A 52,580-nucleotide genomic window follows, 5' to 3' on the forward strand; every position below is an offset into this window, starting at 1 on the left:
GCCGGCTGCGGACCTGGGCCAGGGCGCGCTGTTCGCGAGACACCCAGTTGCGCAGGGCCTGCGCGCTTCGCCGGCGCAGGTCGTCGATCAGGCGCTGCTCGGCGGCGGTGTCGGGCACCACCTTCTTCGCCGCGTCGGTGGGGGTGGCGGCGCGCACATCGGCCACCAGGTCACACAGCGGGTTGTCGGGTTCGTGACCGACCGCGCTGATCACCGGGGTGCGGCAGGCGGCGATGGCGCGGCACAGCGTCTCGTCGGAGAACGGCAGCAGGTCCTCGACGCTGCCGCCGCCCCGGGCCACCACGATGACGTCGACCTCGACGTGGCGGTCGAGTTCGTAGAGCGCCTCGACGATCTGCGCCACCGCGTTGGGGCCCTGGACCGCGGTGTTACGCACGGCGAAGCGCACCCCGGGCCAGCGTCCGGTTGCCACGGTCGTCACATCGCGTTCGGCGGCGCTGGCCCGCCCGGTGATCAGCCCGATCATGTTGGGCAGGAAGGGGATTGGCCGCTTGAGCCGGGGGTCGAAGAGCCCTTCGGCGTCCAGCAGCCGGCGCAGCCGATCGATGCGGGCCAGCAGCTCGCCCACGCCGACGGCACGAATCTCGGACAGCCGCAACGAGAAGGTGCCCCGGCCGGTGTAGAACGACGGCTTGCCGCAGACCACCACCTGCGTGCCCTCGGTCAGCTTCACCGGCGCGTTGGCCACCAGGTCGCGCGAACAGGTCACGCTCAGCGACATGTCGGCGGCCGGGTCACGCAACACCATGAACACCGTCTTGGAATCGGGCCGCGCGCTGATCTGGGCCAGCTGCCCCTCGACCCACACGGTGCCGAGCTTGTCGATCCAGCCGGCGACGCGAATGGCCACCGCGCGCACCGGAAACGGGTTCTCGGCGGAGTTGGGTTCGGAATGTGCGGCCGGGGTCACTTCGCGTTCGCGCGGGTGATCCTGTTGGCCAGCAGGGTCTGGAACGGAGCGCGGGCCTTGGTGGCCTGCTCGTAGGCCAGCAGGGCTTCGAGTTCGTCGACGCTCAGCGACTGCAGGCGCGCCCGCAGCTGCGCCAGCGTCAGCGTCGCGTAATCCAGCTCGGTCACCACCGACGGTTGCGGAGCCGCCGGCGTGTCCTCGGATTTCCTGCCCTGCTTCAACGGGGCCGCATCGGACGCGGCGTCGGCGAGCGAGTACAACGCGAACCGGCCCTCGGTTCGGCGATCGCCTTCGCCGGCACCGGGCTCGGTGCCGGGCGCTTCTACCGCATCGGGCAGGTCCTCGTCGAAGGTCGCCCATTCCGGCTGCTCGTCCTTCGGCGGGAAGATGCTCTCCAGGGTGCTGTCGCCCTTGATCACCAGCTCGGCCAGGTTCTGCTGAAAAACCATCACCAGGTGCGCCGCCTGACTGGCCAACGTCATCGGGTACATGAGGATGGTCTTCGGCAGCTTCAGCGTCTCCTCGACGGCGACTGTCGCCGCGCCGACCAGCAGCCGAACTCCATACGGTGCGTGAGCCATGGGACCAAGACTGCCTCAAGCGGCGGCTAACTCCAAGCGCGCCGGCGCGAGCTGGCGACCCCGTGTCCGCGGAACGTACCCTGGGTGTCATGCCGCCGACTGTCGACATGGGAATTCCCGGTGCGTCCAGCTCGGTAGCCACCGATCCAGCCCGCAAGCGAGTGCTTCTGGCCGAGCCGCGTGGCTATTGCGCGGGGGTGGACAGGGCCGTCGAGACGGTCGAACGCGCGCTGGAGAAGCACGGCGCACCGGTGTATGTGCGCCACGAGATCGTGCACAACCGGCACGTGGTGAGCACGCTGGAAAAGGCCGGCGCCGTGTTCGTCGAGGAGACCGACGAGGTGCCCGAGGGGTCCATCGTGGTGTTCTCCGCGCACGGGGTCGCGCCGACGGTGTACGCCGCGGCCGCCGCACGCAACCTGAAGACCATCGACGCCACCTGCCCGCTGGTGACCAAGGTGCACAACGAGGCGCGCCGGTTCGCCCGCAACGACTACGACATCCTGCTGATCGGGCACGAGGGCCACGAAGAGGTCATCGGGACCTCCGGGGAAGCGCCCGACCACGTGCAGCTGGTGGACGGGGTCGCCGCGGTCGACAACGTGACGGTCCGGGACGAGAACAAGGTGGTCTGGCTGTCGCAGACCACGCTGTCGGTCGACGAGACCATGGAGATCGTCGACCGGCTGCGGCAACGGTTCCCGAAGTTGCAGGACCCGCCCAGCGACGACATTTGCTATGCCACCCAGAACCGGCAGGTCGCCGTCAAGGCGATGGCCCCGGAGTGCCAGCTGGTGATCGTCGTCGGCTCGCAGAATTCGTCGAACTCCGTGCGGCTGGTCGAGGTGGCCCTGGGCGGCGGGGCAGGGGCCGCCCACCTGGTGGACTGGGCCGACGACATCGACCCCGCCTGGTTGGACGGGGTGACCACCGTGGGCGTGACCTCCGGCGCCTCCGTCCCCGAGGTCTTGGTGCGTGGTGTCCTCGAGCGGCTCGCCGACTACGGCTTCGACGTGGTGCAGCCGGTCACCACGGCCCAGGAAACCCTGGTGTTCGCGCTGCCGCGCGAGATCCGGTCACTGCTGTAGCCGCGCTGGGCGCTCAGGCGTCGTATTCCCAGGATTCCGTCGGGGGCCGCTGCGGCCGCCCATACGTCCGTGAGCGGTTGCGGCGCTCCGGGCGTCGATCGGCCGCCGGCTCGTCCGCCGCGCCGGCCCCCCGGTAGCGGACCTGCGAGATGGGGTGATGCGTCCCGTTGTTGCCGTTCGCGGCGGGGCGGCGCCGCCTCGGCTCATACGTCGGTTCATAGCGGTCGTAGCTGTCATACCGACCGAAGTGCTCCGAGGCCCCGGGCGGGTCGTACGGCTCATAGCCGTCGAATCGGCTGCTCCGCGGCGCGGGCCGCTCGTAGGGGCTGCGGCGGGTGCGCGGTTCCCGTCGGCCTTCCCGGGGCGATTGGCCGCGCGGATCCGAATCCGCGTCCGGCCTGGGGCGGCGCCGCGCGCGCCGGGGCGGTTCCGCGGCGTCGTAGTCCCGGGCGGTCGCCGAGCTTCTCCGGCTCGAGCGCCGTTCGCCGGGTTCGGCCCCGTCGTCCAGCGGTTCCCGGGAATGCCGGGAACGGGCTCGGGCGGAACGCGCGGCGGACCGGTCGCTGCGCGCCGTGCGGCGGGCGCGGGACGAGCTGCCGGCCCCGCGGTCGCGCCGCGCCCGGGCGGGGGCCGCGTCGTCGGCGTCCTCGGCGTCGGACTCCGGATGCCACATGTCGCGCAGTTTGGCGATGATCCCGCTGACCACGGACTTCACGTCGGCGGACTCGGCGTCGTCGGAGGTCTTCGGGTCGGCGGTCGTCCGCTGCGACATCCCGAAATACCACCTGACCAGCCCGATCAGCAGCACGACGCCGGCGGTTCCCAGCATCAGTGGGAAGCGTTCGATGAGCGGATAGCCGCAGTTGATCAGCAGGTCCTTGAGATGGCCGACTTTGGCGTCGTGGAACAACCAGTAGGCGCCGGGCACCGCGCAGAAAAGTATCAGCGGGGGCTGGATGATCGCGGTGAACAGCCCGTCCTGGCGCACCGCCAGCACCGCGGCCACGCAGCCGGCTATATAGAAGCCGGCGAAGACATGGGTCAGCTCCTTGTGGCCGGCGTCGATTCCGTAACCGATCGCGGTGGCGGTGACGGCGAGGAGCAGGGCGGCATACCACGGGATACCTGGGATATTCGGGTGGATCGAACGGTGGGATGGCTCCACCGCCGACTTCGGCCGCTGTCCTGACACATGTAGACCGTACCGGCAATGGGCCGAAAGCCCCGTAAATACCTCGTAGCGATCCCGGGCGTGCCATGGCCCTACTCGTGAGCGGCCCGCGAAAGGTCCATGGCGGCCCGCGCCGCCGCCGACCCCTAGACTTGGGTCCCTGTGAGCCTGAGCCTGGGAATCGTGGGTCTGCCCAACGTCGGTAAGTCGACTCTGTTCAACGCGCTGACCCACAACGACGTGGTGGCGGCCAACTATCCGTTCGCGACGATCGAACCGAACGAGGGCGTCGTTCCGCTGCCCGATCCGCGCCTGGACAAGCTGGCCGAGCTGTTCGGCTCCGAGCGCACCGTCCCGGCGCCGGTGACGTTCGTCGACATCGCCGGCCTGGTCAAGGGCGCGTCCGAGGGCGCGGGCCTGGGCAACAAGTTCCTGGCCCACATCCGCGAATGCGACGCCATCTGTCAGGTGGTCAGGGTGTTCTCCGACGACGACGTGACCCACGTGGCCGGTGAGGTGGATCCGAGGTCGGATATCGAGGTCGTCGAGACCGAGCTCATCCTGGCCGACCTGCAGACGCTCGAGCGTGCCCTGCCGCGGCTGGAAAAAGAGGCTCGCACCAATAAGGAACGCCGGCCGGTGTACGACGCGGCCGTCGCAGCCCAGGAGACCTTGAACGGCGGCAAGACGCTGTTCGGTGCCGGGGTGGACGCGTCGCTGCTGCGGGAGCTGAACCTATTGACCACCAAACCGTTTCTGTACGTCTTCAACGCCGACGAGGCGGTGCTGACCGACGCGGCGCGGGTCGCCGAGCTGCGGCAGCTGGTGGCGCCGGCCGACGCGGTGTTCTTGGACGCGGCCATCGAAGCCGAGCTGAACGAGCTCGACGACGAGTCGGCGGCCGAACTGCTGGAATCGATCGGGCAGAGCGAACGCGGTCTCGACGCGCTGGCCCGCGCCGGCTTTCACACCCTCAAGCTGCAGACGTACCTGACCGCGGGCCCAAAAGAGGCGCGGGCGTGGGTGATTCACCAGGGCGACACCGCGCCGAAGGCGGCCGGGGTGATCCACACCGATTTCGAAAAGGGCTTCATCAAGGCCGAGATCGTGTCCTTTGACGACCTGGTCGCCGCCGGTTCCATGGCGGCGGCCAAGGCGGCCGGCAAGGTCCGGATGGAGGGCAAGGACTACGTCATGGCCGACGGCGACGTGGTGGAGTTCCGGTTCAACGTCTAAGGCTCGATGAGTTCTGTCGATCGCGGAGGTCCTTAATACCGTGGGAACCCTCTGTTACACCGCGACGGTCTCTCTCGACGGCTACGTTGCCGACGGCAGCGGCGACTTCCAGTGGTCGGCACCGAGCGATCCGGTGTTCGCCGCGCATGTCGACCGCATGGCTGAGGTGTCGACCGAAGTGTTAGGGCGGAAGACTTACGCGCTGATGCAGTACTGGGAGACCGATCCAGCGGACGAAGAGTGGGCCGCGGCGGAACGGGAGTTCGCCCAGCGCTGGCGAGGCATCCACAAAGTGGTGGTTTCGTCGACGCTGACGCACGAGGGGATCGAGTCGGACCGTGTCCGCCTGGTACCCGATCTGCGCTTGGCCGAATTGAAGCGGATCGTCGCGCAGGCCGAGGGCGTAGTCGAGATCTTCGGGCCCACCACCGCGGCCGCTGCGATCCGGGCTGGCCTGATCGACGAGTTCCAGTTCTTCGTGGTGCCGAAGATGGTGGGCGGAGGCCTACGTGCTCTACCTGACGGTGTGCGCCAGGATCTGATTCTCGCCGGGCATAGCCTTTTCGACGACGGCACCGTTCACCTGCGCTACCTGTCTCGCCGAGACGTTGCTCGGTGACTTAATGCGGTGGAGTTCAGGTTCAACGTATGACCTAAATCGCTAATTACCGACGCGAGAGGTCGTCCACTGGCCGGAAGTGATCCGGAAGGTCTACCAAGAAATAGCGCCGGACGAGGTCGAAGAGCATGGGCGTCGGCGGCACGACCTGTCCCGTGACATAAATAGTGTCGGCATCGATTTCTCGTAGGTTTTCCAGCCGAATAGGTAGTGCCTCGTCTGACATGAGCTCACTTACGTCCGTCGAAGGTAACCGCCCGTGAAACTCGGGCAGCCAGTTGCGGTCTTCGAAATCGAACGAGGCGAAATAGGGATTCTCGCCAGCGCCGTCGCTGTGTCCGCCAGCCAGACCGAAGCTGGTGATGACGCGAGAGGCGAAGAGGTCGGTTGAGCGCAAGAAATACCACACGATGTCGACAAAATTGAGGCACGCGTCGTGGGCTGGCGCTCCGCGGTCAGCGTGCTCTACCGAGTTTCGAATTGCTTGCAGCTGTTGGAGTGCAAGTGGTCGTACGAGTCCAAGGCGCGCAAGAATTTCGAGAAGATTTGGTTTGTCCGACTCCCATCCGAGAGTCCGGGCAAGTTGTCGGAGTTGATACAGCTCATGCAGTAGGCGCACTCTCGAATCGACTGCATTCCAGAGCTTTTGCACAATCGTGCCTCGGACTATGTCGTTTGGGGCGACTGTTTGTGATAGTTCCTCGGCTAAGTGCCAGTGCTGATATGCGCGGCGTGACGACGCAGGGTCGACGCTCCTGGCGGAGTGTCCGTCTTCCAAGAACTCATCCCAGTAGGGCCTTATCCAAACGTTCGGCGCTCTGCCTGCCACGCCGATGATTGAAGCACCGAATCAGTGAATGCACTCGAGGTCGAAGTCGTCTGGATCCACAGAACCCTCGCGACGGCTATTCGGGCGTAACGCATCACGCTAGAATTCTGTACATGACGACGCTGCCGCTCGCCGAGGTCCGCGCAAACCTCTCCAAACTCGTCGATGAGGCGGTGCGCACGCACCAACGCATCGAAGTGACTCGACAGGGGCGCCGTGCTGCGGTGATCCTGAGTGCCGAAGACTATGACTCGATCATGGAAACGCTGGCCATCCTCAGCGACTCGGATTTGATGCGCGAGGTTCGAGCGGCTGAGCAGGATGACGAGATCTTCACGCTGGACGAAGTGACCGAGGAGATGCGCGCCACCGGCCGGCTCCCACGTTGAGCTACCGAATTGAACTGACCGCAGCTGCGAAACGGGCGCTCACCGAATCGCTCCCCGAATCCGTCGCCGTCGCGTGTTGGGAATTCATCCGAGGACCGCTAGCCGAAAATCCCTACCGCGTTGGTAAGCCACTTCGTGGTCAGCTTGAGGGTCGGTATTCGGCTCGGCGCGGCGAGTTCCGAGTCATATATCGGGTTTTCGAGGACCACGTGGTCGTCAGAATCATCCACATCGCACACCGGCGTGACGTTTATCGCTGACGCGATCTGGTGGAGTTCCGGTTCACCGTCTAGAGCGAAGCCGCAGCTCGTTAGGCGGTTGAGGAACTGTCCGCGGTGAAGACGTCGATCGGCCGTCCGAGCGTCAACATCACCAGCGGGATTTGGCGGCTGGTCGACTGCTGATACGTGATGTACGGCGGGTACAGGTGCGCCATGTATGCCCAGACTTGATGGCGCTCTTCGCCTTCGGGTTCCCGCCACGTCGCCTCGAATGCTTGGGTTGCGATCTGCACGCCGATCGTGTCGCTCTCCAGGAGATTCAGATACCACCCGGGATGCGCATCGGCGCCCCCTTTGACGCGACGATCACGACCTCGCCACCGAAATTGCCGTAGATCAATGGCCTGACATATACCTTCCCCGACTTCCGGCCCACGCACCTGATCAGGCAATGCGTCGTCATCTCGCGGCCACCGACCGCACTCACATCCATGATGTGGCCCCGTGCGCCACCGGAGGCCAAGTAGGTGTCGAGGTGCTCGCTGATCCAGTTGCCTCGCGTCGCTCGGATCGCTGCGGCATCGGCATCGGCCATGATTTCTCCTGAACTTCGACAGGCGAAGGTGACTGGACTGAACCTGCGTCGCCGACTTTGGGGGTCAGGCGGCCAGGCTGATACATGTAACCACGCACCCACCCAGTTGGTTGGGGCGGCCGCCGACGGGATCCGGCGGAGTTCCGGTTCGACAGGGTGTCGGGCGGCCGTTCTGCATCTGCGACGATGAAGTTGACGAATGGGTGGCCGATCCCGAGGGCGTCGGAGGCAAATCATGGATGATTACACCGAGCCGCATTGGGGCGCAGCGGCGCTCGTGGTGATTGACCTCCAACGGGATTTCCTCGATGAGGGTGCCTCTCCCGTGCCCGGCACGTCATCCGTCGTTCCGAATGTCATAGAGCTGGCCCGAGCTTTTCGGTCGGCGGGGCGGCCCATCGTTCACGTTGTCCGTCTCTATGAGCCGGGCGGATCGGACGTGGACCTTCCTCGACGTCGAGCCGTGGAGGAAGGTGCCCGGCTCGTCGTGCCGGGTTCGAGCGGCGCTGAGCCGGCCGATGGGGTCCTGCCACCTGCGGTTTCTCTCGATTCGGCGCTTCTTGCTGAGGGACGCCTACAGCACGTCGGGAGCAGAGAGGTGATCCTGTTCAAGCCTCGCTGGAGCGCATTTCATCGCACTCAGCTCGAGGAGTGGCTGCACGGGGAGGGCTGCGACACGGTGCTCGTCGCCGGGTGCAACCTACCGAACTGCCCGCGCGCGACATTGTTCGATGCCAGCGAGCGCGACTTTCGAACAGCACTTGCCACCGATGCGGTGTCGCAGACCAGCGATGAGAGGCTTGCCGATCTCGCCCGTATCGGGGTGCGGCTCTACAGTACGGCGCGCGTAGTCGCCGCACTCTCGGCTGTGAACAGATGATGAGACCTCATGGGCGCGGATGGTTCCGTTCGCCGGTGAAGTTCAGCTTCAACGTGGCTGGTCGGCAGATACGGGAGAAAGCCTGATGCGGTGGCGGGGTGTGTGTCACGTCGAGTTCGCCGTGCTCGACTACGACGACTCGATCGCGTTCTACGACGCGTTGTTCGGCTGGCTCGGGTACAGCAGCTTTTCGTCGCTCAACATGGAATACGAGTCGACGTATTACATGACGCGGCATGTGAACCCGCACAGCTACATCGGTATCCAGCCCGCCCGCACCGGGGCGAAGCTTTCCCACCACGACCAAGCGGTCGGCATCAACCACATCGCGCTGTGGGCGCGGAGCCGGGGAGAGGTCGACCGCTTCCATCGCGGGTTTCTGCTGGACCGGGGTGTTCCCGTTACCGATGAGCCGAAAGAGTATCCGCAGTACTGGCCCGGCTACTACGCAGTGTTCTTCGACGACCCGATCAACGGCATTCACTGGGAGCTGGCGTGGATACCGAAAATCCCTACCCCGCGGCAACTTTGGTCGTTCTATCGCGCGATTCGCGCCCTCACCAAGAGCCGGCCGGACCTGGCCAACACGGTCCCGGGCGTCGCCTGGCAGGCAAGGCGGACCCTGCCCGCCCGATATGATCGGATGCCATGAACTGGTCCCCCCGGTCTACGAAGATCATTGTGGGTTGCGCGTTGGCGTTGTCCGCCTTCGGGTTGACGGGGGGAATCGGCCACGCGGCGCCGGCCTCTCATTGGTGCCCGGGCAATCCCTGGGACCCGAGCTGGGGCAACGTCTACAACTGGGACTGGAACCAGTGCCACGACTGGCAAGGTCACGCGGGGCAGAGCTTCCCGGCGGGCGCCGGGCCGTGGGGCCCCCCGCCGGCATGGGCGCCGCCGCCACCACCCCCGCCGACGTGGGCGCCCGGGGCTCAGCTGATGTGGAACCCGACCGGCGCCGGCAACTGGGGCTTCTGGAACCACGGCATCTGGACCCCGGTCTAAGGCCAGCACGAAAGGGCCACCTCCTTGTCGGAGGTGCTCCGTAGCATGCCCTCGTCGCACAAGCGTGCACGCCACGCAGTCAGGAGGGCGCCATGAACTTCGTTTCCACCCGCATCATCACCGCCGACGTCAGCCGGCTCGTCGATTTCTATGAGACGGTCACCGAGGTTCCCGCGGTATGGGCCAACGAGCTTTTCGCCGAGATTCCGACGTCGGCGGGCACGCTGGCCATCGGCAGCGACAAGACCGTGCCGCTGTTCGCGGCCGGATCCGCCGAACCCGCGGCCAACCGCAGCGTGATCGTCGAGTTCATGGTGGACGACGTCGACGCGGAATACGACCGGCTGCACCGGCGCGTCCCGGAGGTCGTCACGGCGCCGACCACCATGCCGTGGGGCAACCGGGCAGTGCTGCTACGCGATCCGGATGGAAACCTCGTCAACCTGTTCACTCCCGTCACGGCCGAGGCGCGTGCGAAGTTCGGAGTATGACTGCGGTACAAGGGGTTTCGACCCCGGTAAACGGCACTCGGTCAGGTGACGTGGCCCGGGCGGTAAACGGCGAGTAGTCACCGGTGCGCGGTGGCCCGCCCGGTGTTAAGGTTGTCTGTGGTCACCGACGACTGCCCGGACACGCCGGAAGAACTCGAACGCCGGGCCGCCGCGCTCGATGAGCGCGAGGAGGGGCTCGAAGACCGCGAGGCCGAGGTCAGAAGGCGCGAGTGGCTGGCGGGAAGACGAGATCGGGTCGCCGACCAGCGCGACCGAATCGCGGACGACCGCGAGCGGGCGGCGGATGAGCGCGAGCGGGTGGCGGATGAGCGCGAGGGCACGGCCGCAGAGCGCGAGCGTGAGCGATTGGGCCGCGAATCCGACCGAGTGACCCGCGGGGAAGCCCGTGTCAAGCGAGACCAGGCCAGCATCGACCGGGAGACGTCCGAAACCGAGCGCGGGCTCGACTACAAGTGAGTGCAATAGTTTGCTGGTAGCGGGCCCAAGGCGCCGCGCCGCATTTGCTGAAGTGCGGCGAAGGCCATTATCCTGTTTGCGAATGAGCTGCGCCACAATTTTTGGTGAACAATAACTGTCATTGCTAGCGTCGCCGGCCATGGTAGTTCTTGCAACATTGATGTCATTGATCAATCAGGTCTCCGGGACGCCCTATATTCCGGGTGGAGATTCTCCCGCCGGGACGGATTGCTCGGGCCTCGTTTCGTGGGTTGCCAACGCGGCGTCCGACAGGCCGGTCTTCGGAAACCGGTTCAACACCGGGAATGAAGAGGCGGCCTTGTTGGCGCGCGGGTTTCAATACGGAACCGCCCCCAATGCCCTCGTGATCGGGTGGAACGGCGGCCACACGGCCGCGACGCTGCCCGACGGGACGCCGGTGTCCAGTGGTGAGCGCGGTGGCGTGCACGTCGGGGGCGCGGGCGCCTACCAGGCCGGCTTCACCCACCACATGTTCCTGCCGATGCCACCGGATGGCGAGGGTGCTCTGCCCCCGCCTCCGGACGCGCCGCCCCCGCCCCCGGACGCGCCGCCGCCACCGCCGGAGGCGCCGTCCGTCCTGGTCGATGCCACGGCTCCCGCGCCGCCCGCACCACCGGCCCCCCCGGCGCCCGAATTGCCGCCGCCCGGCGATCCCGGAATTGCGAATTCCTAACGAATTCGATTCGTAAAGGTCTCTGCCTATTGTCGCGTTATTTGACGTGTATAAGACACGTGGATAGTGCGGAACCGGTAGCCGAGTGAAATGGATCGGTTCGTGCAAGGTTTGTGAGATGGACCACGCCGCGCGTCGGATCGGTCGCGAACGATTTGCACGGAATCAATGCGAAAGTGTGCCCCGGGTGTCGAATAAGATGCCCGGGGCACACTTTGCTGACGGCGAGGCCGCAGCCGGCGTCGACGGTCGGCGGATATGCTGGCCCTGCTCGCCGGGATCGAGCGGGCCCAACCTTGAGGACGAACCTAGGCGGGAATCGGCAATGATCTTCATCGTCGTCAAGTTCGAGACCAAGCCCGAGTGGACGGACCGCTGGCCAGAGCTCGTCACCTCGTTCACAGCCGCCACCCGCGCCGAGGAAGGTAACCTCTGGTTCGAGTGGTCGCGCAGCCTCGACAATCCGGCCGAGTACGTGTTGGTGGAGGCCTTCCGTGACGCTGAGGCGGGCGGCGTCCACGTCAACAGCGATCACTTCCAGCGGGCGATGCGGGAGCTACCGCAGGCCCTGAAGTCGACCCCGAAGATCATCAACCAGACGATCGACGCGTCGGGCTGGTCGGAGATGGGGGAGATGTCGGTCGACTAGCCGACTTCGCTTACGGTGACCGTGATTTCGTCGCCCAGCCGATAGCCGGGAGCCAGCGGAAGCGTGTCGCCGCTCCAGAACTTGCCCGGATCGAACCAATTCGTGTTCTTGTCCGTGTCGAGCAATCCCATTTCCTCATAAGTGATGGCCACCGTCTCCGCGCAATAGGCCGTCGAAAGGCTCATCTTGCGTTCTTCGCGCCGGCGTCGGGTTTGCTCTCGAACCTTGTTGTCCACCAACGGGATTCCGCGCACCCAGTCGTTGATGGTCGGGAGCCGGCCGCGGAACCAGCGGCCCGTCAGCCGAGCGGTGGTGGGAAACGCGGTGCCGTCCATCCGTGCGATCACCCGCAGCAGCTTGTTCTCCTGTTCGCGGGTCGGGTTGGGCGTCAGCTGGCGCAGCCAGCACCGTTGGTCGTAGCGCTGCGTCCACTGCAGGACGGCCTGGTGCAGATCGTTGAGTTGCACACCGCGGTGGTTGGTTCCGGTCCACATGTCGACCAGCTTGTCGCCCAGCTCGGCGTGCCAGATCAGCGGCGGCAGGTCGTCGATGGCCACCGTCATACCCACGTGATTCACCGGCGCGTTCGTCAACGTCTGAATCGCGCGGTCGGGCCGCGAGCGGCCGCGAAACAGCCAGAGATCGCCGGTGCGCGTCTCATTCAGCGCCTGATGCAGGGCCAGCATCATGAGTCGGCGAGGGCTTCCCGGGCGGCTCTCTGCGCCGCATTGGCGGCGGGATAGCCGGCGTAGCCCGCCATGTGGTAGACCACCTCTTCGATCTCGGTGATGCTCAGCCCGTTGCGCAACCCGATCTTGAAATGAGATTTCAATTCGTCGGTGGCCCGCAGGGCGATGAGCGCGCCGAGCGTCACCAGGCTGCGGGAGCGTCGATCCAGCCCGGGCCGGGCCCACAGCGCGCCGAAGACGTGGTCGACGCCCAACTCGAGGAGTTCGTCGGCGATGCCGCCGTCGCGCAGCGTGGTGGCGTCGTCCGGGATCAGGCCGGGCACCATGTCCCTGAACACGCTCAGGCCTTCGGCGCGGGGGTCAGCCATTGGGTCCGCCTTTCGATCGGGTGTCCGGGAGATCCGGTACCCCCGGTGATGACGGCGACTTCGTCGCGAAGGGTTTCGATGCGGCAGTTCCTGCTTGAGCCCGTTCGGCGTTGCAAGAGCACACAAGTTAATCACAGCGCGAATACTCTGGGGTCATGCGCAGTGTGTGGAAGTGGCTCGGGCTGGCCGGCGTCGCCGGCGTCGTCGCCGGAGGCGCGCTGGTGGTTCGCGACGAACGGAAACGGCGCGCCTACACCGCGGACGAGGTCCGGTCCCGCCTGCATCAGCGGCTGGCCGAGTACGACGCCGAGGGCTTTCAGTCCCGATCCGGATCGGCCGGGGCCTCGACGGCGAACAACCGGTAATCACCCGAAAAACCCTTGAGTACGACGTCGCGCCCGTCGTCGAAGTGGATGTCGTCGCAGTCGGACAGGGCGTCTCGCACCGGTTGACTCACCAGGATCTCGCCACCGGTTGCCTGTGCCGCCACCCGCGCCGCCATCGCGACGTTGCGGCCGAACAGATCGTCGCCGCGGCGCACCGAGCGACCCATGTGGATGCCGATCCGCACCCGAATCTCCTCGTGCCTCTTGCGTTTTGCGTCCTTGCGTAGCGCGCGCTGCAAGTCGATGCCGCACCGCACCGCCTGGTCGGCGCGGGCGAAGGCGATCATGAAGCCGTCGCCCTGGCTCTTCACCACATGCCCGGAGCGCCGCTGTACGAGGTCCGACACGAGCTTGTCATGCGCCGCAATGAGCTTGACCCAGGCGCGGTCGCCGATGCGTTCGTTGAGGGCGGTGGATTCCTCGATGTCGGAGAACAGGATCACCACCCGGCCGTCGGGCGTGACCCGCGCCAGGTCCGGACGCTCCACTTCCGCCCAGTCGGCGAGCTCTTCGATCGAACTGCGCACGACGGCGCCGAAGCCTTCTTTGCGCAGCAGGTTTGCGGTGTTCCACACCCTTTTGACGGCCTCGCGCCCACCCGACAGCAGCTGATTGCGGGTGTCGGTCTGGTGCCGCAACTCCTCGATCTCCTGGCGGCTGCGCACCAGCAGCCGCGCCAGCACGGCGAGTGCGACGGCTTCGACCGCGGCGACGCCGGCCAGCACGTAGGCCGTGACATGCAGCGCATCACCCACGCAAGCATCCTGCCAAGGCCGCATTAACTTCAGGTTGTCGGGCCCAAATGCAATGTCTAGGGTTGAGCTCGGGCCGCCGCGGGTAGCGAATCTCAAGGGAGGTGCGCGTCTTGGCCGACGGTGATAGTTCTTCGAATCTGCTGGTGATCTTCGGTATTACCGGCGATCTGGCCCGCAAGATGACCTACCGCGCCCTGTACCGCCTCGAGGCGCGCAAGCTGCTCGACGTCCCGATCATCGGCGTGGCCAGTGACGACATCCCCCTCGAGAAGCTGGTCGACCGGGCCCGCGAGGCCGTCAAGGCCTCGGGCGAGGAGTTCGACGATGCCGTGTTCGACCGGCTCGCCGACCGGCTGTCGTATCTGCACGGCGACGTCACCGACGAAGAGCTCTACGGGCGGCTCGCCAAGGAGATCGGCAAGGACTCCCGGCCGCTGTACTACCTGGAGATGCCGCCGTCGTTGTTCGCGCCGATCGTGGAAAACCTCGCCAAGGCCGACCTGTTGGAGTGCGCGCGCGTCGCCGTGGAGAAGCCCTTCGGCCACGACCTGGCCTCGGCGCGCGACCTCAACACCCGGCTGCGCGCGGTACTCGACGAGAACCAGATCCTGCGGGTCGACCATTTCCTGGGCAAGCAACCCGTCGAAGAACTGCAGTACCTGCGGTTCGCCAACAACGGCCTGGCCAAGCTGTGGGACCGCGACAGCGTTTCCGAAATCCACATCACCATGGCCGAGGACTTCGGCATCGAGGACCGCGGCAAGTTCTACGACGCGGTCGGCGCGCTGCGTGACGTCGTGCAGAACCATCTGCTGCAGGTGCTCGCGCTGGTCGCGATGGAGCCCCCCGTCGGGCCCAGCGCGGATGACCTGAACGACAAGAAGGCCGAGGTGTTCCGGGCGATGCCTGCGCTGGATCCCGAGCGCTGCGTGCGAGGTCAGTACCGCGGCTACACCGACGTCGACGGGGTGGCCAAGGATTCCCAGACCGAGACCTACATCGCGCTGCGGACCGAGATCGACAACTGGCGCTGGGCCGGCGTGCCGATCTTCCTGCGCGCCGGCAAGGCACTGCCGGAGAAGGTCACCGAGGTCCGGATGTTCCTCCACCACGTTCCCGGGTTTTCGTTCCTGCCCAACCGCCGGCCGCCCGAACCCAATCAGATCGTGCTCCGCATCGACCCCGATCCCGGGATGCGGCTGCAGCTGTCCGCCCAAGTCGGCGACGCGTGGCACGACGTCCACCTGGACTCCTCGTTCGCCGAGGATCTCGGCGAGGCCGTGCGGCCCTACGAGCGGCTGCTGTACGCCGCGCTCACCGGGGACCGCCAGCTGTTCGCCCGGGAAGACGCCATCGAAGAGACGTGGCGGATCGTGCAGCCCGTGCTGGACAAGCCGGGCCGGATCCATCACTACGATCCGGGCTCCTGGGGACCCGACGCCGCGCAGTCGCTGCTGCACGGTCACCGCAGCTGGCAGGAGCCGTGGCTGCCCAAGCAGACGTCGTCACAGTAAGGAGAACAGGAAGAGATGCAGCTCGGGATGATCGGCCTTGGCCGGATGGGTGCCAACATCGTCCGCCGCGTCGCCAAGGACGGACACGAATGCGTGGTCTACGACCACAACCCCGACGCGGTCAAGGCGATGGCGGGGGAGGAGCGGACCACCGGCGTGTCGTCGGTGAAAGAGCTCGCCGAAAAGCTGACCGCTCCCCGGGTCGTCTGGGTGATGGTGCCGGCCGGGACCATCACGACCGGGGTCATCGAGGAGCTGGCCAACACGCTGGAGTCCGGCGACATCGTCATCGATGGCGGCAACTCGTACTACCGCGACGACATCCGCCACGCAAAAACCCTGTCCGACAAGGGCATTCACCTACTCGACTGTGGCACCAGCGGCGGCGTGTGGGGCCGGGAACGCGGCTACTGCCTGATGATCGGCGGTGACGACGAGGCCTTCCTGCACGCGGAGCCGATCTTCGCCACCGTCGCACCGGGCGTGGACGCCGCGCCCCGCACACCGGGGCGCGACGGCGAGGTCGCCCGGTCGGAGCAGGGCTATCTGCACTGCGGTCCGTCCGGCGCCGGGCACTTCGTCAAGATGGTGCACAACGGCATCGAGTACGGCATGATGGCCTCGCTCGCCGAGGGGCTCAACATCCTGCGCAACGCCGACATCGGCAAGCACGTGCAGCAGGGTGACGCCGAAACGGCGCCGCTTTCGAATCCGGAGTTCTACCAATACGACTTCGACATCCCCGAGGTCGCCGAGGTGTGGCGGCGCGGCAGCGTCATCGGTTCCTGGCTGCTCGACCTGACCGCGATCGCGCTGCACGACTCGCCCGACCTCAAGGAGTTCTCCGGACGGGTGTCGGACTCGGGGGAGGGTCGCTGGACCGCCATCGCGGCGATCGACGAGGGCGTCCCGTCGCCGGTGCTGACGACCGCGCTGCAGTCCCGTTTCGCGTCGCGTTCACTCGACGACTTCGCCAACAAGGCGCTGTCGGCGATGCGCAAGCAGTTCGGCGGGCACGCCGAGAAGCCGGCGAACTAGACCGGTACCGCCACTGACTGTGGCGGCTGATTCAGTGGCGTTTGACGAACTTGACCACGGCGTCGCTGAACGCGTCGTTGTCGTCGCCGGCCGCGGTGTGCCCGGCTTTGGGCAGCTCCACGAACTCCGCGCGCGGAACGCTGGCCAGGAAGTGCCGAACTCCTTCGGGGCTGACGACGTCGGAGAGCTTTCCGCGGATCAACAGCACGGGAATCGACAGGTTCTTGGCGGCCTGTTCGAACTTCTCCGTGCGCAGTTCGGGATCGTCCCCGGGCTTGGTCATGAACGCCGGGTCCCAGTGCCAGTACCAGCGGCCGTCGCGCAGGCGCAGGTTCTTCTTCAGCCCCTCGGGGCTGCGCGGCTTGTCCCGGTACGGGAGATAAGCGGCCACCGCGTCGGCGGCCTCCTCCAGCGAGTCGAACCCGTCGAGGCCGCTGATCATGAAATCGCGGATGCGGGCGCTGCCGCCCTTCTCGAATCGGGGCACCACGTCGACGAGGACCAGTCGGGTCACCACCGCCGGCCCCGCCCGGTGGGCGGCGAGGATGCCGGTCAGTCCGCCCATGCTCGCGCCGATGATCATCACCGGCCGCCCGATCGCCTCGATCACCCGCAGGACGTCGGCCGTGAGGGTCTCGACGTCGTAGTCGGCGTTGGGCGCGCGGTCGCTGTCGCCGTGCCCGCGGCTGTCGAGCGCCACGACGTGCAGGCCCTCGTCGGCGAGGGTTTGGCCGGTGTTCTTCCAGGAATGGCGGTTCTGCCCGCCGCCGTGCAGCATCAGGACGCTGGGCCGGCCCGCGCCGTCGGTCCCGCGATTCCATTCGTCGGCGACCAGGGTGATCCCGCCTGCGCCGGAAAACTCGACCGTCTCGGGGCTGCTGGTGACGGTGCTCATGCGACCTGACGTTACATAGCGCGTATATGCACCTTTCGCCGGGTCGACGGCGCGGTGAGTTTCCGGCTCCGCCGGGGTCTATCCGGTGACAACACCACGAGTGAAACAAGGAGGCCGCGGCCAATGCCATCGATCACCCCGTCGTTGTGGTTCGACCACGACTTGGAGGAGGCGGCGAGGTTCTACACCTCGATCTTCCCCAACTCGCACATAGAGGGCTTCAACCTGACCACGGAGGCCGGTCCCGGCGAACCGGGCACCGTCCTGTCCGGCAGTTTCGTTCTCGACGGCACCCGCTTCATCGGCATCAACGGCGGCCCGCACTTCCGGTTCGACGAGGCGGTGTCCTTCACCATCCACTGCAAGGATCAGGACGAGGTCGACTACTACTGGGACCGGTTGACCGATGGCGGCGAGGAGTCGCAGTGCGGCTGGTGCAAAGACCGCTTCGGCCTGAGCTGGCAGATCATCCCGGACCGGCTCTACGAGTTGATCGGAGATCCCGATCGGGCCCGCGCCGCGGCGGCCACTCAGGCGATGTATGGCATGCGAAAGATCGTCATCGACGACCTGGACCGAGCCGCCGCCCAGGTATAGCGAAACCCCTTGCCGCATTGGCAATTTGACCGCTTGTGGCATGTGGTCGGTGCGTATTCGACCCGCACGCGTTAGGTTGGTCCCTGCGGACGCGCCGAGCAGGGAGTCAATATGGGTGAACCAGGCTGGATCGACGTGCCCAGCCCGGCTGGGAACCTGAAGGCACTCACCTGGGGGCCACGCGATGCCCCCATCGCCTTGTGCCTGCACGGCTTCCCGGACACCCCCTACGGATTTCGCAGGATCGCCCCGCCGCTCGTCGGGGCGGGCTGGCGGGTGGTGGCGCCCTTCATGCGCGGGTACGCGCCGTCGTCCATTCCCTCCGACGGCAGCTACCACGTCGGCGCGATGATGGACGACGCACTGCGGGCGCGCTCGGCGGCGGGCGGCACCGACCGTGACGTGGTGATCGGCCACGACTGGGGGGCGATCGCCACCACCGGTCTGGCCGCCATGCCCGACAGCCCGTTCACCAAGGCGGTGATCATGTCGGTGCCGCCCTCGGCGTCCTTCCGTCGCAAGGCCGGCGCCGCCGAGCGGGGTCGACTGGCCGCGCACCTGGCGCGTCAACTGCTGCGCAGCTGGTACATCATGTACTTCCAATTGCCCTGGCTGCCAGAGCATTCCGCGTCCTGGGTGCTGCCGCTGCTGTGGCGGCGGTGGTCGCCGGGGTACCGCGCCGACGAGGACCTGCGCCACGTCGACGCCGCGATCGGGACGCCGGAGAGCTGGCGGGCGGCGCTGGGCCCCTACCGCGCCACGATCCGCAACACCCGGCCGCCCGCGCAGTATACCGAGCTGAACGAGCTGTGGACCCAAGAGCCCGTGTGGCCGTGCCTGTACCTGCATGGCCGCGATGACGGCTGCATGACACCGGCTTTCGCCCGCTGGGCGGAGAAGGTGTTGCCGCCGGGCAGCGAGGTGGCCATCGTCGAACACGCGGGACACTTCCTGCAGCTCGAACAGCCCGACAAGGTCGCCGACCTGGTGCTCGGGTTCATCGGCTCGCCCGGCTGAATGCCCGCGCAGCGGATGGCCGCCGTCGATGCGCAGTTCTATTGGATGTCGGCCAAGATCCCCAGCGACGAGTTCTTGCTGTACGCCTTCGACGGCGAACCCGCGGACTACCTTGCCGCCGTCGAGCACCTCTGCGGCCGGGCGCGCGCCTGCCCGGCGCTGACGACGCGGGTGCGCGACGGAAACCCGCTGACCTACCCGAAGTGGGTGCCGGCGACCGTTACACCGGAGCGGGTGGTCCGCCACGACCTCGACGACCAGACCTGGGCCGGCTGCCTGGCGGCGGTCGTCGCGCTCGCCGACGACCAGCTCAACGTGCACCGCACACCCTGGCGGGTGCACGTCTTCACCCCGGTGCTGGGCATCCCCGGCGTGACCGGCCCGGGCAGCGTGACGGTCATGCAGGTCGCGCACGCGCTGGCCGACGGGGCGCGGGCGTCGGCGATGGCGGCCTGGCTGTTCGGTCGGCCCGCTCCCGTGCCCGCGGTCCGACGGCTGCGGAGCGGATTCTTGCCGTGGCGAGCGGCCCAGGCGGCCCGAGCCCACCGCGAGCTCCAGCGCGACACCCGTGCCGGGCTCCTGGCCCCCGGGCCCGGTCCTCGACCCCTGCTGCCGACGAACACGCGTCCCGGGGCGGCCCGCTCGGTGCGCACGCTGGTGCGACGTCGCGATCAGCTGCGCGGCCCCACGGTCACCGTGGGCGTGCTGAGCGCGGTGTCCACCGCGCTGTCCAGCCTGCTGGGCGATGTCGCCGATACGCTGGGCGCCGAGGTCCCCATGGCCAAACCCGGTGTACCGCATGCACACAACCACTTCGGCAACGTCGTCGTCGGGCTGTACCCGAAGCTGGGATCGGATGCCCGCGCCGAGCGGATCGCCGCGGAGCTGGCCAATGGCCGGCGTCGCTTCGCTCATCCGGCGACGCGTTACGCCGACCGGGCTTTCGCGGCCGTGCCCGCACCACTATTGCGTTGGGGCATAGCACAGTTCGACGCCGACGTCCGTCCGTCGCAGGTGTCCGGCAACACGGTGGTGTCCAGCGTTCACCGCGGAACGGCCGACCTGGCCTTCGGGGGCGCCCGGGTGGTCCTGACGGCCGGCTACCCGGCGCTGTCGCCGGTAATGGGGCTGACGCACGGCGTGCACGGCATCGGCGACACCATCGCGATCAGCGTGCATGCGGCGGAGTCGGCCGTTACCGACGTCGACGCCTACCTGCGGCTCCTGGACGCGGCGCTGTAGCTATTGCGCGTCGCCGGATCTGGCCGCTTCCTCCCGCGTCAGGCCCACGGCGGAGATCAGCTCCTCGTGCAGTTCGAACCACACCGTGTGGTAGGAGTCGATGAGCGGCCGGGTCAGCCAGGCCGTCTCGCCGGCGTGCGCTTTCCCCAGCGCCACAGCCAGTTTCGCCGAGTAGGCGGCCAGCCGCGGCAGCTGGGCTGCGGCCGCATCGATGATCGGCAGCACCCGCGCGTGCACATCGTCGAGCCGGGCCAGCACTGCCGCGTCGTATTCCGCGTCGTCGTGCGCGTTGGGGCTGCCACCCGGGCCGCCCTTGAGCTGCCAATCCGTGACCACCGCCTTGAAATCGGCGTTGACCGGGCGAAAGTCGGCGTAGGCGGCTGCGAGCGCGGAGTGGTCCGCGTGCCGGCGTTCCTCGTCGAGGAGCGATGCGAGCCTGTCCCGCCCGCTGGGGGTGATCCGCACCGTCGCGCCGTTGGCGAGCAGGCCCGCCGCGGTGAGCCGTTCGACGACCGCCGTCACTTGGGCGAGCTCGGCGTCCAATGTCGTGGCCAGGTCGGCGGGGCGCACCCGGCCCTTCAGCCGAACCGCCTGCAGCACGCCCAATTCGGTCATGAGGTGGTCCCGCTCGCCAGGCGCAGCGCGGTCAGCATGACGATCAGCGGGGTGGCGGAGACGACGTCGGTGTGCCCGTCGTTCATGGCCATCGCGACGGCGGCCGGCGTGGTGTCGCCCAGCCGCGGGTGGTCACCGGAGGTGTGGGCGCGCAGCGGGCTGAGTCGCCGCGCGATGTCGGCCAGCTCCCGCAGTTCGGGTGTGTCGCTTTCCGACCATGCGGACAGGCTCAGAATGCCCTCGCGCACTTCGCCTTCGGCGCCGTCGACGGTGATCAGCCTGCCGGCCAGCGACGCGGCGACACCCTGGCCGCAACCCACCACGGCCACCCGTCCGAGTTCGCGACTGACCACCGCGGCGTGGCTGGCGGCGCCGCCGACCTCGGTGACGATCCCCTGCGCTGCCAGCATCCCCGACACGTCCTCCGGCCTGGTGTGGTCGCGGACCAGGATCACCGGCTCGCCGCGTTCCGTGGCATCGAGTGCCTCGTCGACGTCGGTGTATGCCTTGCCCGACGCGACCCCCGGGCAGGCGGGTAACCCCTTGGCCAAGAGCCGTGCGGCGAAACGTATTTCGGGCTGCAGGGCGGGCTGCAGCAGCGTCCGCACGTGGGCGGGGGTCACCCGGCGCAGCGTCTCGGCGTCGTCGATGAGTCCCTCGTGGCGTAGCTGCAGCGCCAGTCGGACCGCGGCCTGCGCCGAGCGCTCCGCGTCCCGTGTCTGCAGCAGCCACAGCTTGCCCTGCTCGACGGTGAACTCGATCTCTTGGACGTCGGAGCCGAGTCGCTCCAACCTGCGCGCGGCGTCCATCAATTCGTCGTACACGGCCGGCTGCTCGTCGCGCAGGGCGGTGATCGGCTCGACGTCCACCGAACCCGAGACCACGTCATCGCCCTGCCCACCGGGCAGCCATTCGCCGAAGGGCGCGTTGTCACCGGTGATGGGGCTGCGCGAAATAAGAACTCCCGCACCGGAGTTGGGGCCGCTGTTGCCGAACACCATCGCTTGGACGACGACCGCGGTGCCGCTGCGGTCGTCGGCGCCGGAGTGGGCGCGGTAGGCGACCGCGCGGGGCGAGTTCCACGAGGCGAACACCGCCTCGATGCCGGCGCGTAGCTGCGCGTAGGGATCGGCGGGCGCCGCTTGGTGTTCGTCTCGGAGTTCGTTAAGGCCGACGATGCGCCGGTACATGCTTTCGAACCGCCGGCGGGTGTCGTGGGCGAAGGCGGCGGCACCGGCGGCGGTCAGTGCGCGCTCGACGTCGTCGTTCATGCCGAGGTCCAGGATCGTGTCCATCATGCCCGGCATCGATTGGGTGGCCCCCGACCGCACGCTGACCAGCAAGGGGCGTGGGCCCCGGCCGAACGTGCGTGAGGTCTGTGCCTCCAGCCAGCTCATCCGGTCGAGCACGTCGTCCCAGATCGAGTCCATCGCCGCCCGCGGATCGGCCAAATAGCGCAGGCCCACCTCGGTGGTGATGCAGAACGCGGGTGGCACCGGCAGACCGTGCCGGCGCATCATCTCGATGCCGTGGCCCTTGTTGCCCAGCAACTCCCGGGGGTGACTTGCTGTGCCGTCGAGTAACACCACGGATTGCGCGTCAGAAGCGGCCCCAGACGCGCCGTGGGGGGCGCCGCTGCCTCGTGCGATACGCGCCGTGGTGCACCCCCTTGTGATCTGCTGCTGATCGGCCAACGTCGGAACGCCCGCAATGTTCCCACACGAATCTGCGCAGTTAGCTGCGCGCCGCTCCTGTTATGCCCTCCGCCCCATGATCTAGGTTTGCAGGTATGACTCCCTACGACGTCGGGCTACTGATTCTGCGGCTGGTGTTGGGCGTGACGTTGGCCGCGCATGGTTACAACAAATTCTTCGGCGGCGGCCGCATCCCCGGCACCGCGCGCTGGTTCGAAAGCATCGGCATGAAGCCCGGCAAGTTTCACGCCACCGTGGCCGCCACCACCGAGATGGCCGCAGGGCTGGGCCTGGCCGCCGGCCTGCTGACACCGATCCCCGCGGCGGGATTCGTGTCGTTGATGCTGGTCGCGGCCTGGACCGTGCACCGGGCCAACGGCTTCTTCATCGTCAAGGAAGGCTGGGAGTACAACCTGGTCCTGGCGGTCAGCGCCGTCGCCGTCGCCACCCTGGGCGCCGGCAAGCTCAGCCTGGATTACGTGGTCTTCGGCCACAACTGGATGGACGGCTGGCACGGCCTGCTGATCTCGGTGGTGCTCGGCCTCGCCGGCGCGATCGGCCAGCTGGTGATCTTCTACCGCCCGCCCGCTAAGCAGGCCGGTTAGCTACGGGTCGTCTCCGGGCGACGCTGAGCACGGCGCACACCACCAGCACGCCAGTGGACACGGCTTCGGCGACCAACGCCGAGGTGTTCAGCACTTCTCGGTCCGGGACCAGCGATATGCCCAGTTCTTGCTTGGCATCGCCGGCCAGTACCGCGGGATACACCAAACACAAGACAGCGCTGCCGAATGCGACGACCGCGCATCCGCACGCGACGAGTCCGAGCACCCGCACCCTGCTCGCGCCAAGCAGCGCGCCGCCGGCGGCGATCGAGGCGATCAGCAGGACCCAGCCCGGCGTTCCGTTGATCAGGCCGCTGAACAGACCGCCATAGTGTTCGCCATACTCGCCGATGTAGATGCCCAGACCGTCCCAGCGAACGGGCAAGCCCAACGGGCTTACATCGACCCATGGCAGAAGCGTCAATGCTGCGGACGCTGTGGCAGCTACGACGCCCACTACATCGATTGCACTGGCGCGCACCCGGTTTCCTTTCGTCCGTTCGTCAGCCGACGCCCGTCATGAGTTGGGCATGATCTCAACAGGATTTGCGCCGAAAGGCTCGATGACAATGCCCACGTCCTTCATCAGCTCGATCGAGCGAGTAGTTTCGAGGACTCGCTGTACGTCACCCTCGAGAATCATGTAGGCCGCGCGATTCATTTTTTCGTAGAAGGCGATGAGCGACTCCTTGCTGCGGAAGACCGGAAAGAACTGCATTTCGCCGCGTCCGAGGAGAAACAGCTTTTGGTTGCCGTCCTTTGTGTTGCCAAAAGGGGTGGAGTAGTAGACCTTGGCCTCACCGGCAGCTTGCGCGGGGTGAGTGTTCTTCCTGAACAGGCCCACGGCGTCTCCTTCACGGCGGTGCTGCCGGTCTGCCGGCCAGTGCGACATTACCTCCAAACTTATGGTCAGCGGCTGACCGCTTGGCGCAAGAGATTTGGCCCGGCTAGGTGACCGCGGCGGTCTCGGCTTCGCGGACTTCCATCGCGGCGCGCTCGCCGGAGCGGATCGCGCCGTCGATCCACCCGCACATGACGGCCGAGCTCTCCGTCCCGGCCCAGTGGACGCGACCACACGGCTCGCGCAGGGTGTAGCCGAATTCGGTCAGCACGCCGGTGGGGGCGTGGCCGATCATCCCGCCGCCGGAATAGCGCTCGGTCGTCCAGTTCTGTTCGTGGTACTCCCGCGGCGTTCGGGCCTTCTCGCCGAACCGGTCGACCAACTCGCCGACGAGCGTCGCCTTACGCTCGGCTTCGTTGAGCTTCGTCAACCGACGCGCCGCGGGCCCTTCGGTGATGACGCACATGACGCCGGGGTCGCCGGTGTCGGTGCAGGCGTCGATGGTCAGGGTGGCCGGTGATCCCGGTGCGGCCGACTGACCCGACAGCCCGTCGGCGCGCCAGAACGGCTCGTCGTAGACGATCGACGTCTTGATGACCGCGCCGCTGGGCATGCGCTGGTGCAGCATCGCCCGATCCACCGGCAGCATCGGCTCGTAGACGATCGAGGAGGCGATCGCCAGCGGAATGGCCACGATGACCCGCCGTGTGCGCACCGTCAGGTCGGCCGCGCTGACCGTGACGCCGTCGGCGTCCTGCGCGATCTGGCGCACCGGCTGCGAAAGGTGCAGAGAGTCGCCCAGTTCGGCCCCGATGCGACCGTAGATGGCGCCCATGCCGCCGACCGGGCGGGCGTCCTGGGCGCCGCCTTTGCCGGAGATGACGAAGGTGGGGCCGCCGCCGGAGCCCATCTGCGCGAGGCACCAGAGCAGCGACGTCTCCGATCCCGCCGAGGTGTAGGTGCCGGCCAGCGCCATGTCCAGCATCTCGCGGGCCGCCTTGGACATCGTGTTCTGCTCGATCCATTCCCCCACACTGATGCGATCCCACTCGTCGGCCTGCTTGGCGTCCCAAGGTGCCTCGCGCGGAAGGGATTTGGCCATGTTTTCGATCGACATCAGGCCCACACCGAGGTTGGCGACCGCCCACGGGCTCATCGTCCACGGAATGGTGCCCCCGTAGCGGTGCTTCTTGCCGTCGACGATCATCATGGCGTCGCCGTCGTGGTGCTGTTTGTACTCGGACACCCCGAACTCGTCCATCAGCGCGTAGATGCGGTCCTGTCCCGGCCCTATCCACGCGCCGCCGCGATCGATCCATGTGCCGTCGGGCAGGTACTCGGTGAAGGTGCGGCCGCCGACCCTCTCACGCGCCTCCAGCAAGGCCACCGAATGGCCCGACTGTTTCAACCGCAGGGCGGCCGTCAATCCCGCGAATCCCGCTCCGACCACGCAATAATCGACCTCTGACATGGCTGGCTCCTCAACCTAGGCACCGCCTCAGCAGCAAACTACACCTTGCCCGGCGCGGGTGTCGGTGGGTTAACGGAGATTTCCGGACGCGTTCTCGCCACCCATAAGGTTCGGGTTTGTGTTGATGCATACGGTGCGGACGCGGCGCAGCTCCGACGACTTCCCGCGCGCCCAACACCTGGCGGCGAAGATCGCCGCCGTCGCCGTCGACCCGGTCGCCGTCGAGCCCGAGACCGCGGAGATGGTGGCGAATCGGATCATCGACAACGCGGCGGTCAGTGCGGCCGCCGTGCTGCGCCGGCCGGTCACCGTGGCGCGGCAGCAGGCGCTGGCCCATCCCGCGTCCCGGGGGGCCAGGGTTTTCGGCGTCGACGGAGCCTACTCGGCCGAGTGGGCCGCCTGGGCCAACGGCGTCGCGGTGCGCGAACTCGACTTCCACGACACGTTTTTGGCCGCCGAGTACTCCCACCCCGGCGACAACATCCCCCCGCTGGTCGCGGTCGCCCAGCAGCTGCGGCTGGGAGGCGCCGACCTGATCCGCGGCCTGGCCACCGCCTACGAAATCCAGATCGACCTGTCGCGCGGAATCTGCCTGCATGAGCACAAGATTGACCACGTCGCACATCTGGGCCCGTCCGTGGCCGCCGGAATCGGAACCATGCTGCGGCTGGACACCGAGACGATCTATCAGGCGGTCGGGCAGGCGCTGCACCTCACCACCAGCACCCGCCAATCCCGCAAGGGCCTGATCTCCAGCTGGAAGGCGTTCGCCCCCGCGCACGCGGGCAAGGTCGCCATCGAGGCCGTGGACCGCGCGATGCGCGGTGAGGGATCGCCGGCGCCCATCTGGGAGGGGGAGGACGGGGTGATCGCCTGGCTGCTGGGCGGACCTGAGCGCGAATACCGTGTGCCGCTGCCCGCTCCCGGCGAGCCCAAGCGCGCCATCCTGGACAGCTACACCAAGGAGCACTCGGCGGAGTATCAGAGCCAGGCGCCGATCGACCTGGCGCGGCGGCTGCGGGCATGCGTCGGTGACCTCGACGAGGTGGCCACGATAGTGCTGCACACCAGCCACCACACCCACGTCGTGATCGGAACGGGATCGGGGGATCCGCAGAAGTTCGACCCCGACGCGTCACGGGAAACGCTCGACCACTCGCTGCCGTACATCTTCGCCGTCGCGCTACAGGACGGCAGCTGGCACCACGAACGCTCCTACGCTGCGGAGCGGGCCCACCGGCCCGACACCATCCGACTGTGGCGCAAGGTCTCCACCGTCGAGGACCCGGAGTGGACCCGCCGCTATCACGCGGCGGACCCGGCCGCGAGGGCGTTCGGGGCGCGCGCCGAGGTCACCCTGAAGAGCGGTGAAGTGATCGTCGACGAGCTGGCCGTGGCGGACGCCCACCCGTTGGGCGCGCGGCCGTTCGAGCGGCCGCAGTACGTGCAGAAGTTCACCGAGCTCGCCGGCGACGTGGTGGAACCGGCTGAGCGGCAACGGTTTCTCTCCACCGTTGATGCGCTGGCCGATCTCCGAGCCGGCGACCTGGACGCGCTCAACGTGCGGGTCGATCCGCGGGCGCTCGAACGGGCGCCGGTGATCGGCCCGGGAATCTTCGGTGAGTGAAATCGGTTGTGCATTCACGGCTTTGAGTGTGCAACCAAGGCGGGAATTGTGCGGATTTCTCGCCCTCAGCGCACACTGAAGCCCTGGGCTGCATAGCCCGGCCCGCCGTATTGCCACACCAGGTCGTGGGCGCCGGTCATCGTGGGGTTGCACCACATCGTCCTGTTGTTGGCGTCCTGGGCGGTCGCGTGCAGCACCGTGCACGCGTCGCCCGGCGCGGGCGCGTCGGCCCGGGCGACCGGTGAGACGGCGGCGACGCCGGCCAGCACCGCCGCCGAGCCGAGGATTCGAAGTCTGCTCATGGTGGCGTCTCCTCATGCCATGCCGACCCGCCTCCACGCTATCCGGCGCCCGAGTAGCAGGCAAAGGTTCATTGCGCGGCTTGGGTCCCGCCCGCCCAGAGCGCGTTCTAATCTGACCACCATGGGATTTCTCAAGCCCGAGCTGCCGCAGCTCGACATGGCCGAGTGGAACACGGGCACCCGAAGCGAAAAGATCCGGCCGATGGCCAAGCACTGGGCCGAGGTGGGCTTCGGCACGCCGGTCGCGCTGCACCTGTTCTACGTCCTCAAGATCCTGCTCTACATCCTCGGCGCCTGGTTGTTCGCCTCGGCGACCAGAGGGTTCGGCGGCTTCACCAACGTCGCCTCGTGGTGGTCGGAGCCCATCGCCTTCGAGAAGGTCGTGCTCTACACGATGCTGTTCGAGGTGATCGGTCTGGGCTGCGGGTTCGGGCCGCTGAACAACCGGTTCTTCCCGCCCATGGGCTCGATCCTGTACTGGATGCGGTTCGGCACCATCCGCCTGCCACCGTGGCCCGACCGGGTCCCGCTGACCAGGGGAACCAAGCGCAAGCCGATCGATGTCGCGTTGTACGCGCTGTTCCTGCTGGTGACGCTGAGCGCGCTGTTCGCCGACGGCACTGGGCCGATACCCGAGCTGGGCACGACGGTCGGGCTGCTGCCGACCTGGAAGATCGTGCTGATCCTGCTGCTGCTGGGCGTGCTGGGGCTGCGCGACAAAGTCATTTTCCTGGCCGCCCGCGGTGAGGTCTACGCGACCATGGCGGTGACCTTCCTGTTCGGGGGCGTCGACATGATCGTCGCGTCCAAGGTGGTGTTCCTGGTCATCTGGATGGGCGCCGCGACGTCGAAGCTCAACAAGCACTTCCCGTTCGTGATCTCCACGATGATGTCCAACAACCCGTTGGTGCGGCCCCGATGGCTGAAGCGGCAGTTCTTCGAGAAATTTCCCGACGATCTGCGGCCCGGGCGGCTGTCGCGATGGCTGGCGCACCTGAGCACCGCCATCGAGATGCTGGTGCCGCTGCCGTTGTTCTTCTGCCACAGCGGCTGGCCCATCACGGTGGCCGCCATCGTGATGGTCTGCTTCCACCTGGGAATCCTGCTCTCGATCCCGATGGGCGTGCCGCTGGAGTGGAACGTCTTCATGATCTACGGCGTGCTCGCGCTGTTCGTCGCGCACGCCCGCCTAGGCCTGCGCGACCTGAGACACCCCGTGGCGGTGGCGATACTGTTCGTCGTCATCGCGGGAATCGTGGTGCTGGGCAACCTGTTTCCCCGCAAGATCTCGTTCCTGCCGGGAATGCGGTATTACGCCGGGAACTGGGACACCACGCTGTGGTGCATCAAGCCGTCGGGCAACGACAAGATCACCCGGGGCATCGTGGCGATCGCGAGCATGCCGCAGGCCCAGCTGGAGCGGTTCTACGGCAGCCCGGAGGCCGCCCAGATCCCGCTCTACATGGGATATGCGTTCCGCGGGTTCAACACTCACGGCCGCGCGTTGTTCACCCTGGCGCACCGCGCGATGGCGGGCCAGAACGAGGACGACTACATCCTCATCGACGGCGAGCGCATCTGCAGCACCGCCATCGGCTGGAATTTCGGGGACGGCCACATGCACAACGAGCAGTTGATCGCCGCGCTGCAGGAACGCTGCCACTTCGAGCCGGGCGAGGTGCGAGTGGTCCTGCTCGACGCCCAGCCCATCCACAAGCAGACCCAGGCCTACCGGCTGGTTGACGCGGCGACTGGTGAGTTCGAGCGCGGCATCGTCCGGGTCGCGGACATGGTGACGCGGCAGCCGTGGGCCGACGACGTTCCCGTGCAGGTGCTTTCGGAATAGGGGTTACGCTCGCGGACCAGATGGGATGAGGACCCTAGGCCCCGGCCCGGACCTCCTGCGCCGCGGCAACCATGTTCTTCAGCGACGCCGTCACCTCGTCGGGGTTGCGGGTCTTCAGCCCGCAGTCGGGATTGACCCACAGCCGTTCCGCCGGCACTGCGCGCAGGGCCGCGCGCAACGACTCCGCCATCTCCTGCGTGCTCGGCACCCGCGGCGAGTGGATGTCGTAGACGCCCGGGCCGACGCTGTTGGAGAAGCCGGCCGCGTTCAGGTCGTCCAGCACCTCCATGTGCGAGCGTGCCGCCTCGATGGACGTCACGTCGGCGTCCAGGTCGGCGATGGCCCCGATCACCTCACCGAACTCGGAATAGCACAGGTGGGTGTGGATCTGCGTGGAGTCCGCGACCCCGGAGGTGGCCAACCGGAAAGACCCTACGGCCCAACGCAAATACTCCTCCTGCTGGGCGCGGCGCAGCGGCAGCAGCTCCCGCAGCGCCGGCTCGTCGACCTGGATCACCGCGATGCCGGCGGATTGCAGGTCCACCGTCTCGTCACGGATGGCCAGCGCCACCTGGTTGGCGGTGTCGGCCAGCGGCTGGTCGTCGCGGACGAACGACCACGCCAGGATCGTGACCGGGCCGGTCAGCATGCCCTTCACCGGTTTGTCGGTCAGCGACTGGGCGTAGGTGATCCACTCGACGGTCATCGGGTGGGTGCGGATGACGTCGCCGTACAGGATCGGTGGGCGCACGCAGCGGCTGCCGTACGACTGCACCCAGCCGTTCTGCGTCGCGAAGAAGCCCTCCAGCTGTTCGGCGAAGTACTGCACCATGTCGTTGCGCTCCGGCTCACCGTGCACGAGCACGTCGAGCCCGAGCTCCTCCTGCAGCTTGACGACGTCGGCGATCTCCTTGCGCATCCGTTTCTCGTACTCCGCCTGGTCGATCTCGCCGGCCCGCAGCGCGGCGCGCGCCTTGCGGATCACGGCGGTCTGTGGGTAGGAGCCGATGGTGGTCGTCGGCAGCGGCGGCAGATGTAGCCGCTCATCCTGGCTGGCGCGGCGCGCTGCCGCCGCACCCCGGTGGGTGCCCGACGCGACGATCGCGTCGATGCGGGCGCGTACCCGATCGTTGTGCAGCCGCGGATCGCTCCGACGCGAGGCCACCGCGGCAGTGGACGCCGCGATCTCGTCGGCGACGGCGTCGCGTCCTCCAAGGTCGCTGCGCAGTGCGCGCGCGAGCGTCACCACCTCGGCGACCTTCTCCTGCCCGAAGGCCAGCCAGCTGCGCAACGCGTCGTCGAGTCCGGTTTCGGGCTCCAGCGAGTAGGGGACGTGCATCGTCGAGCATGAGGTCGAAACCGCCACCGCGGCAGCCGAACCCAGCAAGTGGGACAACTTGCCGAGTGCCGCCTCCAGATCGGTGCGCCAGATGTTGCGTCCGTCGACGACACCGGCCACCAGGGTCTTGCCGGACAATTCGGGTATGCCCGCCACCCCCGTGCCGGTGCCGTAAACCAGGTCGACGCCGATCGCCTCGACCGGGGTGCGGGCCAGCCCGGCCAGGGCGGCGCCGGGGTCACCGAAGTAGGTCGCGACAAAGATTGCGGGCCGGTTCGCGACGTTGCCCAGCGCGTTGTACGTGGCCTCGGCCAGCGCGGGAGCATCGGGGGAGATGTCGGTGACCAGCGCCGGCTCGTCGAACTGCACCCACCGCGCGCCGTTGTCGGCGAGCAGGGACAACAGTTCCGCATAGATTCCCACCAGCTCCTCGAGCCGCTCGATGGGGGCGGCCGAGCCTTTGACGCCCTTGCTCAACAGCAGGAACGTGATCGGTCCGATCACCACCGGACGGGCCGGAATCCCTTGACTGAGCGCCTCTTTCAGCTCGGACAGCACCTTGTCCGGGTTCAGCGAAAAGGTGGTCGCGGGCTCGATCTCGGGCACCAGGTAGTGGTAATTGGTGTCGAACCACTTGGTCATCTCCAGGGGCGCGACGTCGGAGTTGCCGCGCGCGGCGGCGAAGTACCGGTCCAGATCGTCGGACACCCGTGCGGCACGGGCGGGCAGCGCCCCCAGCATCACGGCCGTGTCCAGCATCTGGTCGTAGTAGGAGAAGGTGTTCACCGGAACCGAGTCCAAGCCGGCATCGGCCAAACCTTTCCACATGTCGCGGCGCAAGGTGGCGGCGACGTTTTCGAGTTCGGCCCGGCTGGTTCGTCCGGCCCAGTAGCCCTCGGTGGCGCGCTTGAGTTCGCGCTTCGGCCCGATGCGCGGAGAGCCGATGACGGTGGCGGTGAATGGTTGAACGGTCACGATGCGGTCCTATCGATCAGCGGGGTGGTCACCGCCAGAGGACGCGCAGCCGATCCGCCGCGGTGCACCTTCCGCACACCGCAACGCCTTCAGCAGAACGCCCATTCCACGAGGCGGTGAGCCGCCGGACGCGGCGCGCCCGGCACGGCTGGCAGGTCTTCGGACTCGCAGGCGCACACCGGTCGGTGTTCCTACTGGCCGTCGCTTCCCAGTCTTGCTGAGACCAGTGCTTGGTGACGGCGGTCGTTCCTGCATACCGCTGCGGGACAGTCCCGGACTCACACCGGGTTCCCTCTCGCGAAGCGTTACTAACGTGCTCCGCTCGATGCCGTCGCCTCGCGGCCACGGCAGACCAGCTGCGTTGCGGAGTTTACAGCGTCGACTATCAGAGCGAGGCCCTGGCGCTCAACGCGTCTCGAGGTGAGCTGTGACTGACCGTCTGTTAACGTGCCCGTTAGTTATCGGCCGGGGCCGTCCGAACTGCTACACGTGCTGTCGCCACTGTCGCCACCGGCGGCAGTCCGCCGCGGTCGCGCGGGGCTTTCCAGAGAGAAGGGGAATCCCAACATGAAGGCGAAATTATTGGTGGCCATGTTCGGCGCGGCAGCGGCGATCTTGGCGGCCGGTGTTATGTGGACCGCGCCATCGGTCTCGGCTGACTCCGACTTCTGCAATTCGCTCCCGGCCAAGGACGCTCGCGATTGCAACTGCGGCTTCAACTTCGCCCCCGGCAGTCCGGAGCTTCAGCAGTGCCTGTCGGGGAACGCGGTTGCGCCCCGTCCCGCGCAACCTTAGGCGCCGGGCATCGACTGAGTGCGCGCGCCTCGGTTGTCACGTCGGCGTCGCGCGCGCTGGACCCAGCTCGAAAGGCCCCACGCCCGGAGCGGCGTTCACCGGTCAGCCAGCGCTTCGGCGATCGGCGTCTCGCCGTTGTTGAAGTCGATCGTTCGGCCGACGGTCGAGTCGTCCGCGAGCGCGGCGGCCACCACCAGCGCGACATCGGCCCGCGACACCTCCCCCTTGCCCTGCCCCAGCGCGATGCGGCCGGTGGCCGGTTCGAGCGTGAGCCGCCCCGGCCCCAGGACGGTCCACTGAAGATTGCTGGCCCGTAGCTGGGCATCCGCGACCGCCTTGGCCTGCGCGTAGTGGTAGAACGAATTCTCCTGCGGTACACCGTGGTCCGGCCCCGCGCCGAAGTAGGAGACCATGACGAATCGCTTGACGCCCGCCCTCGCGGCGGCATCGATCACCCGAATCGCGGCGTCGCGATCGACGGCGTAGGTGCGCGCCGGATTGCCGCCGCCCGCTCCCGCCGAGAAGACCACCGCGTCGTGCCCGGCCAGCAGGCCGGCCAGGGCGTCGGTGTCGAGCCGCTCGATGTCGGCCACCACGGGCTCGGCACCGGTGGCCGCGACGTCGTCGGCGTGGTCGGGGTTGCGGAAGACCGAACTCACCTCGTCGCCGCGGTCGGTCAGGATGCGGGCCAGCTGCAGCGCGACCTTGCCGTGGCCGCCGATCACGACGATTCGTGCCATGCCCCCGACGTTAGCGCTTGTGCCGCTCACAGGCCTTCCGGGTGGTGCGCCGCGGTGCCCAAATCGCGGGTTCGCCGGCTGACAACGACGCAGTGAACTGCTGGCCGTGCTCGGCCGTACTTGCAGAGGAGCGGTTTGTCGAACGAGAGAGGAACGATGGCAGGGGTAGCTTCCGATGGCGACGGATCGACCACCTTTCGCACCCGGTCACCGGAGCACGCGATCCATCTTTGTGAATCGGCGTTCCATCCCCACAAACTTCGACTGCTCGGTCCGTCGAAGGGTTTCGGCTTCACCCAACGACTCGTGCAGGCCGGATCGATCACGCTGGCCGACCTCACCTACGACACCGACGTGTCGCTCGCTTTCGCGGAGGGCCGCGACAGCTACTACATACACATTCCGATTCAGGGTTGGCTCGAGTCGCACCAACTTGGGCAGGAGCTGGTGTCATCTCCGATGACCGCGTCGGTATACCGCCCCAATGCCGACATGGCGGTGACCCGATGGCCCGGCGGCAGTCGTCATCTGGGGGTCAATATTGATCGACTAGTTGTCGACACTGCGCTTGAGACTCTCCTGGGCCGCCGGATCGAGGACGCCGTCGCGTTCGACCCGACCTTGCCGCTCACTGACGGCCCCACCCGGAGCTGGCTGAGTCAGCTTTTCTGGATCAACCGCGAATTGGCGCGCGCGGACAACCCGCTGCGGCACTGGGCCGTTCTGGACCGACTGGCGGAGAGCCTTGTCTACGGTCTCCTCCTGGTGGCAAACCATCCCCACCGCGACGAGTTGGACTCCGCGGTGCGGCCCGCCAGACCAGCAGCTGTGCGCGAAGCGATGGACATCATCGAAAGAGCACCGCAGTCGGCGTTGTCGACCGCGACGTTGGCGCGGCAATGCAACGTCAGCGTGCGGGCACTGCAGGAAGCCTTCCGGCGGCACCTCGGGATGTCGCCGATGGTTTACCTCCGTGTGGTCAGGCTCCGCCGTGCGCATGCTGATCTGCGTTCGGCGCATTCCTCGCAAACCACCGTCGCGGCCATCGCCGAGCGTTGGGGGCTCGGCCACCTCGGTCGGTTCGCCGCGGCCTACCGAGCCCAGTTCGGCGAGACGCCGGCCCAGACTCTTCGTGCTCGCGCCGACTAACGCGCTCTAGCCGGAAAACGTGGAGCGATAGCCGCGCAGCGCGCCCGTCCCCGCCGGACGTAGCCAGCGCTCACACCGGTGGTGTAGCCATGAAACATGGCTCAAATCAAGCGGTTTCGACGAGCGTCGATAAGCCGTCTTGCCGGTGCGAGGAGATGAAAACGAAATGACATCAGCGTCAGATGAAAGAGGCTTTCTTGCAGCGGTATTCGCGGACGGCGTGCACCGCAATCAGAGGCGACTTGCCGCCCGGCTGAAGCCGCAATACGACTTCATCGTGTGTGGCTCGGGCTCATCCGGCTCCGTGGTGGCCCGCCGGCTGGCGGAAAACCCCGACGTCAGCGTGCTGGTCCTAGAGGCCGGTGGCTGCGACGGCGGGCCAGAAATCAGGCAACCCGAGATGTGGCTTTCGAATCTGGGAAGTGAGCGCGACTGGAACTTCAACGCCGAACCGAATTGCCACTTGAACGGGCGGGCCATCCCGTACTCGATGGGCAAGGTCTTGGGTGGCGGTTCGAGCATCAATGTCATGGTGTGGGCACGTGGCCACAGAAACGACTGGAATTACTTCGCCTCTGAGGCCAAGGACCCGCAATGGAGCTATCAATCGGTGCTGTCCATCTATCGGGCGATCGAGGATTGGCACGGTGTTCCCGATCCAGAACGCCGAGGCACGGGTGGGCCGGTATACGTCGAACCCGCAACAGAGGCCAGCCCGCTCGCGCATGCAGGACTCGCAGCCGCAACCTCCCTCGGCATTCCGACCTTCACAAGTCAGAACGGTGATCTGATGGAAGGAGAAGGCGGCGCGTCGATCGTTGATCTGCGTATCCGGAACGGGTTGCGGCAGTCAGTCTTTCGCACCTACCTGTTCCCGGTGATGGACCGGCCGAATGTGACGGTTCTGACGAGCGCGTTGGTTACTCAAGTGGCGTTCGACGGCGGGCGCGCCACCGGCGTCGAGTTCCTACGCGACGGCAAGTTGCACCGGATCGAAGCGAAATCCGAGGTGGTTCTCTCGCTCGGAGCGATTCACACGCCCAAGGTTCTCATGCAATCCGGAATCGGCGACCAGAATGAATTGCAAACGCACGGTATTCGGGTCGTACAGCATTTGCCAGGCGTCGGCCGAAACCTCCAGGACCACCCGGGCTTCTCATGCGTCTGGGAGTACCGGGACCCGCTACCCTGGCGCAACAGCGGTGGTGAAATGACCGTCTTCGCCCGAAGCGACTCGGGTTTACGGACTCCGGACCTCCAGGCTTATCAACTCGAGTTTCCGTTCTCGAGCGAGAAGAACGCCGAGAGATTCGGCTTACCGGAGTCAGGCTGGAGCATGTATGGCGCAGTGGTGCGCCCGAAAAGCCGCGGACAGATTCGTCTGACCGGGCCCAACCCGGACGACCCGGTGCGCATCCACGCCAATCTCCTCTCGCACCCCGACGACCTGGATGCCGCAGTCGCGTGTCTCGAACTGTGTCGCGAACTCGGCAATTCGGCGCCTCTTCGTCGATTCAGCAAGCGCGAAGTCATGCCGGGGAGCCTGAACAAAGCGGACCTCGTGCGCTTTATCCGCAACGAGGCCACGACTTACCACCACCAGACATGCACGGCCAAGATGGGCCGGGACAGCATGTCAGTGGTCGATGGCTCCTTGAAAGTGTATGGCGTCGAAGGCCTTCGGATTGCCGACGCCTCCATCATGCCTCGGGTCACCACCGGGAACACGATGGCTCCCTGTGTCATCATCGGCGAGCGCGCCGGGCAGATTCTGCGACACCACCATGCTCTGTGAGTCGATTGGAGGGAAGTGAGGTATGAGTTCCACAACTATGGTGGACCTGACCGGTAGCTTCGCCACAGGGATGCACGAGGTACTCGCCGAGGCGGCGCGACAGGGACCGTTGGCTACCGACGAGATCACGGGCGCGACGGTGGTGTTGCGTCAATGCGACGTTGAAACACTGGCCCGCGACGAGCGGCTGAAGGGCATCGGGCTGGCCCTGTTCGACTTCATGGGTATCAGCGACGGCCCACTGCGCGACTGGTACAGCAGGCTGATGTTCACCACCGAGGGTGACTCCCATCGCCGCCTTCGGTCGCTGGTGTCCCGTGCCTTCACGCCGCGCTCCGTCGAGGGGCTGAGGTCGACCGCAGCGGGCATGGCTGCTGCCGCCATCGCTTCTGCAACGCTGGACGGGGGAGATCTGGTGGCGTCCTGCGCGGGGCTGGCAACCCGGTTGATCTGCCGCCTCCTCGGAGTCCCGGACGGCGATGTCGGCGCATTCACGCGATGGGCGGATGCCCTGAGCCCGGTTTTCTACGTGATGACACCCGACCAGATCGCGGGGGCGACGCGAGCGATCGTCGAGTTGCAGCGCCATATCGAGGCGCTGGCGCAGCGTCGAACCGAAGATCCCCGTCCCGATCTCATCACCGCCTTGCTGACCGCAGCGGCCGACGGTGACCGGCTCAGCCGCGACGAGACCGTGGCGATGATCGCGAATCTTCTTGTCGCCGGCCACGACACGACGGGCAGTCAGATACCGTGCAGCCTGCTGGTGGCGTTGCAGCACCGCGACCGCCTTGCCGGGGTAGCGGGCGACGACGTCCGGCTTGCCAGCGCGGTCGCCGAGACCATGCGCCTCGAGCCCAGCATCCCCCTCATTCCGCGCACCGCCGTCGAGCCGATTGACCTACACGGCACGACCATCCCGGCGGGATCGATTGTTCTGCTGTGCATCGCCTCGGCATGCCGTGACGCCGCTGCGTGGCCGTCGCCGGACCGCTTCGATCCCGAGCGGTTCATGCGTGCGGGCACGCCCCGGCTGATGAACTTCGGCGCCGGTGCGCACTACTGCCTGGGTACCTCGCTCGCGAAAGTCGTCGTGGAGGAGTGCGTACGGGCCCTGCTCGCCGCACGGCCCGCCCTGCACTTGGGGCAGGACCCCGCCGACATTGCGTGGCGCCGCATCCTCGGCCGCAGCCCGAAACGCCTACTCATCGGTGTCGACGCGAGCTAGCCCCGCTAGAGCTTCACCCGCCCCATGATCAGATCGATGATCGGCTTCCCGGGCGGGTACGCGCCCGTGAGCGAGGCCATGGTGTGCCCGTAGTCCACCAGCAGCGTGATCCCGCTGATGCCGAAGGCGGCGGCGCTGTTGAGGAACGCCATGACGTCACCCATTTGCTCGGGGGTGTGCACCTTCGATCCGGTCTCGTCGCGGTAGTCCTGCGCGAAGGTGAGCCAGAGGTCGGCGTTGGCCTGGGCCAGGGGGGTGTCGGTGGGACCCGGGCAGATCGCGTTGATCCGGATGCCCTTCTTGAGCAGCGGGTAGCCCTGGGTCGCGACGTAGGCGTTGACCACCTTCTTGGAAAAGCCGTAGTGGATGATGCCTTCTGATTCGTGCGCCTTGACCCACTCTTGGGCCGACGCGAAGTCCGGCGTGGCGAGGAACTCCGTCAGCAGCTCCAGGTCGTTCTCCCAACCCATCCCGGCGACCGAGGAGATGAAGCAGATCGCCGAGCCCGGGGGAAGCTGGTTCTTCTCGAGCAGGCGGTCGATCAGGTGGCGGTGACCGATGAAGTTGATCGCCATCAGGTCGGTGGTCCCGTCCGCGATGCCGGCGGCCGAGAAGACGGCGTGGATCGGACCGTCGAGCTGCTCGAGCGCAGAGTCGATCGATGCGGGGTCGCGCAGGTCCACCTGAATGGCCTTCGCGACGTCGTAGTTCACCGGCGCGTAGTCCATCACGATCACTTCGGCGCCGAGCTCGGCTGCCGACTTGGCCGCCGCCGCGCCCATGCCGGTGGCGCCGCCGACGACGAGAGCCCGCTTTCCGTCGTAGCGCAGCCGATCGACAACAGTCATGGAAATCCCCTTCTCGCTCACTGCCAACGCGGTTCTAATCGCCCAACTGTATGGGTAACAGTTTTTTGGTTCAATACCTATTTGGCGACCTACTTGGCGCGAACCGCGACGCCACGCAAGACCGTGTCGCGGACGTGCACCAGCGCGGCGCGTTTGCCGACCTCGGCCAGGATGTTCTCCGGTATCCACTGCAGGCCGATGACGCATCGGGCCAGCATCGCGGTGGACGGGGCGTCGACGGTGATCTCCCCGGAGCGGATGCCTTCGGAAAGAAGCGTTTTCATCTGCCGGAGCCGCGTGGCGTACAACCAGCCGGGGTTGGGAGTGTCCGGCGGCGATTGGCGCATCCAGGCGAGTTGAATCCGGAACTCGTCCGAAAACCGATCGAGTGCATTGACGTTGACCCAGCTCAACGCGTCCAGTTTCGCGATGGGCGTGGCGTTCGAGCGCAGCACGCCGACCCAACCCGCCTCCACCTTCCTGCCGAACGATTCCATGATCGAGGCGAGGAGTTCGTCCTTCGAGCCGATCGCCCGATAGACGGTGCCCGTGCCGAGGCCGGCCGCCGACGCGATGTCCCTGATGGTGGTGGCCTCGTAGCCCTTACGGCCGAATTCCGCTCGCGCCACCGCGCGCACGTGCGCCGCTTTGTCGCTGGGGTCGGCGTCGCTGTCGTCCGGCCAGGTGTCGATGACCGCGCTGGCGGCGGCGAAAGCAGGGGACCCGTCGAGCGCCGAGTCGGCGGGTGGCCGCGTCGCCAACCCTTCCAACATGATTCGACAGAGCAAAGCGGCGACCTGGTCGGTGGGCGACTTGTGGCGCATCACGTCGAGACCGACCTGCAGCATGGTTTGGCAGATGCGGTCGGCCAACGTGGGCAGGTCGATGTCGGGTTTGATGTATCCGCTCGACCGCCCCGCGCGCAGCGTCTGCAGCATCGCCTCCTGAATCGCCACGGGCCGCTGCTGAGTCAGCTTCATCAACTCCGGATCCGTGCTCGGTCCCTCGTAGAACGACATCTGCAGCGCGGCGCGATGCCGCACGGCGCAGTCCGCAATCGCCGAGCCCAGTTCGACGATCTGCTCGCGAACCGGGCGGGGATCGGCGTTGTCCAACTTCGCTTGCGCGGCTTGCCCGATGCGCTCCAGGTCGTCCTGATAGCGGCGGATCAACTCGATGAGGATCGCCTCTTTGGACTCGAAGTGGTGATAGAGGCTACCGGGAAGGATGCCGGCCGCGTCGGCGATCTCCTGCAGCGAGGTCCGCAATCCCGACTGTGCGATCAACGTGGCCGCCGTGGTGAGGATCTCGGTCCGTCGGGTACCGAATTCGGCTGGGAGACTTGCCTTCAACGACTCGGCTTTCGGCATGATCAGCGGTGTGCACGCCCGGACGACTGCGGACCGGCAAACATGCGCATTCGCCCCTCTCGCCAACCAAATCTTTGTTAGAGGCTATCAGACCGGCGCCGGCGAATCCGCTGCGTAACAGCGGTGACGGGCCACGTCCTCAGGCCGGGCTCGCCGCGGGCTGCGCTTCCGCCGAGCATCGTCGGCGCTGGGCGGGTGGCGCTGAGCGGGTGCCCGGCATATTCAGCGTCCGCCCCTGTTCGCAAGGCGCGCACCGAGTTCGACGAGGTACCGGTCCGAGCCGCCGCGGAAGGCGCTCCAGCTCAGCAGGCGCTTGAGGTACAGGTGCGCGTCGTGTTCCCAGGTGTAGCCGATCCCGCCGAACACCTGGATCGCGGTGTCGCCGACGGTGGCCAGCCGTCCGGCGAACGCCTTCGCCCGCAGCGCGGCAACGTGCCGCTCGTCATGGTCGGCGTTGTCGGCGGCCCACAGGGCATGGATCACGCCGCTGCGGGCCAGCTCCACGGTCTCGTACATGTCGACGCAGAGATGCTGGACGGCCTGGAAGGAGCCGATCGGCTGACCGAATTGCGTTCTGGTCTTCGCATATTCGACGGCCATGTCCATCACCGTGCGCGCGGCGCCGAGGGCGTCGGCGGCGGTCGCGATCAGCGTGTCATCGATCACCGCCGCGAGGTCTTCCGGGGACGCCGAGGCGAGTCGTCGCGCGGGCGCTGCGTCCAATGTGATGTGGAAGTGCTTGCGGGTCTGGTCGATACCGCGCTCGAGTTCGACCGAAACACCGGTCGCGCCGGACGGCACCGCGAACAGCTCGAGGTGGCCGTCCTCCTCGGCGAGCACCAAGAGGACGTCCGCGGCGGCGGCGTCGGGGATCGCCGCCATCTCGCCGCGCAAAGACGCGTCGCCGCCCTGCCCGCTCGCGGCGATCGAACCGCTCTCGGCGTCCGGGAAGCAGACGGTGGCGACCGTGCTGCCGTCGGCGATGCCGGCCAGCAGCTCGGCGGCGGCTTCGGTGGCGCCGAGCCGGGTCAGCGCCCGCGGTGCGGCGACCGCGGTCGACAACCACGGCCCCGGATGCAGTGCGGCGCCCAACTCTTCGGCAACAATGCCGGCCTCGACCATCGTCATGCCGGCGCCGTTGCAGTCCTCAGGAACCAACAGACCGGTCGTCCCGAGGGCGGCGAGGCCACGCCACAACGCATCGATGGTGCCGGTCGCGTCGTCGAGCAGTGGGCGCACGTGATCCGCGATACGAGCCTTCTCGGTCAGGAAGCGGCGGATGGTGTCGCGCAGCGCCACCTGTTCGTCGGTGAGTTCGAGGTTCATTTGCGCGGCAACCCGAGTACCCGCTGGGCGGTGATGTTCTTGTTGATCTGGCTGGTGCCGCCCGCGATGGTGAGCGAGCGCGACGTCAGACGGTAGTTAGCCCACGGAGCACCGGCCCCACTGGTGCCCAGCACCTCGAAGGCCAGGGCGGCCATATCCTGCCCGATCTCACCCCACACGGTCTTGGCGAGGCTGGCAGAGGCGAACGCGTCTCCGCCGTGCAGTGTCGCCGAGATCGAACGTTGGCACAGGACTTCGAGATACTTGATGCGGAGCGCGATTTCACCGAGCCGCCGCAGCGTCACGGGATCCTCGAGCGCGTCGGTGTGCGTGGCGATGTCGTCCACCAGGTCATCCAGCCGCACCTGCATTTCTGCGTAGAGCCTTGCCGCGCCGGCCCGTTCGTGGCTGAGCGTTGTGGTGGCGACCTGCCAGCCCGCATTCAGCGGTCCGAGCAACGCGTCCACCGGGACCCGCACGTCGTGGAAGAACACCTCGGCGAAATCGGCGTCGCCGTTGAGCGTCACCAGCGGACGGACTTCGATGCCCGGCAGCCTCATGTCGACGATCAGGCAGGAGATGCCCTTGTGCTTCGGCGCGTCGGGGTCGGTGCGCACATACAGCTGGCACCAGTCCGCCCGATGACCGAGCGAAGTCCAGATCTTTTGCCCGTTCACCACGAAGTCGTCACCGTCGCGCACCGCGCGGGTCCGCAATGCCGCGAGATCCGAACCCGCTTCGGGTTCCGACATCCCTTGGCACCAGATGTCGTCGGCGCGCATCATCCGGGGGAGCAGCGTGAGTTTCTGGCTTTCGGTGCCGTATTGCATGATCGCCGGCGCAATGTTGTTCAGCCCAATGACGTTGAGCGGCATCGGGGCTCGAGCCCGGGTGGTTTCCTCGGTGTAGACCAGCTGCTCGAGGATCGTCGCGCCCCGGCCGCCGTACTCGCGCGGCCAGGAGACCGCGGCCCAGCCCGCGTCCGCCATCGTCGCGCTCCACGCGCGCAGCATCTTGATGGCGGCGTCGTCACGCCCCGCGGGCCGCCGCGCGGCCACCAGCTCGTCGGTCAGGTTCGCGGACAACCAGTCGCGCAGCTCGATGCGGAACTCTTCCACTTCCGCCGGGTATGAGAAGTCCACGTCCCTCTGTCTTTTGCGTCTTTGGAACTTGCAACTGCGGCCAAGCCGGACTTTACGGTTGAGCAGATATCTGGTCAACGCTCGGGGAAGACGACCTCGGCGTTGCCCGGCATCCTCGCCTCGATTGACTGAGGTGACACCGGACCCTACGGTGGAACAGATATTTGGTCAACGGAGTCCAGGCGGTTCGGGAGTAAGCGTGTCCATCGACGTTTGCGGTGAACGGTCGCCGGGGCTCGGCATGCTCGCGTCCGCGCTGGCGGGCCACGCGGTGGCGGTGGCGGACGCCCCGCCGGGGGAGCCGCCGTGGACCGATGGCCAGACCATCCACGTCGACTCCGCCACGAGTGCCCGCGCCCGGCTCGAAGCCGTTGCCGTGCAGGCCTCGATGATCGCGGCAGGCAGCCTGGACCCGGGCGTCATCCGCCGCCTGCTGCGCCACCCCCGGGTGGCCAAGCGTTATTTGGCGGTGGAGGGGCACCGGGCGCTCGTCGCCAATGACCATTTGCTGCCGGGCGTCCTGGCGTCCCTGGGGGACCGGGACACCGCGAGCCGCAGCGATTCCCCGGCCGCTTCGTTGCGGATCGCCCAGGGGCGCGCGGAGATCGGCTGCCCCGCAACGAGATCCGGCACCATCCGCCCGGCAAAGGTGCTGGCGGCGTCCGCGCGCGCGCCGGAGCGACCCGGCGGTGACGAGCGCGGGCACGTCCCGCGGGGCCCGGCGGACAAACCGGACGAACTCGACGACGCCGATGTCGACGACTCCGACGATCCCGATGTGTTCACCAGCCCGGTGGGTGGGGGCCGCGTCATCGGCAAGTGGCTGAAGAAGATGCTGTCTTCGGTGCGCAAGACAGGCAGCGGCGGCGGACCACCCATCGCCGACACCCCGACGCACCGGACCGACCCTGCCAAGCGCGAAGTGCACGCAGTGACATCGCTGGGCGCCACGCTGGGTGAGGACGGCGAAGAGCAGCGGGTCCCGACGGCCGCGGAAGGCCTGAAGTATCCGGAATGGGATGCCGCGCGCGGGAAGTACCGGCCCGCGTGGTGCACCGTGCGCGAGGTCGAGCCGCAGATCGAGGCGTCGGCGAGGCATGCGATCGAAGCGACCGTCGGCGTGCGCCGACCGCTGTCCCGGCTGGGCGTGGGTCTGCACCGGCGCCGCCGGCAGTCTCAGGGCGACGACATCGACATCGACGCGGCGGTCGAGGCCCGCGTCGAAGCCTTGTCCGGTTCGGTGCCCGGCGAGGCGGTGTACCTGGACAGCCTGCGCCGCAGGCGTGACCTGTCGGTGCTGCTGTTGCTCGATGTGTCGGGCTCGGCCGCGGAGCCCGGCACGGTCGGGCGCACGGTGCACGAGCAACAGCGCACGGCGGTCGCCAACCTCACGGTCGCGCTGCACGACTTGGGCGACCGGGTCGCGCTCTACGCCTACTACTCGCAGGGCAGGAGCGCTGTGAACATGGTGCCCGTCAAGCGATTCGACGACCACCTCGACGCCCGAGTCATGCGACGCCTCAACAGCCTTGAACCAGGCGCGTATTCGCGCCTGGGCGCAGCCATCCGGCACGGGTCGGCGGTGCTGGACGCGCGCGGGGGAACGACACGGCGGCTACTGGTCGTGGTCTCCGACGGGCTCGCCTATGACAACGGGTACGAGCGGGACTACGGCGCCGCCGACGCGCGCCGCGCCCTGGCCGAGGCCCGCCGGCGCGGCATCGGCTGCGTATGCCTGACCATCGGCGCCGGGATCGACGCGCCGTCGGTGCGCCGGGTTTTCGGTAGCGCCGCGCATGCCACCGTCGCGCGCCCGGAGCAACTCGCCGCCGTGATCGGCCCGCTGTTCCGGTCCGCGCTGCGCTCGGCCGAGGTCCGCCGCGGGGTGTCGCGGCGGCCGCGGGTTTGAGTCCCGAGTTGTGAACATGCTAGTCAGAGCTCTTGAAACAAACATCTGTTCCGCGATAGGCTCCGTTCCACCGTGGGGGCAGAGGGGAAGCTATGGCCAACGAGTCCGGGCTTGCGTACCGGAACGGCGCGATCCCGGGGGCGGAGGGCGCCCGCCCCTACTACCGGGCGATCGGCGTCGAGGAGGCCGTCTTCAAGGCGGCCCACCGCCGTGGCCTGGCAGTCGTTCTGAAGGGGCCGACGGGTTGCGGCAAGACCCGATTCGTCGAGGCGATGGCGCACGATCTCGGCCGGCCATTGATCACGGTCGCCTGCCATGACGACCTCACCACGGCCGACCTCGTGGGCCGGTATCTGCTGCAGGGAGACGAGACCGTTTGGGTGGACGGCCCGCTGACGCGGGCGGTGCGGGAGGGGGCGATCTGCTACCTCGACGAGGTGGTGGAGGCGCGGCAGGACACCACCGTCGTGCTGCACCCGCTCGCGGATCACCGGCGGCAGCTGCCGATCGAGCGGCTCGGCGTCACGCTGGACGCGGCACCGGGATTCGGCCTGGTGGTGTCCTACAACCCGGGTTATCAGAGCGTGCTGAAGGACCTCAAGGACTCGACCCGCCAGCGGATGGTCGCCATCGAATTCGACTTCCCCCCAGCCGATGTCGAGGAGGGAATCGTCGCACATGAGGCCCGCGTGGGTGGTGGCATCGCCGCCGAGCTGGTGCGTTTCGGGCAAGCCATCCGCAGGCTGGAAACCGGTGGGCTGCGGGAGGTCGCGTCGACGCGCGTGCTGATCGCCGCGGGCAAGCTGGTCGCGGAAGGACTGACGATGCGCGAGGCGGCGCGCGCCGCGATCGCGGGACCGCTCACCGACGACGCGGCGGTGGGCATGGCCCTGGGCGAGATGATCGAGATCTATCTGGACGGGGCCGCGAAATGAACGGCGGGCGTGAGTTTTTCACGGGGAGGTCGAATGTCCTACGAAAGCAGCGCTGAGCCCATCAAGGTCGGCTACCTGATGGACTTCACGCTGCCACCGGGCTTCCCCGAGGAACTGATGGCGAGTTTCACCCGGTGCTTCGACCTGATCTTTCACGAAGCCCATGACCAGGGCGTGATCGATCGCCCGGTGCACATGATCTACCGCGAGGTGGAGGGCTTGCCCAAGGGTTCGGTCAAGGCCGTGATCGACGCGTTCGGCGAGCTCGTCGACGAAGGCTGCCTGGTGGTGTTCGGGCCGCACATCACCGACAACTGCGTGCCGACCCGCGAGGCGATCGAAGATCGGTTCAAGGTGCCGGCGATCAGCGTCACCGGCACCGACGACTGGCTGGGCGAGTGGACATTCGCGTTCCCGCAGGGGTCGATGACCGACGAGCCGATCTTCATCGCGGACCTGGTCGCCAAACGCGGGCTGTGCGAGATCGGAGTCCTCGTCGAACAGAACCTGATCGGCGAGAGCTACCTCAAGAACCTGCGAAGCGCGTGCCGCCGCAACGGCATCCGCATCGTCGCCGAGGCGGCGATCGCCCAGACCGCGCAGGACATCACCGAGGCGGTCCGCACGCTGCACGAGGCCAAGGCCGAGGCGATCGTGCATCTGGGCTTCGGCTTCGGCATCGTGTTCATCAACCCCGCGCTGCAGGCCGTCGATTGGGATCCGCCGAGATTCACCACCACCGCATTCCAGAACGCCTGGGTGAACCCGATCATGTGGAACGCGTTCATGGGCTGGATCGGGGTCGACCAGTACGACGAGGAGAACCGGCTCGGCCAGGAGTTCCTGGACCGGTACGCGCAGAAGTACGACGGCAGCCGGCCCGAATATTGCGTATCGGTGGTCAACCATGACGTTGCCGCGACACTCGTCCGCGCGTTCGCCGATTCGCACCCGCTCAGCCCGCGCGGGGTCAAGGAGGCTTTGGAGCGGGTGAAGATGATGCCCGCCGCATCGGGCGCCCCCGGCACGCGCGTCTCCTTCGGGAAGTGGACGCGCCGCGCGTGGATGGGCGCCGGCTATCTGGTGGCCCGCACTCTGGACGCCGACGGCACCAACTCGCACCTGGTCGATCGCTTCGGAGAGTAAGGCTGGCAACGACATGAGCACCGATCAATCCGCACCGCTTGTTGCACAGGAAGAGTCGGCGCCAGCGGGGCGTGCGGACAAACGCGGCTGGGGCGGCTGGATCGCCGGCGTCGCGCTGGTGGCGTTCGCGCTCTTCTTCATCGCCAACTGCCGCGTCGCACTCGACCCGCGCGTCGCCAACCCGAACATGCACGGTCGCCCCCGTCCGGTGAAGTTCATCTTCGGCCTGGACTACATCACCTTCCTGCACATCTCCACCGTGATCATGCTGCTCGTCCTGCTCGTGGTGTTCGTCAGGGGCTGGCGCCGCAACCCGGGCAGCCCCGTGATGCTGATGTTCCTGTGCACCACGCTGATCGTGTGGCAGGACCCGATCATGAACTGGGCCCCGTTCGCGGTGTACAACCCCGATCTCATCCACTGGCCGGAGTCTTGGCCACTGGTCTCGCTGTCGCCGACCGTCGATCCGTTCGTCGTATTCGGTTACGTCACTTTCTATTTTGGACCCTACTTTCCGGCGATCTGGATACTGCGCAAGCTGCAGGCCAAGTACGGGCCGACGGCGTTCGTGTCGCGGCACCCGCTGGTCAGCCTGGGCCTCTTGACGTGCGCCATCGGTTTTGTCTTCGATGCGTGGCTGGAGATCCAGCTGGTCCACATGGGCATGTACATCTACTCCCAGGTGATCCCGTGGGGCTCGGTGTTCACCGGCACCACGTTCCAGTTCCCGTTGATCTGGGAGTCGTTCTCGGTGACCTTCGTGATGGTGCCCGCGGCGATCCTCTGCTATCGCGACGACACCGGGAAGTCGGTGGCCGAGAAGCTGGCCGCCAAAGCCAGGATCTTTCCGACGCGCCCGGTGCTCGGCACGTTCCTGGTCATGTTCGCGATCATCAACGTGTCCTATTTCGCCTACGGAGCGTGGTTCTGGGCCATCAAGGCCAGCCATGCGGCGACCTCCGTCGCCTGCCCCTGGCCCTATCCCGAAGCCAAGGTCTATGACCCGCAGGGGTTTTACGAGAAGGCCGGTGCCCAAGGTCCGTACTCCGTCGGCATCTGGTCGACCTGGGCGAGCGGGGAGCCCAACGGGCGGCCCCACGTCGACCTGCCGCCACCGGGCGAGGGCGCCTGCGCCACTGCTTTCGCGCCGGGCGCGCATGGCTGAGCCGCGCACCGCTGTCATCACCGGTGCGTCTCGCGGTCTGGGTTTTGCCTCGACCGTGCGCCTGTACCGCGAAGGCTGGCGGGTGGTCGCGGCCATGCGGACCCCCGATCGTGGGATCCCGTTGCTCCGGGCGGCCATTCAGGACTCCAAGGGGACCGTCGCAGACGACCACCGGCTGATCGGCGTGCAGCTCGACCTGGTGGATCCCGCGTCGATCGCGGCGGCGGCCAAGGCGGTCGAGGAAGCCGTGGGCGCGCCCTACGCGCTGGTGCACAACGCGGGTATCTCGGCCGCCGGGATGGTCGAGGAGACCGATATGGCGCTGTGGCAGAACATGTTCGCCACCAGCGTTCTGGGCCCGGTGGCGCTCACCCAGGCCCTGTTGCCGTCGATGCGGGCGGCCGGCCGGGGACGCATCGTCCTGGTGTCGAGCGCAGCGGGGGTGCGTGGTCAGCCGGCCACCGCGCCGTATTCGGCGGCTAAGGGCGCGCTGGAGCGGTGGGGGGAATCGATGGGATGCGAGATCGCGCCCTTCGGTCTGGGGGTCACCGTTCTGGTCGCCGGCATGTACGACACGGAGATCATCACCGACGCGGGCACCACCGACAATCGTGATTTCGGCGGCCCGTACGCGCGGCTGCATCACACCATGAACAGCCGCGGCAGGGCCGCGATGAAATTGGCCCGGCCGCCCGAGCGGTTCACCGACGGCCTGCTCAAGGCGCTGGACGACCACGCGCCGTTCCGCCGCCGCGGTGTAGGCCCCGACGCCTCGATGTTGCTGGCCGCCAACAGGATACTGCCGACCGCCGGCATGCACCACGTATCGCGCATCGTGCTGGGCATACCGAAACAGGGTTCCATGCGGGACGGGGCATGGCCGTTGACGACAGGACAGCGGGCGATGGTGTTCGCCGCGCGGATTGTGCCGCGGCCGATCCTGCAGCGCTTGGCGGCCCGTAGGGCAAAGTGAGGGAGCATTGATGGAACAGCTTTTCGACGACCTGGAGGACTTCGGCGCCTTCGACGACGCGGTCTCGGGTGACGTGCGCGACCCCTACACCGAACTGGCGCGGTTGCGCCGCGAGGAACCCGTTCAGCGGCTGGATGTTTCCGGGATGCCGCACGAGGAGTCCAAACCGGTCTTCATCGTCTACCGGTTCGAGGAAGCCCAGCAGATGCTGCGCGACAACGAGACGTTCTCGTCGGCGGCCGTCATCGCGGCGTTCGGCCCGGTGCTGGGGGAGCGCGTGATGCTCGGCATGGACGAACCGGTGCACGGGCGGCTGCGGTCGCTGGTGTCAAAGGCGTTCTCGCAGAAGGCTTTGGCGCGATGGCAGGACCAGTTGGTCGGTCGAGTGGCCAGCAGCCTGATCGACCGGTTCGCGGCGAACGGCAGGGCGGACCTGGTCAAGGAGTTCACCTTCGACTACCCGAGCCGGATCATCGCGGGCGTGCTGGGCCTGCCGGAGGAGGACTATCCCCAGTTCCAGCGGTGGTCCATCTCGCTGCTGAGCTGGATGCTGAATCCCGAACGCGGCCTTGCCGCGTCGGCGGCGCTGTGCGAGTACTTCGCACCGATCCTGCAGGCCCGCCGCGCCGAACCCAAGGACGATCTGATCAGCGCGCTGGCCCAGGCCGAGATCGACGGCGAAAAGCTCGAGGATGAGGAGATCTACTCTTTCCTGCGCTTGTTGCTACCCGCCGGGGTGGAGACGACGTACCGGTCGCTGGGCAGCCTGCTGCTGGCGCTGCTGTCGGATCCCGCGCAGCTGGCCGCCGTCCGCGCGGACCGGTCGCTGCTGCCGCAGGCCATCGAGGAGGGTGTGCGGTGGGAACCGCCGCTGCTGACCATCACCCGGGTGGCGACCCGCGACACCGAACTCGGCGGGGTGGCGATACCGGAGGGCTCGACGGTGATGCCGATGCTGGGCTCCGCCAACCGGCAGGAGGACCGGTATCCCGATCCGGACAGGTTCGACATCTTCCGGCAGGCGAGGGCACACCTCGGCTGGGGGCACGGCGTGCACGTCTGTCTCGGCATGCATCTGGCGCGGCTGGAGATGCGCACCGCAATCAACGTTTTGCTCGACCGGCTGCCCAACCTGCGGCTCGACCCCGACGGGGACGACCCGCACATCCGCGGGCAGGTTTTCCGGTCGCCGACGTCGGTGCCGGTGCTGTTCGACCCCCAATGACCGGCCCCGTAGGGGTTTTCGCTTGCCAATCGGCTAGTTTCCGGTAAGGCTCTCAGTAGCCCCTCAACGACTCAGAAGAGAGTGACAAACATGACCGAGGCTGTAAAGGTCCGCTTCGAGCCCAAGATGATGATCGACGGCAAGCTCGTCGACGGGCAGGCCGGCACCTTCACCAACATCAACCCGGCCACCGAGGAGCCGCTCGGCGAGGTCGCCGACGCGTCGAAAGAGGACATGCACCGGGCGATCGATGCCGCTCGGCGGGCCTTCGACGAGACCGACTGGTCGACCAACCGCGAACTGCGCAAGCGCTGCCTGCTGCAACTGCACGAGGCGATCGAATCGGAGAAGGAAGAGCTGCGCGAGGAGCTCATCCTGGAGGTGGGTTCGCCCCGGGCGATCACGTACGGCCCGCAGCTGGACGCCCCACTCGAGGACGGGCTGCGCTACCCCGCCAGGCTGATCGACGAATACGCCTGGGAAACCGACCTGGGCGACAAGGTGGTCAGCCTGACCGGCACGTTGACCACCCGCAAGGTCTGGCGCGAGCCGGTGGGTGTGGTCGGCGCGATCGTGCCGTGGAACTTCCCGTTCGAGGTCACCCTCAACAAGCTCGGCCAGGCATTGGGCACCGGCAACACCGTGGTGCTCAAGCCGGCGCCCAACACGCCGTTCAACGCGACCCGGCTCGGCCGGCTGATCGCCGAGAAGACCGACATTCCCGCGGGCGTCGTCAACGTCGTCACCGCGTCGGATCACTTTGTGGGTGAAGAGCTCACGCTGTCGCCCAAGGTCGACCTGATCTCGTTCACCGGGTCGACGGTGGTCGGCCAGCGGATCATGGAGAAGGGCGCCGCGACCATGAAGCGGCTGTTCCTGGAGCTCGGCGGCAAGTCGGCCACCATCGTGCTGGAGGACGCCGATTTCGGGATGGCCTGCGCGATCGGCATCGCGCCGTGCATGCACGCCGGGCAGGGCTGTGCGAACCCCACCCGGATGCTGTTGCCGCGGTCGCGCTACGACGAGGGCGTGGAGATTCTGAAGAGCATCTACGAGAACGTCACGTGCGGCGACCCGCAGGACCCGGGAACGCTGTGCGGCCCGGTGATCTCCGAGGTGCAGCGCAACCGCGTGATGGGCTACATCCGCAAGGGCGTGGAGGAGGGCGCCACGGCGCTGGTCGGCGGCCCCGACGCGCCGACCGGCTTCGACAAGGGATTCTTTGTCCGGCCAACGCTTTTCACCGACGTCGACAACTCGATGACCATCGCCCAGGAGGAGATCTTCGGGCCGGTGCTGGCCGTCATCCCGTTCGACGACGAGGAGGACGCGATCCGGATCGCCAACGACAGCAAGTACGGGTTGGCCGGCAACGTGATGTCGGGCTCGCTGGAGCGCTCGCTGGCGGTGGCCCGCCGGATCCGGGCCGGCTTCATGGGTGTCAACGGCGGCGCGCCGTACGGCGCCGACACCCCCTTCGGCGGCTACAAATACAGCGGTGTGGGACGCCAGAACGGCGTCGCCGGGTTCGACCAGTACACCGAGATCAAATCGGTCGCGTACCCCGCCGGCTAGGGCTGCACCTTTCGGCTTCACCCTTTCGTCGAGATTGCCGCCACGGTCGCGCTTCGCGGTCGGACCGCGACCACCGCGGCGATCTCGGCGCGGCCGTGAGCGCAACCAAACCCACCCCGCCACGCGCCCTCCCAACGCGTTGGTTGACAATCGACGCAAGGCTCACTTTCACCAATACCTGAGGTTCTAGCGTCAAAGGAGACACAACCATGGCCGAAGCCGTCATCGTCGAGGCAGTGCGCTCACCGCTCGGGAAGCGCAACGGCGGACTGGCCGGGGTGCACCCGGCCGACCTGTCGGCGCAGGTCCTGAATGGGCTGGTCGACAAGGCCGGTATCGACCCGGGAATCGTCGACGACGTCATCTGGGGCTGCGTGATGCAGGCGGGCGAGCAGGCCCTCGACATCGGCCGCACCGCGCTGCTGGCCGCCGGCTGGCCCGAGACCGTGCCCGGCGTGACCGTCGACCGGCAGTGCGGGTCGAGCCAGCAGTCCATCCACTTCGCCGCGGCGGGCGTGGTCGCCGGGCACTATGACGTCGTCGTCGCCGGCGGTGTCGAGTCGATGTCACGGACGCCGATGGGATCGTCGCTGGCCAACGGCGGCAACCCGTACCCCCAGGCTTTCAAGGACAGATACCACCGGACGCCGAACCAGGGCATCGGTGCGGAAATGATCGCCGAACAGTGGGGCTTCGACCGGCTCGCGCTCGACGAATTCTCCTTGGGATCGCACGAAAAGGCCGCCGCCGCACAGGATTCCGGTGCTTTCGACGACCAGATCGTCGGCATCAAGGATCAGGACGGGAACGTGGTTCTCAAGGACGAGGGCATCCGCCGCGGTACCCCGATGGAGAAGATGGCGTCGCTGAAGCCGGCCTTCAAGGAGGACGGGGTGATCCACGCGGGCAACTCCTCGCAGATCACCGACGGTTCGGCCGCCCTGCTGTTCATGTCGGCCGAGAAGGCCAAGGAACTGGGCCTCACGCCGATCGCCAAGGTGCACACCGCGGTACTGGCCGGCGCCGACCCGGTGATCATGCTGACGGCGCCCATCCCGGCGACGCAGAAGGCGCTCAAGAAGTCCGGCCTCTCGATCGGTGACATCGGGGCCTACGAGGTGAACGAGGCGTTCGCGCCGGTTCCGCTGGCGTGGCTGAAGGACATCGGGGCCGACGAGAAGAAGCTCAACCCCAACGGCGGCGCCATCGCGCTGGGTCACCCGCTTGGCGGCTCGGGCGCGCGGCTGATGACCACCCTGCTTTACCACATGCGGGACAAGGGAATTCGTTACGGCCTGCAAACCATGTGCGAGGGCGGCGGCCAGGCCAACGCCACCATCGTGGAGCTCCTGTGACCGACGCCCCCGCCGACCAGCCGGCGGTGCTGGTCGAACGCCGCGGCAACGTCATGGTGATCACCATCAACCGGCCCGAGGCCCGCAACGCCGTCAACGGCGCCGTGAGCATCGGCGTCGGCGACGCGCTCGACGAGGCGCAGCACGACCCCGAGGTGCGGGCGGTGGTGATCACCGGCGCCGGCGACAAGTCGTTCTGCGCCGGCGCCGATCTCAAGGCGATCTCCCGCCG

The 52,580-nt window shown here is 67.3% G+C and carries 55 protein-coding genes and 1 riboswitch; of the genes, 33 read left to right on the forward strand and 22 right to left on the reverse strand.

Annotated features, from left to right (window positions below; all coding sequences use genetic code 11):
- Window positions 1-931, reverse strand: a 931-nt coding sequence (xseA, locus tag A9X04_RS21060) for an exodeoxyribonuclease VII large subunit (protein ID WP_067924558.1), incomplete at its 3' end; no start/stop codon positions are given.
- Complete coding sequence (locus A9X04_RS21065) at window positions 928-1,512, reverse strand: lipid droplet-associated protein (RefSeq protein ID WP_067924561.1); 585 nt, start codon at window positions 1,510-1,512, stop codon at window positions 928-930. The genes xseA and A9X04_RS21065, both read right to left, overlap by 4 nt.
- Window positions 1,513-1,601: 89 nt before the next feature.
- On the opposite strand from A9X04_RS21065, the gene A9X04_RS21070 reads away from it, so the two are divergent.
- A complete protein-coding gene (locus tag A9X04_RS21070) occupies window positions 1,602-2,600 on the forward strand; it encodes a 4-hydroxy-3-methylbut-2-enyl diphosphate reductase (RefSeq protein ID WP_067924564.1) in 999 nt (332 codons plus the stop codon).
- Window positions 2,601-2,613: 13 nt separating this feature from the next.
- On the opposite strand, the gene A9X04_RS21075 is transcribed toward A9X04_RS21070, so the two are convergent.
- A complete protein-coding gene (locus A9X04_RS21075; protein WP_197509266.1) occupies window positions 2,614-3,792 on the reverse strand; it encodes a DUF6542 domain-containing protein in 1,179 nt (392 codons plus the stop codon).
- Window positions 3,793-3,933: 141 nt separating this feature from the next.
- Here A9X04_RS21075 and ychF point away from each other — a divergent pair, with 141 nt between their 5' ends.
- Together ychF and A9X04_RS21085 are read left to right on the forward strand one after the other, a co-directional pair.
- Entirely contained in the window at window positions 3,934-5,007 is a 1,074-nt protein-coding gene (gene ychF / locus A9X04_RS21080) for a redox-regulated ATPase YchF (RefSeq protein ID WP_067924566.1), read from the forward strand.
- A 40-nt stretch (window positions 5,008-5,047) separates the two neighbouring features.
- Window positions 5,048-5,626 carry a dihydrofolate reductase family protein gene (locus A9X04_RS21085; protein WP_067924570.1) on the forward strand — a complete coding sequence of 193 codons (579 nt, stop codon included), beginning with the start codon at window positions 5,048-5,050 and terminating at the stop codon, window positions 5,624-5,626.
- A gap of 46 nt (window positions 5,627-5,672) precedes the next feature.
- Here the strand turns inward: A9X04_RS21085 and A9X04_RS21090 are convergent, their stop codons facing one another.
- Window positions 5,673-6,035 (reverse strand): hypothetical protein, encoded by a 363-nt coding sequence (locus tag A9X04_RS21090; protein WP_067924572.1) that lies wholly within the window; start codon window positions 6,033-6,035, stop codon window positions 5,673-5,675.
- A 533-nt stretch (window positions 6,036-6,568) separates the two neighbouring features.
- Here A9X04_RS21090 and A9X04_RS21095 point away from each other — a divergent pair.
- Window positions 6,569-6,844 (forward strand): type II toxin-antitoxin system Phd/YefM family antitoxin, encoded by a 276-nt coding sequence (locus A9X04_RS21095; protein WP_067924575.1) that lies wholly within the window; start codon window positions 6,569-6,571, stop codon window positions 6,842-6,844.
- The gene (locus tag A9X04_RS29925; RefSeq protein WP_082962333.1) at window positions 6,841-7,104 is read left to right on the forward strand and encodes a type II toxin-antitoxin system RelE/ParE family toxin; all 264 of its coding nucleotides are present in this window, start codon (window positions 6,841-6,843) and stop codon (window positions 7,102-7,104) included. Before A9X04_RS21095 ends, A9X04_RS29925 begins: the two co-directional genes overlap by 4 nt.
- A 50-nt stretch (window positions 7,105-7,154) precedes the next feature.
- On the opposite strand, the gene A9X04_RS32410 is transcribed toward A9X04_RS29925, so the two are convergent.
- Both A9X04_RS32410 and A9X04_RS31675 read right to left on the reverse strand, forming a co-directional pair.
- Complete coding sequence (locus tag A9X04_RS32410) at window positions 7,155-7,358, reverse strand: nitroreductase/quinone reductase family protein (protein ID WP_369828986.1); 204 nt, start codon at window positions 7,356-7,358, stop codon at window positions 7,155-7,157.
- 26 nt (window positions 7,359-7,384) lie between these two features.
- Window positions 7,385-7,660, reverse strand: a complete 276-nt coding sequence (locus A9X04_RS31675; RefSeq protein ID WP_231985785.1) for a nitroreductase/quinone reductase family protein — start codon at window positions 7,658-7,660, stop codon at window positions 7,385-7,387.
- A 235-nt stretch (window positions 7,661-7,895) separates the two neighbouring features.
- Between A9X04_RS31675 and A9X04_RS21105 the strand changes: the two genes are divergently transcribed.
- From A9X04_RS21105 to A9X04_RS21130, 7 genes are all read left to right on the forward strand, one after another.
- Window positions 7,896-8,540: a cysteine hydrolase family protein gene (locus A9X04_RS21105; protein ID WP_082975145.1), complete on the forward strand. Its 645-nt coding sequence runs from the start codon at window positions 7,896-7,898 to the stop codon at window positions 8,538-8,540.
- Window positions 8,541-8,625: 85 nt separating this feature from the next.
- The gene (locus tag A9X04_RS21110) at window positions 8,626-9,192 is read left to right on the forward strand and encodes a VOC family protein (protein ID WP_067924588.1); all 567 of its coding nucleotides are present in this window, start codon (window positions 8,626-8,628) and stop codon (window positions 9,190-9,192) included.
- On the forward strand, window positions 9,189-9,545 hold the full coding sequence (locus A9X04_RS29930) for a hypothetical protein (protein ID WP_197509267.1): 357 nt from the start codon (window positions 9,189-9,191) through the stop codon (window positions 9,543-9,545). The genes A9X04_RS21110 and A9X04_RS29930 overlap by 4 nt, the downstream gene beginning before the upstream one ends.
- 92 nt (window positions 9,546-9,637) lie before the next feature.
- Window positions 9,638-10,036 carry a VOC family protein gene (locus A9X04_RS21115; protein WP_067924590.1) on the forward strand — a complete coding sequence of 133 codons (399 nt, stop codon included), beginning with the start codon at window positions 9,638-9,640 and terminating at the stop codon, window positions 10,034-10,036.
- A 117-nt stretch (window positions 10,037-10,153) separates the two neighbouring features.
- Window positions 10,154-10,513 carry a hypothetical protein gene (locus A9X04_RS21120; RefSeq protein ID WP_067924592.1) on the forward strand — a complete coding sequence of 120 codons (360 nt, stop codon included), beginning with the start codon at window positions 10,154-10,156 and terminating at the stop codon, window positions 10,511-10,513.
- A 139-nt stretch (window positions 10,514-10,652) separates the two neighbouring features.
- Complete coding sequence (locus A9X04_RS21125) at window positions 10,653-11,207, forward strand: glycoside hydrolase (RefSeq protein WP_067924595.1); 555 nt, start codon at window positions 10,653-10,655, stop codon at window positions 11,205-11,207.
- Between the two features lie 325 nt (window positions 11,208-11,532).
- On the forward strand, window positions 11,533-11,856 hold the full coding sequence (locus A9X04_RS21130; RefSeq protein ID WP_067924598.1) for a putative quinol monooxygenase: 324 nt from the start codon (window positions 11,533-11,535) through the stop codon (window positions 11,854-11,856).
- On the opposite strand, the gene A9X04_RS21135 is transcribed toward A9X04_RS21130, so the two are convergent.
- Window positions 11,853-12,542 (reverse strand): guanylate cyclase, encoded by a 690-nt coding sequence (locus A9X04_RS21135; protein WP_067924689.1) that lies wholly within the window; start codon window positions 12,540-12,542, stop codon window positions 11,853-11,855. The two genes, A9X04_RS21130 and A9X04_RS21135, sit on opposite strands and share 4 nt — an antisense overlap.
- Complete coding sequence (locus tag A9X04_RS21140) at window positions 12,542-12,913, reverse strand: carboxymuconolactone decarboxylase family protein (RefSeq protein WP_067924601.1); 372 nt, start codon at window positions 12,911-12,913, stop codon at window positions 12,542-12,544. Before A9X04_RS21140 ends, A9X04_RS21135 begins: the two co-directional genes overlap by 1 nt.
- A gap of 155 nt (window positions 12,914-13,068) precedes the next feature.
- On the opposite strand from A9X04_RS21140, the gene A9X04_RS21145 reads away from it, so the two are divergent.
- Complete coding sequence (locus tag A9X04_RS21145) at window positions 13,069-13,278, forward strand: hypothetical protein (protein WP_067924603.1); 210 nt, start codon at window positions 13,069-13,071, stop codon at window positions 13,276-13,278.
- Here the strand turns inward: A9X04_RS21145 and A9X04_RS21150 are convergent.
- Complete coding sequence (locus tag A9X04_RS21150) at window positions 13,230-14,054, reverse strand: adenylate/guanylate cyclase domain-containing protein (RefSeq protein WP_369828987.1); 825 nt, start codon at window positions 14,052-14,054, stop codon at window positions 13,230-13,232. The genes A9X04_RS21145 and A9X04_RS21150 overlap by 49 nt on opposite strands.
- Before the next feature lie 110 nt (window positions 14,055-14,164).
- Between A9X04_RS21150 and A9X04_RS21155 the strand changes: the two genes are divergently transcribed.
- Together A9X04_RS21155 and gnd are read left to right on the forward strand one after the other, a co-directional pair.
- Complete coding sequence (locus A9X04_RS21155; protein WP_067924692.1) at window positions 14,165-15,568, forward strand: glucose-6-phosphate dehydrogenase; 1,404 nt, start codon at window positions 14,165-14,167, stop codon at window positions 15,566-15,568.
- 15 nt (window positions 15,569-15,583) lie between these two features.
- Complete coding sequence (gene gnd, locus A9X04_RS21160) at window positions 15,584-16,606, forward strand: phosphogluconate dehydrogenase (NAD(+)-dependent, decarboxylating) (RefSeq protein WP_067924610.1); 1,023 nt, start codon at window positions 15,584-15,586, stop codon at window positions 16,604-16,606.
- 31 nt (window positions 16,607-16,637) lie between these two features.
- Here gnd and A9X04_RS21165 read toward each other — a convergent pair whose 3' ends face one another.
- Window positions 16,638-17,501 carry an alpha/beta fold hydrolase gene (locus A9X04_RS21165; RefSeq protein WP_067924613.1) on the reverse strand — a complete coding sequence of 288 codons (864 nt, stop codon included), beginning with the start codon at window positions 17,499-17,501 and terminating at the stop codon, window positions 16,638-16,640.
- Window positions 17,502-17,624: 123 nt separating this feature from the next.
- Between A9X04_RS21165 and A9X04_RS21170 the strand changes: the two genes are divergently transcribed.
- The 3 genes from A9X04_RS21170 (at window position 17,625) to A9X04_RS21180 (ending at window position 20,357) form a co-directional block, all read left to right on the forward strand.
- Window positions 17,625-18,098: a VOC family protein gene (locus A9X04_RS21170; RefSeq protein ID WP_067924616.1), complete on the forward strand. Its 474-nt coding sequence runs from the start codon at window positions 17,625-17,627 to the stop codon at window positions 18,096-18,098.
- 111 nt (window positions 18,099-18,209) lie between these two features.
- A complete protein-coding gene (locus A9X04_RS21175) occupies window positions 18,210-19,115 on the forward strand; it encodes an alpha/beta fold hydrolase (RefSeq protein ID WP_067924618.1) in 906 nt (301 codons plus the stop codon).
- Window positions 19,116-20,357 carry a WS/DGAT domain-containing protein gene (locus tag A9X04_RS21180; protein WP_067924619.1) on the forward strand — a complete coding sequence of 414 codons (1,242 nt, stop codon included), beginning with the start codon at window positions 19,116-19,118 and terminating at the stop codon, window positions 20,355-20,357.
- On the opposite strand, the gene A9X04_RS21185 is transcribed toward A9X04_RS21180, so the two are convergent.
- Both A9X04_RS21185 and A9X04_RS21190 read right to left on the reverse strand, forming a co-directional pair.
- The gene (locus A9X04_RS21185) at window positions 20,358-20,972 is read right to left on the reverse strand and encodes a winged helix DNA-binding protein (protein WP_067924620.1); all 615 of its coding nucleotides are present in this window, start codon (window positions 20,970-20,972) and stop codon (window positions 20,358-20,360) included. It abuts the gene before it with no gap.
- Complete coding sequence (locus tag A9X04_RS21190) at window positions 20,969-22,621, reverse strand: pyruvate, phosphate dikinase (RefSeq protein WP_231985789.1); 1,653 nt, start codon at window positions 22,619-22,621, stop codon at window positions 20,969-20,971. The genes A9X04_RS21185 and A9X04_RS21190 overlap by 4 nt, the downstream gene beginning before the upstream one ends.
- 140 nt (window positions 22,622-22,761) lie before the next feature.
- Here A9X04_RS21190 and A9X04_RS21195 point away from each other — a divergent pair, with 140 nt between their 5' ends.
- Complete coding sequence (locus A9X04_RS21195; protein WP_067924626.1) at window positions 22,762-23,271, forward strand: DoxX family protein; 510 nt, start codon at window positions 22,762-22,764, stop codon at window positions 23,269-23,271.
- Here A9X04_RS21195 and A9X04_RS21200 read toward each other — a convergent pair.
- The 3 genes from A9X04_RS21200 to A9X04_RS21210 form a co-directional block, all read right to left on the reverse strand.
- The gene (locus A9X04_RS21200) at window positions 23,255-23,695 is read right to left on the reverse strand and encodes a hypothetical protein (RefSeq protein WP_231985786.1); all 441 of its coding nucleotides are present in this window, start codon (window positions 23,693-23,695) and stop codon (window positions 23,255-23,257) included. The two genes, A9X04_RS21195 and A9X04_RS21200, sit on opposite strands and share 17 nt — an antisense overlap.
- A gap of 93 nt (window positions 23,696-23,788) precedes the next feature.
- On the reverse strand, window positions 23,789-24,115 hold the full coding sequence (locus A9X04_RS21205) for a hypothetical protein (protein WP_067924694.1): 327 nt from the start codon (window positions 24,113-24,115) through the stop codon (window positions 23,789-23,791).
- Between the two features lie 103 nt (window positions 24,116-24,218).
- Window positions 24,219-25,583 carry an FAD-dependent oxidoreductase gene (locus A9X04_RS21210; RefSeq protein WP_067924629.1) on the reverse strand — a complete coding sequence of 455 codons (1,365 nt, stop codon included), beginning with the start codon at window positions 25,581-25,583 and terminating at the stop codon, window positions 24,219-24,221.
- Window positions 25,584-25,701: 118 nt separating this feature from the next.
- Here A9X04_RS21210 and prpD point away from each other — a divergent pair, with 118 nt between their 5' ends.
- Entirely contained in the window at window positions 25,702-27,210 is a 1,509-nt protein-coding gene (prpD, locus tag A9X04_RS21215; RefSeq protein ID WP_067924630.1) for a 2-methylcitrate dehydratase PrpD, read from the forward strand.
- Window positions 27,211-27,275: 65 nt separating this feature from the next.
- On the opposite strand, the gene A9X04_RS21220 is transcribed toward prpD, so the two are convergent.
- Complete coding sequence (locus A9X04_RS21220; RefSeq protein WP_067924633.1) at window positions 27,276-27,512, reverse strand: hypothetical protein; 237 nt, start codon at window positions 27,510-27,512, stop codon at window positions 27,276-27,278.
- A gap of 121 nt (window positions 27,513-27,633) precedes the next feature.
- Between A9X04_RS21220 and A9X04_RS21225 the strand changes: the two genes are divergently transcribed.
- On the forward strand, window positions 27,634-29,358 hold the full coding sequence (locus A9X04_RS21225) for a DUF3556 domain-containing protein (RefSeq protein WP_067924636.1): 1,725 nt from the start codon (window positions 27,634-27,636) through the stop codon (window positions 29,356-29,358).
- 34 nt (window positions 29,359-29,392) lie between these two features.
- Here A9X04_RS21225 and metE read toward each other — a convergent pair whose 3' ends face one another.
- Window positions 29,393-31,672 carry a 5-methyltetrahydropteroyltriglutamate--homocysteine S-methyltransferase gene (metE, locus tag A9X04_RS21230; protein ID WP_067924639.1) on the reverse strand — a complete coding sequence of 760 codons (2,280 nt, stop codon included), beginning with the start codon at window positions 31,670-31,672 and terminating at the stop codon, window positions 29,393-29,395.
- A 132-nt stretch (window positions 31,673-31,804) separates the two neighbouring features.
- A riboswitch (cobalamin riboswitch) is annotated at window positions 31,805-32,000 on the reverse strand.
- A gap of 562 nt (window positions 32,001-32,562) precedes the next feature.
- Complete coding sequence (locus A9X04_RS21235) at window positions 32,563-33,207, reverse strand: SDR family oxidoreductase (RefSeq protein WP_067924642.1); 645 nt, start codon at window positions 33,205-33,207, stop codon at window positions 32,563-32,565.
- A gap of 156 nt (window positions 33,208-33,363) precedes the next feature.
- Here A9X04_RS21235 and A9X04_RS21240 point away from each other — a divergent pair, with 156 nt between their 5' ends.
- The 3 genes from A9X04_RS21240 to A9X04_RS21250 all read left to right on the forward strand — a co-directional run bounded on the left by A9X04_RS21240 (window position 33,364) and on the right by A9X04_RS21250 (window position 37,379).
- Window positions 33,364-34,356 carry an AraC family transcriptional regulator gene (locus A9X04_RS21240; protein WP_067924645.1) on the forward strand — a complete coding sequence of 331 codons (993 nt, stop codon included), beginning with the start codon at window positions 33,364-33,366 and terminating at the stop codon, window positions 34,354-34,356.
- A gap of 166 nt (window positions 34,357-34,522) precedes the next feature.
- A complete protein-coding gene (locus A9X04_RS21245; protein ID WP_082962599.1) occupies window positions 34,523-36,151 on the forward strand; it encodes a GMC family oxidoreductase in 1,629 nt (542 codons plus the stop codon).
- A 22-nt stretch (window positions 36,152-36,173) separates the two neighbouring features.
- A complete protein-coding gene (locus A9X04_RS21250) occupies window positions 36,174-37,379 on the forward strand; it encodes a cytochrome P450 (protein ID WP_082975147.1) in 1,206 nt (401 codons plus the stop codon).
- Window positions 37,380-37,384: 5 nt separating this feature from the next.
- On the opposite strand, the gene A9X04_RS21255 is transcribed toward A9X04_RS21250, so the two are convergent.
- The 4 genes from A9X04_RS21255 to A9X04_RS21270 all read right to left on the reverse strand — a co-directional run bounded on the left by A9X04_RS21255 (window position 37,385) and on the right by A9X04_RS21270 (window position 42,065).
- Window positions 37,385-38,227 (reverse strand): SDR family oxidoreductase, encoded by an 843-nt coding sequence (locus tag A9X04_RS21255; RefSeq protein WP_067924647.1) that lies wholly within the window; start codon window positions 38,225-38,227, stop codon window positions 37,385-37,387.
- Window positions 38,228-38,316: 89 nt separating this feature from the next.
- Window positions 38,317-39,597, reverse strand: a complete 1,281-nt coding sequence (locus A9X04_RS21260) for a TetR/AcrR family transcriptional regulator (protein ID WP_067924650.1) — start codon at window positions 39,595-39,597, stop codon at window positions 38,317-38,319.
- Between the two features lie 222 nt (window positions 39,598-39,819).
- Window positions 39,820-40,923 (reverse strand): acyl-CoA dehydrogenase family protein, encoded by a 1,104-nt coding sequence (locus tag A9X04_RS21265; protein ID WP_067924653.1) that lies wholly within the window; start codon window positions 40,921-40,923, stop codon window positions 39,820-39,822.
- Window positions 40,920-42,065: an acyl-CoA dehydrogenase family protein gene (locus A9X04_RS21270; protein ID WP_067924656.1), complete on the reverse strand. Its 1,146-nt coding sequence runs from the start codon at window positions 42,063-42,065 to the stop codon at window positions 40,920-40,922. Before A9X04_RS21270 ends, A9X04_RS21265 begins: the two co-directional genes overlap by 4 nt.
- Before the next feature lie 241 nt (window positions 42,066-42,306).
- Here A9X04_RS21270 and A9X04_RS21275 point away from each other — a divergent pair, with 241 nt between their 5' ends.
- The 9 genes from A9X04_RS21275 to A9X04_RS21315 all read left to right on the forward strand — a co-directional run.
- Window positions 42,307-43,974 carry a nitric oxide reductase activation protein NorD gene (locus A9X04_RS21275; RefSeq protein ID WP_197509268.1) on the forward strand — a complete coding sequence of 556 codons (1,668 nt, stop codon included), beginning with the start codon at window positions 42,307-42,309 and terminating at the stop codon, window positions 43,972-43,974.
- Between the two features lie 92 nt (window positions 43,975-44,066).
- The gene (locus A9X04_RS21280) at window positions 44,067-44,909 is read left to right on the forward strand and encodes a CbbQ/NirQ/NorQ/GpvN family protein (protein WP_067924661.1); all 843 of its coding nucleotides are present in this window, start codon (window positions 44,067-44,069) and stop codon (window positions 44,907-44,909) included.
- 33 nt (window positions 44,910-44,942) lie between these two features.
- Entirely contained in the window at window positions 44,943-46,055 is a 1,113-nt protein-coding gene (locus tag A9X04_RS21285; protein WP_067924663.1) for an ABC transporter substrate-binding protein, read from the forward strand.
- 13 nt (window positions 46,056-46,068) lie between these two features.
- A complete protein-coding gene (locus tag A9X04_RS21290) occupies window positions 46,069-47,220 on the forward strand; it encodes a spirocyclase AveC family protein (protein WP_067924667.1) in 1,152 nt (383 codons plus the stop codon).
- A complete protein-coding gene (locus A9X04_RS21295; protein WP_067924672.1) occupies window positions 47,213-48,193 on the forward strand; it encodes an SDR family NAD(P)-dependent oxidoreductase in 981 nt (326 codons plus the stop codon). Before A9X04_RS21290 ends, A9X04_RS21295 begins: the two co-directional genes overlap by 8 nt.
- Window positions 48,194-48,203: 10 nt before the next feature.
- Entirely contained in the window at window positions 48,204-49,418 is a 1,215-nt protein-coding gene (locus A9X04_RS21300) for a cytochrome P450 (RefSeq protein ID WP_067924674.1), read from the forward strand.
- A gap of 90 nt (window positions 49,419-49,508) precedes the next feature.
- Entirely contained in the window at window positions 49,509-50,993 is a 1,485-nt protein-coding gene (locus tag A9X04_RS21305) for an aldehyde dehydrogenase family protein (RefSeq protein ID WP_067924679.1), read from the forward strand.
- Between the two features lie 209 nt (window positions 50,994-51,202).
- The gene (locus A9X04_RS21310; protein WP_067924686.1) at window positions 51,203-52,348 is read left to right on the forward strand and encodes a thiolase family protein; all 1,146 of its coding nucleotides are present in this window, start codon (window positions 51,203-51,205) and stop codon (window positions 52,346-52,348) included.
- The coding region (locus A9X04_RS21315; protein WP_231985787.1) for an enoyl-CoA hydratase-related protein at window positions 52,345-52,580 on the forward strand (236 nt) is incomplete at its 3' end. The genes A9X04_RS21310 and A9X04_RS21315, both read left to right, overlap by 4 nt.

It is taken from the genome of Mycobacterium sp. E3247 (assembly GCF_001667785.1).
Taxonomy (GTDB): Bacteria; Actinomycetota; Actinomycetes; order Mycobacteriales; family Mycobacteriaceae; genus Mycobacterium.

Bases quoted from the DNA above. Each gene is read 5' to 3' on its own strand.
- A9X04_RS21065 (WP_067924561.1), bottom strand. From the start codon at position 1,512: ATGGCTCACGCACCGTATGGAGTTCGGCTGCTGGTCGGCGCGGCGACA.
- A9X04_RS21070 (WP_067924564.1), top strand. From the start codon at position 1,602: ATGCCGCCGACTGTCGACATGGGAATTCCCGGTGCGTCCAGCTCGGTA.
- A9X04_RS21095 (WP_067924575.1), top strand. From the start codon at position 6,569: ATGACGACGCTGCCGCTCGCCGAGGTCCGCGCAAACCTCTCCAAACTC.
- A9X04_RS31675 (WP_231985785.1), bottom strand. From the start codon at position 7,660: ATGGCCGATGCCGATGCCGCAGCGATCCGAGCGACGCGAGGCAACTGG.
- A9X04_RS21105 (WP_082975145.1), top strand. From the start codon at position 7,896: ATGGATGATTACACCGAGCCGCATTGGGGCGCAGCGGCGCTCGTGGTG.
- A9X04_RS21110 (WP_067924588.1), top strand. From the start codon at position 8,626: ATGCGGTGGCGGGGTGTGTGTCACGTCGAGTTCGCCGTGCTCGACTAC.
- A9X04_RS29930 (WP_197509267.1), top strand. From the start codon at position 9,189: ATGAACTGGTCCCCCCGGTCTACGAAGATCATTGTGGGTTGCGCGTTG.
- A9X04_RS21115 (WP_067924590.1), top strand. From the start codon at position 9,638: ATGAACTTCGTTTCCACCCGCATCATCACCGCCGACGTCAGCCGGCTC.
- A9X04_RS21125 (WP_067924595.1), top strand. From the start codon at position 10,653: ATGGTAGTTCTTGCAACATTGATGTCATTGATCAATCAGGTCTCCGGG.
- A9X04_RS21130 (WP_067924598.1), top strand. From the start codon at position 11,533: ATGATCTTCATCGTCGTCAAGTTCGAGACCAAGCCCGAGTGGACGGAC.
- A9X04_RS21135 (WP_067924689.1), bottom strand. From the start codon at position 12,542: ATGCTGGCCCTGCATCAGGCGCTGAATGAGACGCGCACCGGCGATCTC.
- A9X04_RS21140 (WP_067924601.1), bottom strand. From the start codon at position 12,913: ATGGCTGACCCCCGCGCCGAAGGCCTGAGCGTGTTCAGGGACATGGTG.
- A9X04_RS21145 (WP_067924603.1), top strand. From the start codon at position 13,069: ATGCGCAGTGTGTGGAAGTGGCTCGGGCTGGCCGGCGTCGCCGGCGTC.
- gnd (WP_067924610.1), top strand. From the start codon at position 15,584: ATGCAGCTCGGGATGATCGGCCTTGGCCGGATGGGTGCCAACATCGTC.
- A9X04_RS21165 (WP_067924613.1), bottom strand. From the start codon at position 17,501: ATGAGCACCGTCACCAGCAGCCCCGAGACGGTCGAGTTTTCCGGCGCA.
- A9X04_RS21170 (WP_067924616.1), top strand. From the start codon at position 17,625: ATGCCATCGATCACCCCGTCGTTGTGGTTCGACCACGACTTGGAGGAG.
- A9X04_RS21175 (WP_067924618.1), top strand. From the start codon at position 18,210: ATGGGTGAACCAGGCTGGATCGACGTGCCCAGCCCGGCTGGGAACCTG.
- A9X04_RS21180 (WP_067924619.1), top strand. From the start codon at position 19,116: ATGCCCGCGCAGCGGATGGCCGCCGTCGATGCGCAGTTCTATTGGATG.
- A9X04_RS21185 (WP_067924620.1), bottom strand. From the start codon at position 20,972: ATGACCGAATTGGGCGTGCTGCAGGCGGTTCGGCTGAAGGGCCGGGTG.
- A9X04_RS21195 (WP_067924626.1), top strand. From the start codon at position 22,762: ATGACTCCCTACGACGTCGGGCTACTGATTCTGCGGCTGGTGTTGGGC.
- A9X04_RS21210 (WP_067924629.1), bottom strand. From the start codon at position 25,583: ATGTCAGAGGTCGATTATTGCGTGGTCGGAGCGGGATTCGCGGGATTG.
- A9X04_RS21220 (WP_067924633.1), bottom strand. From the start codon at position 27,512: ATGAGCAGACTTCGAATCCTCGGCTCGGCGGCGGTGCTGGCCGGCGTC.
- A9X04_RS21225 (WP_067924636.1), top strand. From the start codon at position 27,634: ATGGGATTTCTCAAGCCCGAGCTGCCGCAGCTCGACATGGCCGAGTGG.
- A9X04_RS21235 (WP_067924642.1), bottom strand. From the start codon at position 33,207: ATGGCACGAATCGTCGTGATCGGCGGCCACGGCAAGGTCGCGCTGCAG.
- A9X04_RS21240 (WP_067924645.1), top strand. From the start codon at position 33,364: ATGGCAGGGGTAGCTTCCGATGGCGACGGATCGACCACCTTTCGCACC.
- A9X04_RS21245 (WP_082962599.1), top strand. From the start codon at position 34,523: ATGACATCAGCGTCAGATGAAAGAGGCTTTCTTGCAGCGGTATTCGCG.
- A9X04_RS21250 (WP_082975147.1), top strand. From the start codon at position 36,174: ATGAGTTCCACAACTATGGTGGACCTGACCGGTAGCTTCGCCACAGGG.
- A9X04_RS21255 (WP_067924647.1), bottom strand. From the start codon at position 38,227: ATGACTGTTGTCGATCGGCTGCGCTACGACGGAAAGCGGGCTCTCGTC.
- A9X04_RS21260 (WP_067924650.1), bottom strand. From the start codon at position 39,597: ATGCCGAAAGCCGAGTCGTTGAAGGCAAGTCTCCCAGCCGAATTCGGT.
- A9X04_RS21265 (WP_067924653.1), bottom strand. From the start codon at position 40,923: ATGAACCTCGAACTCACCGACGAACAGGTGGCGCTGCGCGACACCATC.
- A9X04_RS21275 (WP_197509268.1), top strand. From the start codon at position 42,307: ATGCTCGCGTCCGCGCTGGCGGGCCACGCGGTGGCGGTGGCGGACGCC.
- A9X04_RS21280 (WP_067924661.1), top strand. From the start codon at position 44,067: ATGGCCAACGAGTCCGGGCTTGCGTACCGGAACGGCGCGATCCCGGGG.
- A9X04_RS21285 (WP_067924663.1), top strand. From the start codon at position 44,943: ATGTCCTACGAAAGCAGCGCTGAGCCCATCAAGGTCGGCTACCTGATG.
- A9X04_RS21290 (WP_067924667.1), top strand. From the start codon at position 46,069: ATGAGCACCGATCAATCCGCACCGCTTGTTGCACAGGAAGAGTCGGCG.
- A9X04_RS21295 (WP_067924672.1), top strand. From the start codon at position 47,213: ATGGCTGAGCCGCGCACCGCTGTCATCACCGGTGCGTCTCGCGGTCTG.
- A9X04_RS21300 (WP_067924674.1), top strand. From the start codon at position 48,204: ATGGAACAGCTTTTCGACGACCTGGAGGACTTCGGCGCCTTCGACGAC.
- A9X04_RS21305 (WP_067924679.1), top strand. From the start codon at position 49,509: ATGACCGAGGCTGTAAAGGTCCGCTTCGAGCCCAAGATGATGATCGAC.
- A9X04_RS21310 (WP_067924686.1), top strand. From the start codon at position 51,203: ATGGCCGAAGCCGTCATCGTCGAGGCAGTGCGCTCACCGCTCGGGAAG.